This window comes from Elusimicrobiota bacterium (genome assembly GCA_016706425.1).
In the GTDB taxonomy this organism is placed as follows: domain Bacteria; phylum Elusimicrobiota; class Elusimicrobia; order FEN-1173; family FEN-1173; genus JADJJR01.
In genome coordinates this window covers 1,267,095-1,324,765 of record JADJJR010000001.1, presented here as the reverse complement: position 1 = coordinate 1,324,765, position 57,671 = coordinate 1,267,095, and the positions used below count along the sequence as shown (strand labels likewise).

29 protein-coding genes (2 of these 29 cut by a window edge) are annotated in these 57,671 nt (G+C 60.9%); 3 read left to right on the top strand and 26 right to left on the bottom strand.

What is annotated here, in order from left to right; genetic code table 11:
- The 23 genes from IPI56_05285 to IPI56_05175 all read right to left on the bottom strand — a co-directional run.
- Nucleotides 1-731 carry the 5' portion of an NADH-quinone oxidoreductase subunit D gene (locus IPI56_05285; protein ID MBK7545148.1) on the bottom strand. The gene continues 382 nt to the left of window position 1, outside the view, so only the first 731 of its 1,113 coding nucleotides appear in the window; its start codon is at nt 729-731; the stop codon falls past the left edge of the window.
- A gap of 74 nt (nt 732-805) precedes the next feature.
- Nucleotides 806-1,336, bottom strand: a complete 531-nt coding sequence (locus IPI56_05280; protein ID MBK7545147.1) for an NADH-quinone oxidoreductase subunit C — start codon at nt 1,334-1,336, stop codon at nt 806-808.
- Nucleotides 1,329-1,856 (bottom strand): NADH-quinone oxidoreductase subunit B, encoded by a 528-nt coding sequence (locus IPI56_05275; protein MBK7545146.1) that lies wholly within the window; start codon nt 1,854-1,856, stop codon nt 1,329-1,331. The genes IPI56_05280 and IPI56_05275 overlap by 8 nt, the downstream gene beginning before the upstream one ends.
- Nucleotides 1,847-2,173 (bottom strand): NADH-quinone oxidoreductase subunit A, encoded by a 327-nt coding sequence (gene ndhC, locus IPI56_05270; GenBank protein MBK7545145.1) that lies wholly within the window; start codon nt 2,171-2,173, stop codon nt 1,847-1,849. The genes IPI56_05275 and ndhC overlap by 10 nt, the downstream gene beginning before the upstream one ends.
- A gap of 26 nt (nt 2,174-2,199) precedes the next feature.
- A complete protein-coding gene (locus IPI56_05265) occupies nt 2,200-2,862 on the bottom strand; it encodes a ubiquinone/menaquinone biosynthesis methyltransferase (protein ID MBK7545144.1) in 663 nt (220 codons plus the stop codon).
- A 67-nt stretch (nt 2,863-2,929) separates the two neighbouring features.
- Nucleotides 2,930-3,109 (bottom strand): hypothetical protein, encoded by a 180-nt coding sequence (locus tag IPI56_05260; GenBank protein MBK7545143.1) that lies wholly within the window; start codon nt 3,107-3,109, stop codon nt 2,930-2,932.
- Nucleotides 3,110-3,639: 530 nt separating this feature from the next.
- On the bottom strand, nt 3,640-3,729 hold the full coding sequence (locus IPI56_05255; protein ID MBK7545142.1) for a prepilin-type N-terminal cleavage/methylation domain-containing protein: 90 nt from the start codon (nt 3,727-3,729) through the stop codon (nt 3,640-3,642).
- A gap of 63 nt (nt 3,730-3,792) precedes the next feature.
- Nucleotides 3,793-5,262 carry a potassium/proton antiporter gene (locus tag IPI56_05250; GenBank protein MBK7545141.1) on the bottom strand — a complete coding sequence of 490 codons (1,470 nt, stop codon included), beginning with the start codon at nt 5,260-5,262 and terminating at the stop codon, nt 3,793-3,795.
- Nucleotides 5,252-6,100, bottom strand: coding sequence for a HesA/MoeB/ThiF family protein (locus tag IPI56_05245; protein ID MBK7545140.1), 849 nt, complete (start codon nt 6,098-6,100; stop codon nt 5,252-5,254). The genes IPI56_05250 and IPI56_05245 overlap by 11 nt, the downstream gene beginning before the upstream one ends.
- Nucleotides 5,995-7,716, bottom strand: a complete 1,722-nt coding sequence (locus IPI56_05240; GenBank protein ID MBK7545139.1) for a nitrite/sulfite reductase — start codon at nt 7,714-7,716, stop codon at nt 5,995-5,997. The genes IPI56_05245 and IPI56_05240 overlap by 106 nt, the downstream gene beginning before the upstream one ends.
- A gap of 10 nt (nt 7,717-7,726) precedes the next feature.
- Nucleotides 7,727-8,221: a M67 family metallopeptidase gene (locus tag IPI56_05235; GenBank protein ID MBK7545138.1), complete on the bottom strand. Its 495-nt coding sequence runs from the start codon at nt 8,219-8,221 to the stop codon at nt 7,727-7,729.
- Nucleotides 8,218-9,177: a cysteine synthase family protein gene (locus IPI56_05230; GenBank protein MBK7545137.1), complete on the bottom strand. Its 960-nt coding sequence runs from the start codon at nt 9,175-9,177 to the stop codon at nt 8,218-8,220. Before IPI56_05230 ends, IPI56_05235 begins: the two co-directional genes overlap by 4 nt.
- Entirely contained in the window at nt 9,174-10,187 is a 1,014-nt protein-coding gene (locus IPI56_05225) for a LacI family DNA-binding transcriptional regulator (GenBank protein ID MBK7545136.1), read from the bottom strand. The genes IPI56_05230 and IPI56_05225 overlap by 4 nt, the downstream gene beginning before the upstream one ends.
- 6 nt (nt 10,188-10,193) lie before the next feature.
- Nucleotides 10,194-11,345: a molybdopterin-synthase adenylyltransferase MoeB gene (gene moeB / locus IPI56_05220; protein MBK7545135.1), complete on the bottom strand. Its 1,152-nt coding sequence runs from the start codon at nt 11,343-11,345 to the stop codon at nt 10,194-10,196.
- On the bottom strand, nt 11,342-12,004 hold the full coding sequence (locus IPI56_05215; protein ID MBK7545134.1) for an HAD-IA family hydrolase: 663 nt from the start codon (nt 12,002-12,004) through the stop codon (nt 11,342-11,344). Before IPI56_05215 ends, moeB begins: the two co-directional genes overlap by 4 nt.
- Complete coding sequence (folE, locus tag IPI56_05210; protein ID MBK7545133.1) at nt 12,001-12,588, bottom strand: GTP cyclohydrolase I FolE; 588 nt, start codon at nt 12,586-12,588, stop codon at nt 12,001-12,003. The genes IPI56_05215 and folE overlap by 4 nt, the downstream gene beginning before the upstream one ends.
- 81 nt (nt 12,589-12,669) lie before the next feature.
- Nucleotides 12,670-13,122, bottom strand: coding sequence for a thioredoxin-dependent thiol peroxidase (gene bcp / locus IPI56_05205; GenBank protein ID MBK7545132.1), 453 nt, complete (start codon nt 13,120-13,122; stop codon nt 12,670-12,672).
- Nucleotides 13,067-13,531, bottom strand: coding sequence for an EVE domain-containing protein (locus IPI56_05200; GenBank protein ID MBK7545131.1), 465 nt, complete (start codon nt 13,529-13,531; stop codon nt 13,067-13,069). Before IPI56_05200 ends, bcp begins: the two co-directional genes overlap by 56 nt.
- Nucleotides 13,528-13,989 carry a molybdenum cofactor biosynthesis protein MoaE gene (locus IPI56_05195; protein ID MBK7545130.1) on the bottom strand — a complete coding sequence of 154 codons (462 nt, stop codon included), beginning with the start codon at nt 13,987-13,989 and terminating at the stop codon, nt 13,528-13,530. The genes IPI56_05200 and IPI56_05195 overlap by 4 nt, the downstream gene beginning before the upstream one ends.
- Complete coding sequence (locus tag IPI56_05190) at nt 13,989-14,216, bottom strand: MoaD/ThiS family protein (protein ID MBK7545129.1); 228 nt, start codon at nt 14,214-14,216, stop codon at nt 13,989-13,991. The genes IPI56_05195 and IPI56_05190 overlap by 1 nt, the downstream gene beginning before the upstream one ends.
- On the bottom strand, nt 14,213-15,145 hold the full coding sequence (gene nadA, locus IPI56_05185) for a quinolinate synthase NadA (GenBank protein MBK7545128.1): 933 nt from the start codon (nt 15,143-15,145) through the stop codon (nt 14,213-14,215). The genes IPI56_05190 and nadA overlap by 4 nt, the downstream gene beginning before the upstream one ends.
- Before the next feature lie 17 nt (nt 15,146-15,162).
- Nucleotides 15,163-15,534 (bottom strand): hypothetical protein, encoded by a 372-nt coding sequence (locus IPI56_05180; GenBank protein MBK7545127.1) that lies wholly within the window; start codon nt 15,532-15,534, stop codon nt 15,163-15,165.
- 13 nt (nt 15,535-15,547) lie between these two features.
- Entirely contained in the window at nt 15,548-15,931 is a 384-nt protein-coding gene (locus IPI56_05175; GenBank protein MBK7545126.1) for a hypothetical protein, read from the bottom strand.
- 96 nt (nt 15,932-16,027) lie between these two features.
- On the opposite strand from IPI56_05175, the gene IPI56_05170 reads away from it, so the two are divergent.
- A complete protein-coding gene (locus IPI56_05170) occupies nt 16,028-17,482 on the top strand; it encodes a HAMP domain-containing protein (GenBank protein MBK7545125.1) in 1,455 nt (484 codons plus the stop codon).
- 64 nt (nt 17,483-17,546) lie between these two features.
- Entirely contained in the window at nt 17,547-18,227 is a 681-nt protein-coding gene (locus IPI56_05165; protein ID MBK7545124.1) for a response regulator transcription factor, read from the top strand.
- A gap of 3 nt (nt 18,228-18,230) precedes the next feature.
- On the opposite strand, the gene IPI56_05160 is transcribed toward IPI56_05165, so the two are convergent.
- On the bottom strand, nt 18,231-18,605 hold the full coding sequence (locus tag IPI56_05160; protein MBK7545123.1) for a response regulator: 375 nt from the start codon (nt 18,603-18,605) through the stop codon (nt 18,231-18,233).
- Nucleotides 18,606-19,027: 422 nt separating this feature from the next.
- Here IPI56_05160 and IPI56_05155 point away from each other — a divergent pair, with 422 nt between their 5' ends.
- Nucleotides 19,028-28,672, top strand: a complete 9,645-nt coding sequence (locus IPI56_05155) for an AAA family ATPase (GenBank protein ID MBK7545122.1) — start codon at nt 19,028-19,030, stop codon at nt 28,670-28,672.
- Nucleotides 28,673-29,130: 458 nt separating this feature from the next.
- Here the strand turns inward: IPI56_05155 and IPI56_05150 are convergent, their stop codons facing one another.
- Nucleotides 29,131-30,786 carry a hypothetical protein gene (locus IPI56_05150; protein MBK7545121.1) on the bottom strand — a complete coding sequence of 552 codons (1,656 nt, stop codon included), beginning with the start codon at nt 30,784-30,786 and terminating at the stop codon, nt 29,131-29,133.
- Nucleotides 30,768-57,671, bottom strand: partial view of a hypothetical protein gene (locus IPI56_05145; GenBank protein ID MBK7545120.1) — the 3' portion only. It continues 8,697 nt past the right edge of the window; 26,904 of the gene's 35,601 nt are visible here — the last part of the coding sequence; the start codon falls outside the window, past its right edge — the gene reads right to left on this strand; the stop codon is at nt 30,768-30,770. The genes IPI56_05150 and IPI56_05145 overlap by 19 nt, the downstream gene beginning before the upstream one ends.

Sequence of the window (57,671 nt, the reverse complement as noted above, 5' to 3'; positions counted from 1 at the left end):
AATTTGGAATACAGGCCATAGGGCGCCTGTTTGCGCAGGTCCAGGGGCACGCCGCTCGCCCGCAGGTTGGGGCCGGTGATGCCGTAGGAAATGGCCTTTTCCTTGGAGAGAACACCGATGCCCTTGGTCCGGTCCATAAAAATCGGGTTGTAGCTCAACAAGTTGTCGTATTCCTTCAAACAGCTTTTCATGTGCTGGACGAATTTCTTGGCTTTTTCAATCCAGCCCTCCGGCACGTCGTTGGAGACCCCGCCGATCCGGACGTAGTTGTAGGTGATCCGAGCTCCGCAGAGTTGCTCAAAAAGGTCCAAAATCATTTCCCGCTCCCGGCCGAAGGCGTACAGGAAGGGGGTGAAGGCCCCGATGTCGATGCCAAAGGTGCCGATAAAGAGCAGGTGGGAGGCGATACGGTTCAGCTCCCCCGCGATGAGGCGCAGGTAATCGGCCCGCTCCGGGATTTCGACTTTCATCAGTTTTTCGACGGCCATGCAGTAGGACCAGTTATTGAGCATGGCGCACAGATAATCATCGCGATCCGTCAGGATGATGAACTGGGGGTAGGTACGGTTCTCGGCCAGCTTTTCCACCCCCCGGTGCAAATACCCCAAATCGGGCACGGCCTGGGTCACCACCTCCCCATCCAAGCGAAGGACCACCCGCAACACCCCGTGGGTGGAGGGGTGCTGGGGCCCCATGTTGAGGAGCATTTCGTGCTCCGAAATCCTCTCCATTTTGGTTTCAAAGGAGGGTCCCCCGGCCAGTTTATCGGCCGTTAAATTGACGGTTCCCTGGGGCATATTTTGTGTCATGGGTGGGCCGCCGGAACCGCCTTGGGCAGGCCGATTTCGGCCCCGTTGTCGTAACGGTCCGGGGTGTGGACGTAATCTTTGCGGAGGGGCCATCCCGGGTAGCCTTCCCAGAGTAGAATCCGGGTCGGGTTCGGGTGCCCTTCAAATCGGATGCCGAAAAGGTCGTAGGTTTCCCGTTCCTGCCAATCGGCCGAGGAATAAAGTCCGGCCAAGGAAGGCACCACCGGTTCCCCCGAGCGGGGACATTCCAATTTAAGGAAGACCGCATCCGCCGGGGCGGACGTGCGGACAAACTGATAAATAACTTCAAATTTATTGTCTTTAATAAAATCAACGGCTGTCAACATATTTAGCAAATCAAACTTAAGTTCATTCTTAAGTTTTTCTGATACGTTTTTCAGGTCGGTGGAGGATACTTTTAACCACAGATCGTCCCCCCCCCGCACATACTTCGGGTCCGCCGGGATGGACTCCTCCACCGCGGGAAACTGGATCTTAATCTGTTCGAGCAGGGCGGCCTTATCCATGGGTCTTGACCTTCACGCCGCCTTTGTACATGCCGTCAATCTTCTTTTGGAGAGTCAAAATGGCGTTGTGCAGGGCCTCCGGTCGGGGCGGGCAACCGGGGATGTACACATCCACCGGGATCACCCGATCGACCCCTTTCACAACGGAGTAGGAATCGTAATAGGGGCCACCGCAGTTGGCGCAGGCGCCCATGGAGATCACAAACCGGGGTTCCGGCATCTGGTAGAAAAGCTTTTCAATGGCCGGGGCCATCTTTTTTGTTACGGTGCCCGCGATGATCATGAGGTCGGCCTGCCGGGGGGAGGGGCGGGGAATCACCCCAAACCGGTTGATATCGAAACGGGTGCCATAAGCGGCCATCATTTCAATCGCGCAGCAGGCCAGGCCGAATGTGAGGGGCCAAATGCTGGACTTGCGGGCCCAATCGATAAAGAAATCGACCGTCGTGAGCGATATCTCCCCCAGGCCGGGAATCTTGTAAATCGTTGAAGGAAGAATTTTTTCTTGGATTATTCCCATTTCAGTGCGCCCTTTTTCCAGGCGTAGACAAGCCCCATAAAAAGCAACCCAACGAACAGCATTACGGCCGCAAACCCTTCTACACCAAGTGTTTTAAATTGCACCGCCCAGGGAAAGACGAACAGGGCTTCCACATCGAAGATGACAAACAGGAGGGCGAACACGTAAAAGCGGATGTTGGGGGAGACCCAGGGGGTCCCCACCGGTTCCATTCCGCACTCGTAGGCTTCAGTGTCCTGGCTTCCCCCCCGTTCCCGCACGAACCCCGCGAAGAACAGCAAGAAGCTGAAGAACCCGACGCCCACCAGGGCAAACACCAAGACTCGAAAATAATCCGCCAGCATCAACATCTCCCGATAAACAAAGACACAATTCCACCCCAAAGGGGCCGACATTCAAATTGGCCGAAGCCCGCGGCTTCGAAAAATCCCCTCAGGACATCCACCGAAGGCAGCGCTTCAATGGATGTTTTCAAATAATCCCCCGGCCATCGGTCGCCGAACAACATTCGCCCAACCAGGGGCACCACCGTTTTGCTGTAGAGTCTGTGACCAAACCGCAACAAGGGGTTAGAGGGCCGCGTCAAATCCAAGAACACCAGCCGTCCTCCGGGGCGAAGAACCCGCGCCGCCTCCCGCAAACTCGATTCCAAAACCCCACCCACCCAGAGATTCCGCATCACGTAGGCGGAGGTCACGGCGTCGAACGAACCGTCCGGGAACGGCAACTTGTCGGCACCGCCTTGAAGCCATTCCGGGGAACCCCTCCCCCCCGACCGAGCGGCCTGGGCCAGCATCTCGGCGCTTAAATCCAAACCCACCACGCGCCCAGCCCCCGGGCGATCGGCCTTTAACATCCAAGCCAAATCCCCCGTGCCGGTCCCGACATCAAGAACATCCGGGGCCTCGTGCAGTACCTGAACAGCGGCCCGGCGCCAACGGCCGTCCAACCCCAAACTCGAAAACCGGTTAAAGCGCCGATAAGCCGGCGCCAGGCCGGAAAACATTTTACCAATTGCGGCCGTGTCCTGATCCTTGGGCCGGGCCGGGCCGGGGGTTTCGCCCCCCGTCAACTTAAAGGTCTTCGGCGCCGAGGGTTTTGCGTTTTCCCTCGCTCTGCACCTTGGCGACCGCCGCGTTGACGATTTCTTCAATCTTCTTGGAGAGGCCCTCGATGTAGTCCCCGCCCGTGCGCAGGCCTTTTTCCTTGACCATTTTCTTGATTTTGCTGACTACCACGAATGTTTCCGCCATGACCGTCTCCTTGATCAACGCAGGTTTAAATCCATCCTGTTCCGCTTTTGGTTGCTGGAAGGAGGCTTATTTAATGAATTCGGAAAACCCTTGTCAACCGGGAAGCGGGACGGATCGCAAACGACGGGACGGGAGGTTAACCAGGGGCTCCAGGTTTTACCACTGGAATCGGGAGGGGTGCAATTGACGGTTATTAAGCCCGTCAAAATAGCATCCCCGGAAATGGGATCGGTAAAGGTTTTTGTAAACCAAACAAAAGGCTGTAAAGGGCCCCAGGCGTTATCATCCGGCGCCGGGCCAGGAAAATGCCAATCGGACTTGGCGTGAATGGACTCACTCACGGTGGGGATTGAAATAACGGGTATACGCTCTATGTATTTTGGGAGAAAGAGATCGTTCAAATTACTTGCGCCTGACCCGAAGCGGGGAAGAAATCCCTCATTGTCGGCGTAATAAATCGAAAACGTGCTGCGGAGTGATCCCAAATGGGCTTTGACGGTCGCTTCTTTGGCTTTGATTATAAGATTGGATTATTTTGGGATGGCAATGGCCGCCAGCAAGCGAATAATTGCCACCACAAGCATTAATTCAATGAGGGTGAAAGCGCCCTGTTTTCCCATGGAGCTTTTTTCATTGCCTTCCCCCCCCCTATAAAACTATCCCCGCCACCCCCTATTTTCAATTCATCCTACAGGGGACCGGATTTCCGTTAAAATTCCCCGCACCCGTCCCAAACTCGCGTCGCTCACCAACACCCAGAGAACGTCACCGGCCTCCAACACGGTGCCCCCGTCCGGAACAAGGAACTGGTCTCCCCTTCCGATTAAAGCGATCAGGCTGTCCTTGGGCATGTTGAGCGCCACCAAGGTCTTTCCGACATGGGACGATTGGTAGGGCAAGATGAAATCCTCCAAATGCGTGCCCCCCGCCAAGGGAACGTCCAATTGAAGAGGGATCCGCCGGGGGTCTCCCGCTGGGGCTTCAAGGCCCAAGCGCCTTGCCATCCAAGGGATTGTCATGCCCTGCACGAGGCCCGAGGTCAACACGACGAAAAACACGATGTTGAAAATCATCTCCGACTTGGGCAACCCCGCCACCAGTGGAAACGTCGCCAAGACGATCGGCACGGCCCCGCGCAGACCCACCCAGGAAACCAAAGTCTTTTCCCGGAGCGAAAAGCGCCGTCCCCAGAGGCAGAGAAAAATTGCCGCGGGCCGGGCCAGAAGGATGAGGAACGCGGCCACGGCCAGTCCCGCCCCGACCACCGCCACCAATTGGCTCGGAAAGACGAGCAGGCCCAGCGTGAGGAACATTCCGATTTGCATGAGCCAAGCCAACCCGTCGTGAAATTGGACCAGACTGCGTTTATGAATGAAATTGGTGTTGCCCAGGAAAATGCCGGCGATATACACCCCCAGAAAACCGTTGCCCCCGGCAAGGGCGGTGACCGCGTAGGCGAGCAAAACCATCGCCAGAGTCAGGACGGGGTAGAGTCCCTCGTAACCCAGAGCCACCCGGTTCAACAACGCTTTTATGGCCCAACCGAACCCGGCGCCCAGTCCAAAACCCAGTCCCATTTGGAGGACGAAAGCCGGAAGAAGGGCCAAGGCCGATCGGGACGTGGCCAGGATCAACCCCAGTGTCCCTACCGTTAAAAACACCGCCATGGGATCGTTGCTTCCCGATTCCAGTTCCAACAGAGGACGCAGGGTCCCTTTAAGACGAACGCTTTTGGATTTGAGGATGGCGAAAACAGCCGCGGCGTCGGTGGACGCCACGATGGACCCGAGCAACAGCCCCTCCAACGCCGTAAAATCGAGGGCCACGGAGGCGAACACGCCCACGAACAGGGCGGTGATCAAAACACCGAGCGTGGCCAGGGCGAGCCCCGATCGCCACACCGGCCGCACCACCGCCCATTGGGTTTCAAGGCCTCCGGCGAAAAGAATGTACACCAAGGCCACGGTGCCCGCCGCCTGGGCCAGACGGGGGTTGTCGAAGTAGATGCCCCCCACCCCTTCCGAACCGGCCAGCATGCCCACCGCTAAAAAAATCAACATCGTTGGAACGCCGAAGCGTTCCGAGGCTTTGCTGATGAGCACACTGGCGGCCAGGAGGACCGCGACGATCAAGAGGACCGCTTCAATGGACATCGCGGCCTCCGCAGGAGGAACAGTTCCCTCGGCGGTTCGCGGCGCGCTCCCGAAACCGCGCCGCGCGCCCGTCGTATTGAAGCAAGCGCCCGGTCAAGGGCACGCCCACCCCCAAAAGGACTTTCACTGCCTCCGCCGCCATCAGCGCCCCGACGACACCGGCGATCGGGCCCAACACCCCTCCGTCCGCGCAGGATTGGGCCACGGCCGGGTCCGGGGGTTCGGGAAACAAACAGCGGTAGCAGGCCGATCGGCCCGGCACGACCGTCATGGCTTGACCCTCCCATCGCAGCACCGCCCCCCAAACCAGCGGCACGCGGTGTCGAACCGCGGCGTCGTTCACGAGGTATCGCGTATCAAAGTTGTCTGAACCGTCCAGAATCAAATCCTGTATTTTAAAAACGGCATCGACGTTCCGGGAAGTCAATCGTTTGTTGAGCGGTTTGACCCGCACGCCGGGGTTGAGATGGGTCAACCGCCGCCGGGCCGAGAGGACCTTGGGGGTTCCCAGGTCGGGGGTTCCATGCAGGATTTGACGATGGAGGTTGGTGAGGTCCACCGGATCGTTGTCAATCAACGTCAATTGGCCGACGCCGGCCCCCGCGAGATAGAGGGCGGCGGGAGAACCGAGCCCCCCCGCGCCCACAATCAGCACCCGGGCTTTGGAGAGTTTCAACTGACCCCCTCCCCCCACCTCGGGCAGGAGGATTTGGCGGGCGTACCGGGCGAGATCTACGCGGCGCACTCGCCGACACCGATCTCGGCGACAAAATCCTTGGTATCGCCCCAGTCGAAGTAGAGGGTTGGGTCTTGGTCGTAGGGCGGCAAGGTGGTGAATTCCTGAACAAGTTCCTTCACGCGGGCTTTGCCCGCACGGTCCAACCACCCGGCGAACAGCTCCGCGCCCTGGCGCTCGGCCTTATAAGTCGCCACAAGTTTCTTAACGGCACCCGGCACGAGCCGGGCGGGAATGGCCCCCACCACCTGGCCGAACTTGGCTTCCCCCTCTTTGGTCGACCCCCCCATGAGCATCATGTAATGGGGCACGGACCGCTCGTTGACTTTCCGGTAGGTGCCGTAAAAACCCAAAGTCCCGATGTGGTGCTGGCCGCAGGAGTTTGTGCAGCCCGAGATCTTCACATGGAGGCCTTCCAAATCGGCTTCCCCGGCAAGTCCGTTTTGAAACAACGCCGCCAGGGCTTTGGCCAATTCCCGCGATTTGGTGACGGCGATCTGGCAGGTGTCGGCGCCGGGGCAGCGGGTGATGTCGGAAAAACGACCCGCGCCCGCTTCCGACAAACCGATCTTGACCAATTCGGCGTGCAGGGCCGGCAGGTGCTCATTGCGCACCCAGCGCAACAGGAAATTCTGCTCGATCGTCGTTCGCAGTCGGCCGCCGTTGAACCGACGGGACAGGTCGGCCAATTGCCGCATTTGGACGGCCGTGATGTCGCCCAGGGGCAACACCACCGTGGCCCAGCTGTAGCCGGCCTGTTTTTGTGCCGCGACGTTGGTCGCCTTCCAGCGGTCGAACCCCGGCGCCGCCGCGACCCCCGCAATCGACGGAACGGGCGGGGCGCTCTCTTCCGTCACAGGGTAAGTCCAATCGATGGAGCCGGCCCGCGTGGCGAGAACCGCCTTGCGCTCCGTTAGGAAGCGCTTGCGGAACTCCTCGGCGCCCCATTTTTTGACGAGGAACTTGATGCGCGCGTGCAGTTTGTCTTGGCGCTCGCCGAAACGATCAAACAGCCGGATCACCGCCTCAATGGTTGGTAACAAAACGTCGGCCGGGGTGAAGTCCTCGAGCCGGATGGCCACCTGGGGCGTGGCCCCCAGGCCGCCCCCCACGTAGGTGCGGAAACCCCGCACGCCGCCGCGGATGTCGGCGACGAAAGCCATGTCGTGGATGGGCGTCAAGGCCGTGTCCCGGGGGGAGGATTCGAAAGCCATCTTGAATTTTCGGGGCATGTTGGCGCTGAGCGGATTGCGCAGGAAAAACAGGAACGCCGCGTCCGCGTAGGGGGCCACGTCGAAGACCTCGCCCGGTTCGACGCCGGAATAGGGGTTCGCGGTGATGTTCCGGACCGTGTTCCCGCAGCCCTCCCGGGGGGTGAGCCCCGATTCGGCCACGCGGCGCATGACTTTCGGCGTGTCTTCCAAGGGGATCATGTGAATCTGCAAATTTTGCCGGGTGGTGAAGTGGCCCGCCTTGGACGGCGCGAAGGTTTCGGTCACGTCCGCCATGCTCTCCAGCTGATCCGGCGTCAATTGCCCAAAGGGCACCTTGATGCGGATCATCTGTTTGTCCGTTTGGTTACGGATGCCGTAGATCCCGTTGTTGAGACGGAATTTGCGGAAATCCTCCGGGTCCATTTTACCGGCCTTCAACTCGCGGATCGCTTCTTCCATTTGGCGGATCTCGGCTTCGACAAAAACGGGCAGTGTCTTCGGCATCGGGTTCTCCTTATTTTTCCTCGATCGGCTCTTCCGCGAAAGGCGCCGACTCCTCGGCGCGGAACCACGACCGCGCCTCCACAAAACGGCCCTGGTCCACCTTGACGATCACGTTCGACCAGCCGGCCAAAAAGGGTTGCGCGGCGTCGGTGGCACTCGGACGGGCCGGGTGGTCCGGGTGGGTGTGCAAGACGCCGACCACGTCCAAACCGTCGCGCGCCGCGTCGAGCGCGGCGCGGTTGAACTCGGCGGGGTCCATCACGAATTCGAATTGGCCCTGGGATTCCGCGCGTGCGCCCAGCGTTTGGGCGGCGGTTTCCAAAACGCCCGCCGCGGCCCTTTCTCTGGAACGCAGCACGTTGCCCAACGGCACGAACCGGACGGCCCGACGACCGCCGCGCCCGTCGTCGGTTCCCACGAGCACGCCGCACCCCTCAAAAGGATAACAACCTTCGGCCCAGGGGCGGAGGGCGGCCGCCACGGCGGGTGTCCAGGACAAGCTCACAGTTCGCGGTCCTTCATGAAATCCTCGAAGTTGTCCAGCAATTCGTCCCAATAGCGTGTCTTCATGTAGCGTTCGCCCGAATCCGCCAGGACGGTGACCACCACGCCCTCTTGAAGGCCCGAAGCCACCTCAAAGGCCCCTTGCATGGCCGCGCCGCAAGAATAGCCGACGAGAATTCCCTCTTCGCGGGCCATGCGGCAGCACATTTCGTAGGCGTCCTCGGTGAACACCGAGACCTTCCGGTCGTGGGCCGCCGGGTCGTAGATGCCCGGCACGATCGAGGTTTCCATGTGTTTCAGCCCCTCCAAACCGTGAAGGGGAGTGGCGGGCTCCACCGCGACAATTTGAATCCGGGGGTTCAATTCCTTCAGCCGGCGGCCGGTGCCCATCAAAGTGCCGCTGGTCCCGATTCCCGCCACGAAGTGGGTGATGCTCCCTTCGGTTTGCCTCCAGATTTCCTCGGCGGTCGTTTTGTAATGGGCCTTCCAATTGTTGGGGTTGTTGTATTGGTCGGGCAGGTAGAATCGCCCTGGGTCGGCGTCGTAGAGGCGTTTGGCTTCGGTTTGGGCCCCGTCCGTGCCTTCCAACGGGTCGGTGTAGATCACCTTGGCCCCGAAGGCTTCGGCGATGCGGCTTTTCTCGGAGGCGTTTTGCGGCATGACGAGCTCCACGCGAATGCCCAAAGCCGCGCCGATCATCGCGTAGGCGATGCCGGTGTTGCCCGAGGTGGCGTCCAAAAGGACTTTGTCCTTCGTGAGTTCCCCCGATTTCAAAGCCTCCAGCACCATGTTTCTGGCGGCGCGATCCTTGACGGACCCGCCGGGGTTCGTGAATTCCGCCTTGGCGTAAATCCGCACGCCCGCTGGCACCCACCGGGACAACCGCTCCAACCGGAGGAGCGGGGTGTTCCCGATCCGGTCCAGAAGCCCCACGCCCAAGGGCGCCGTCGTGGTCACGGGTTTCGGACCGAGCTGGCGCGCACGCGCAGTTCCGGCGCGAACAGTTTATGGACCGGCTTGGGAAGGCTCTTCACGGCCATCAAGTCCATCAATCGGTTCGCGGCCGCCGCCGCGATCGCCTGAACGGGCTGATGGACGGAGGAAATGGGCGTTTCCAAAACAGGCAGACCGACCGTGGGGATGTCGTCGAACCCGATCAAAGCGATATCTTTCGGAATCCGCACCCCGGCCCGCCGGAACCCGGTCGCCAAACCCAGGGCCATCAAATCGTTGGCGGCAAAGACCGCATCGGGCCGCGCCTTTAAAAGCGTCGGCGTCAACGTCTCCGCCTTGTTCATGTCAAACAAGCCGCGAAACACCAGCGACGGGTCGAAAGGAATGCGAGCCGATTGGAGCGCGCGTCGGTAACCCCGAAACCGCTCGCTGGAACTGAACCAACCGGGGTCTCCGTGCACGAAAGCGATGCGCCGCCGTCCCGTTTCGATCAAGTGCCGGGTGGCCATATGCCCCCCCGTTTCGTTGTCGCAATCAAAGGAATCCAAATCGTCGGCCACCGTGTTCAAGAGAGCGACCGGGCAGCCTTCGCGCCGCAGCGCGCGGAGAATTTGAAATTCCGGTTCCCCCACGAAAGCAAACAGAAGCCCCCCCACCGTGCGGCTCCGGAACAGGGCGCGCAGGTCGTCCTCGACCAACGGGGTGAAGGAAAAAAACATGAGTCGGTGGCGGCGCGCTTCCGCCGTGAGGAACACGCCCTTGATGAGGCGCAGCACGTAATCGTCGATCGACTGGGAAATGGACGTGGGCAGGACCAGCCCCAAGACGTTGGTGCGCCCGGCCGCGAGGTGGGCGGCCGCCATGTTCGGCACGTATTTAACCCGGGCCAAATACTTCTCGATGCGCGCGCGCTCCTTGGCCGCGACGTTCGGCGACTGGGCCAGCACGCGAGACACCGTTCGCCGCGACACCCGCAGCGCGCGGGCGAGTTCTTCAAGGTTTTTGGGCGACACGTTCGCTCAGTACTTTGGCACCGCGGAATCGATCTCGTCGGACCAGGCGAGGATGCCGCCCTTGACGTTGGTCAGCTTTTTGAAGCCCATTTGTTTCAAGGCGGCGATGGCTTTGAGGCTGCGCACGCCGGACTTGCAATGGACGACGATGTCGTCGGCCGTGTCCAACTCGTGCGCGCGGTTTTGCAGTTCGCTGAGCGGCAAAAGGCGCGCGCCCGGAATGCGCGCGATTTCAAATTCGTTCGGCTCGCGCACATCCACCAGCGTGAATTTGTCCTTCCGGTCCAAGCGGGCTTTCAGTTCCTTGACGGTGATGTCCGACATGGTCGCCTCCGGCGATTTTTCGTTTGCCCGGCCCACCCCACAGAACTGATCGTAATCGATCAATTCCTTGATCGTCGGGGCGTCCCCGCAGACGGGGCAGCGGGGGTTACGCCGTATTTTCAATTCGTCAAAAGTCATCTCCAGCGCATTAAACAACAGCAAGCGCCCGACAAGGGACCGGCCGCGGCCGAGGATCAACTTGATGGCCTCGGTGGCCTGGATAAGCCCCACCAACCCGGGAAGAATGCCCAACACCCCGCCTTCGGCGCAGGACGGCACCTCTCCCGGAGGCGGCGGTTCGGGGTAGAGGCAGCGGTAGCAGGGGCTCTCGGGATTGCCCGGCTGGAACACCGTCGCCTGGCCGTCGAAGCGAAAAATCGACGCGTAGACGTTGGGTTTTTTCAGGAACACGCAGGCGTCGTTCGTGAGGTAACGGGTTTGAAAATTGTCCGTGCCGTCGATGATCACATCGTAGTTTTTCATGATATCGAGGGCGGTCTCGCGGGTGAGGGGCACGGTGTAAGGCTTCACCACGACGTTGGGGTTGAGGTCGTGGATCGTTTCCCGCGCGCTTTCGACCTTCAATTTCCCCACGTCGCCCGTGCCGTGAATGACCTGGCGGTGGAGGTTGGTGTGGTCGACGGTGTCGAAATCCACGATCCCCAAGGTGCCCACGCCCGCCGCGGCCAGATACAAAGCGTTGGGACTCCCCAACCCCCCCGCCCCGATCAACAGCACCTTCGCCGCCACAAGTTTTTCCTGCCCTTCCACGCCCACTTCCGGCATGATGAGGTGGCGCGAATACCGCAAAACCTGCTCTTGGTTCAATTTCACCGAACGACCTCCATCAATTGATCAAAACGGTCCAGCAAAAAATCCGGGAACGCGGCGGCCAGTTCGTCCTTGGGGCGGAACCCGTAGGTCACGGCCGCCACCCGCACGCCCGCGGCGCGCGCCGCGTCGATGTCGATGCGGCTGTCCCCCACCATCAGGGCCTCCGCGGGAGACGTCTCCATTCTTCGCAGGGCCTCCCACAGGGGTTCCGGGCGGGGCTTTTTGTGGGGCAAACTGTCGCCCGCAAACACCACCGGAAACCGCGCCGTCAAACCCACGGCCGCAAGTGTCTTTTCGGTGTGGGCGGCGGGCTTGTTGGTGATCACCGCCAACTTCCGGTCCGCCAACCCGTCAAGGGTTTCGCGCACACCGGGGTAAAGCCGCGTCGTGTCGACGCAATGAGCCAAATAGTGCGGCAGGAAAAGCCCCAGCGCCCGCTCCATCGTGGCCGCGTCCAGGGCCCCCGCCGATCGCGTCAAAAGTTGCCGCACACCGTCGCCCACGTAACGCTGGACGGTCTCCACGGGCAAGGACGCGAACCCCAGCGCCGTCAACGTGTGGTTCACCGACAGAGCGATGTCCGCCCGGCTGTCCACGAGAGTCCCGTCCAAATCAAACAGGACCGCCCGCACCGGGCGCTCCGGCCGGACGGCGGTCATCGTCGTCGAAATATGAGGGAGAGAAATTCGTCGCGCGTGCGCGCGTCGGACCGGAACGCGCCCACCATGGCGCTGGTCGCGGTCGGGCTGCTGAGACTCTCCGCCCCGCGCATCTCCATACACATGTGCCGGGCTTCCATCACCACACCCACCCCGAGGGGATTGACCTTCGCCATCAGCGTTTCGGCGATTTCGTTCGTCAGCCGCTCCTGTACTTGGAGACGCCGCGCGAACGCCTTCACCAATTTTGGGATTTTGGACAAACCCAGGATTTTCCCCTGGGGCAAATAGGCCACGTGGCAAACGCCGAAGAACGGCAAAAGATGATGTTCGCAAAGGGAGAAAAATTGGATGTCCCGGACCACGACCATCTCGCTGCAGGCCTCGTCGAAGAGCGCGCCGTTGATCAATTTATCGACATCCACCCTGTAACCCGCGGTGAGTTCCTGCCAGGCCTTGGCCACCCTTTCGGGGGTGCGCAACAGCCCGGGACGTTGAGGGTCCTCGCCGATTTGGACCAAAAGTTCTTCGGTCAAACCGGAAATGTTTTTTTCGCGCAGATTGGGATCGATGATCGGAGCCATTGGCATCATTGTGATGATACCTTACTATTTTCGAAGGGTATTGTCGAGGCATCGACCCACGGGGGCAATATACCTAAACCCCTATATTGCGGCCAAAACTTCCGCCGCGTGCTCGGCCGGTTTGACCTTGGGGAAAGCCGCTCGAACCGTCCCCTTCGGCCCGATCACGTAGGTGATGCGCAACGTGCCCATGAATTTTCGGCCGTAAAGGGACCGCTCGCCCCAGGCGCCGTAGGCCTTGATGAGGCCGAGGTCTTCGTCCGCCAGAAGCGAAAACGACAGCCCGTGCTTATCGGCGAATTTTTTGTGGGAGGCGACACCGTCCTTGCTCACTCCCAGCACCACGGCCCCCTTCTTTTTGATCGCGGCGAGGCCTTTTTCGAAAGCGCGGGCCTCGATGGTGCAACCGGGGGTCAGATCCTTGGGGTAAAAATACAAGACCACCGTTTTTCCCTTCAAGTCCGCCAAACGGATGGTCTTACCGTATTGGTCCTCGGCCGCGAAGGCCGGGGCTTTGTCGCCAATGTTTAACACGGGGCATCTCCTTTTGAATGAGCGCACGCAGGACCCGCTCCTGGGCTGCGGAGACAGGCGCCACCGACAACCGGGGGATCCGTAAAAAATCCATGAACTTCAAAACGGGTGCCGACCGCAACACCGCCAGGGGCACCGGCCGAGGCAACCACCGGGCGAAGGACACGTCCAGAGCGAGCCAATCCGCGTCCGCGGGGTCGGGGTACGCCGCGCGGGCCACTCGGGCTTCGCACACCAAGGCCTTCTCCGGCGTGGAATGGTACCCGTATATTCTTTCGCCAACCGCGACGGTTTTTAAATTTTTTCGTGCCAGCGGCCCCCGGATGCCGTCCCAACGCACGGCCTTCTCTTTCTCCACCCGGGACCAGGGAAAAACATCGGGTTCAGAAGAAAAAATCCAGGCGGTCACGAGGGCGGGTAGGACAACACGCTGTCCGAGATTAAGAGTGTTTCGCGGTGCGAAGCGGACCAACAGGCGGAACCGTCCGTGAACACGTCCTTTTTCCAAATCGGCACCCGGGCGCGCATTTGCTCCAAGGTGAAATGGCAGGCCTGGAACGCCTGGGGCGTCTCGGGGGCGCTCAAAACCAAAAAGAGGCTTGTTTCCCCCACGGGCACCCGCCCCAGCCGGTGATGGCACAGGGCGTGGGCTTCGGGCCAACGCGTCCGGACTTCGGCCAGCACGCGCTCCATTTCCTCTTCGGCCATGGCCGCGTAGGCTGAAAATTCCAGAGCGGCCACGTCCCCCCGGGGCGTGCGGTCGGGGCGAACCACGCCCTGAAACGAAATCACCGCGCCGGGTTCCGTCCGGCGGGCGCTCTCCTCCAGGGCCTCCACATCGATGGGCCCCGCGACCAGGAATCCCATCAAAGGGCCGTGTTCGGCGGCAGGAACGCGACTTCATCGCCGTCCGCAAGGGGCGCGTCCCAATGGGACCAGGCGCGATTGACCGCCACCCGCGCCCCCGCGGGTTTGACAAACGACAGATCCACGCGCGACGCGACGAGGGCGCCCGGGGTCGGCCGGTGGGGCACGGACATCTCGTCCGCGCCGGCGCGCTCCGCCAATTGCGCAAAAAACAGGAGGCGTATCACGACGCCGGAATCGCCACCATGCGCTCGATGGCGCGGCGGGCTTTCGCGGCCACGTCGGCCGGCACCGTGATGCGGTGTTTCATGTCCTGTAGCGACCACAACACTTTTTCCAGGGTGATTTTCTTCATGAATTCACACTGGGCCGCCCGGGCCACGGGCAGGAAAGTTTTCCCCGGGTTTTCCTTGCGCATGGTGTGCAGGATGCCCGTTTCGGTGGCGACGAGGAACGTTTTCGCGGCGGACTCCCGCGCGCGCCGAACCATCCCGCTCGTGGAGGCGACGAAATCCGCGTGTTTCAGGGCACCCATTAAGCAACCGCATTCCGGGTGGACCAACAGTTCCGCGCCGGGGTGCGCCCGCCGTTCCGCCTCCAGATCCGCGTCGCTAATGTTGAAGTGCACGTGGCAGGACCCGGGCCACAGGTGGATCGACCGGCCTGTTTTCTCGCGGACGAACTGGCCCAGGTACATATCGGGCAGAAACAAAATTTCTTTGTCGGCCGGAACCGCCTGCACGACCCGCACCGCGTTCGATGAGGTGCAACAATAGTCGGCTTCGGCCTTGACCGCGGCCGAGGTGTTCACGTAGGCCACGACCACCGCCCCGGGGTGGCGGGCCTTCCAGGCGCGCACGGCCTCCACGTCCGCGGAAGCGGCCAGGGAGCACCCGGCCTCTAAATCGGGCAACAGCACCGTTTTGGCGGGGGCGAGGATGGCCGCCGTTTCGGCCATGAAATGCACCCCGCAAAACACGATCACATCGGCCGGCGTGGTGGCCGCCCGTTGGGAGAGCGCCAGGGAATCGCCCACGAAATCCGCGACGTCCTGTATATCGCCCAATTGGTAATTGTGGGCGAGCAGGATCGCGTTTCTTTCGCGCGCGAGGCGCTTGATTTCAGCGACGATATCGGAGGGAGGGGCCGTGCTCATGGATGTATTTTACCGCTTTATAAATGCAAAAGGGGCCCGCCCTGAGACTGGGCCAAAAAGGCGTTCAGGCCGATCACGGCGTCCACGCGGGCCGCCACCGTCGCGGGGGCGAGGTCCGACAGATGCGCCCAGGCGGAGCAGGCGTAAACGCGCGCGCCGTGGGTCCGCAATTCGTCGAGGAGGGCCTGGGGGGATTGGTGGTTGAAGGACAACCGCGACGCTTTCAAACCCCGGGGCGCGGACCACCGGTTGTGAACGTGGGCCTGGAGAGCGGGTCCACGGAGAAAAAGCAAGGGGATTTGACCGCGGGCCCGGGCCGCGGCCAGGAAAGCGACGGCTTCGTAAAGCTTGTCCAACCCGGCCCCGAACAGGATGACCGAGAAAACCAAAGGGAGGCCGGGATCAGCGGCGGGCGGGACGGGCGGCCGGGGCGGGACGGGCGGCCGGGGCGGGACGGGCGGCCGGGGTGGGACGTTCCGCCGCGGGGACGGTGGCCACCGTTGTTCGAGGCGCCGCGGCGGTGGTTTGGGCGTTGTTGTCCTGAAGACGACGGCGGTACTCTTCCAGGGTTTTTCGGTTCGCTTCCCGAATTTTGGCGATGCGGCGGGCCGTGCGCCACTCGCGCAGGCTGGTGTTGACCAGGAATCCCCCCCCGATCAAAACGATCAACCCCGACAATAAAATCCCCGTCAAAAATCGCCGCCGGTCCGCGATGGAGAGCGAAACAATGACCCCCAAAATACCCAAAGCCAAAACGCCCAGACCAAACATGCTGTTGGTGATCATGACAGCCCTCCGCGGGAATTTGCGTTATCCACCTGGTATTTCTACGCCATCTTAGGCTTGACGTCAAGGGGGGGCCGTGTTAAACTCAAATTTCAAGTGAAACGGATCTCCCTGCGCACCAAACTGATCGCCCATTCGACGTTCCTCGTCCTGGGGGTCGTCGTCGGCGTGGGCGTCTCTTTGTACCTGGCCGAGCGCGTGTATTTGCTCAAACGCTTCGAACACACGCAATTGGAGAACGTCCAATCCCTCGTGCAAATCGCCCGCGAGGCCATTGTCACCCGCAACCAACAATTGCTGGAAAGCTATTTGTCCCTTTTACGCCGATCCCGCGCCCTCACCTACGCCATGGTGCACACGGGCGACGGGATTGTCATCGCCCACACCAACAACCGGCAAAACGGCGTCCGCCTATCGGACCCGATGACAGCCAAGGCCACCGAAGCCCAGGACAAATTGCTCCGCCAAGAGGGCAAAGTCGCCGATGACGTCGTCGTGGATCTGACGCTTCCGATTTTAAAAGACCAGCGTCGCCTCGCTTTAGCGCGGGTCGGTTATTCGAAAAACTTCATGTCGCAACTGGTCGACCAGGCCCTCGAAGCGGCGCGGGAACGCGTCATCCTCGCGGCCGCGATCGCCTTGGCGGTGGGGGTATTCTTCGCGATCCTCTTGTCCCTGTTCCTTTCGCGGCCCATCCGCCACCTGCGGGACGGCGCCCACCGGATCGGCGAGGGCAACCTCGACCACCGCATTCGCATCACCTCCCGGGACGAGCTCGGGGAACTGGCCGGCGAATTCAACACCATGGCCGCCAAACTGCAGGAGCTGGACCAGCTTAAACAGGATTTCGTGTCCAACGTGACCCACGAACTGCGGTCCCCCCTCACCTCCCTGCGCGGGTACGTCGAATTCCTTTTGCGCGGCAGCGCCGGTCCTCTTAACGAGGAACAAAACGAATACCTGATTGTTGTTAAAAACAACGCCCTCCGCCTGGCGCGGTTTATCGACAACTTGCTTGACGTGGCCAAAATCGAAGCGGGAAAATTGGAACTCCACAGGGAACCGGTGGACATTGCCGACTTGGCGAAGGAAATGCAAATTGTTTTCCGGCCCATGGGCCAAGAAAAAAAGGTCTCTTTTACAACCGAAATCCCGGCGGATCTCCCCCCGGTGTTGGCCGACCCGGACAAGCTTTCCGAAGTTTTCACCAACCTTTTGTCCAACGCGTTTAAGTTCACCGAGGAATCCGGCCGTATCGACCTGGCGGCGGCCCGCGAAAACGAATTCGTCCACCTCCGCTTCACCGACAACGGCACGGGAATTCCCTCCGAAGCCCTGGACAGCGTCTTCAACAAGTTTGAACAGGTGAAACCCACCCGGGGCCTGGCGCGGAAAACCAAAGGGACGGGGTTGGGTCTGTCCATCGTCAAAGGTTTTGTGGAGGCCCACGGGGGCCGCGTTTGGATGGAGAGCGCGGCGGGGCGAGGCACCACGGCCCACGTTCTCTGGCCGGTGGCCGAAACCTCCGCGTCGGAAGAAGTCGACGCATGACCCGCCTTTACAAGACGGTGCGCAATTTTTAGGATTTCAAAACCCTCTGGGGAGGAGTCGCGGGATGCTGAAAAAACGAATTATGGTGGTGGATGACGACCGGGACATCCGTCGTCTGGTGGAAAGCATTTTGAGCAAGGAGGGGTTCGTCACGCTCGGGGCGGAAAATGCCGGGGACGCTTTGCGCAAAATCCAGACCTCCAAGCCGGACATGGTCATCCTCGACCTGCAACTGCCCGACAAGGACGGTTTTGAGGTCTGCAAAACGCTCCGCGCGGACCCCGCGACCCGCTACATTCCGGTGGTTTTCCTCACCGTCCAGAATGTTGACTCCTACAAAATTGCCGGCCTTGAGATCGGCGCCGACGACTACATCACAAAACCCTTCAACCAGACGGAACTGTTGGCCCGGGTGAAAGCGGTCTTGCGCCGGGCGGAATGGAAGGAGCGCAAAGAAATGGCGATCAAGGACGGTCCGCTGTCCGTCGACTTGGAAAAGCACAGCGCTTCCATGGATTCCAAACCCCTGGACCTGTCCCCCAAAGAATACGATCTGTTGGTTTCCCTGCTGCGGAATCAGGGCAAGGTCATGACGCGCCAGGAACTTTCCGAAACGGTGTGGGGGCACGAGTACTTCGGAAACACCCGTACCGTGGATGTGCATGTGGGTCGACTGAGGAAAAAGCTGGGCAAACTGGGCGATAAAGTCCGAACGGTCGAGCGGATTGGTTACCGCTACGAATAGCGTTTAAACCGAAAACTCAAAAATCTTCCGAATTTTTTCCCGCAGGGCGTCGAATTGCACGGGTTTGGTGAAACGTCCTTTAACCAAGTCCGCCGCAAGAGCCAAGTCCTGGGCGACCACCGAAACGATCACCACCGCGACCTTGTCCGTGGCGGGATGGGAACGCAGTTGCCGCAGAACCTCCATGCCATCGAAGTGGGGCATTTCCAAATCGAGAGTCACCAAATGGGGGCGGAATTGCACCGCGGTGGAGAGGGCTTCGCGACTGTCAGTGACGAGCCGCACTTCATGGCCCATGTCCTGGCAAAAATCAGCCAACAACTCCGCCAGGGCCGCGTCGTCGTCGACAATCATAATTCGTTTCATCTCGGCGTTCATCGCATTTTAAGCATATCCCCCCCGAAAGAATTTCGCCTTAACGTTATGTAACAAATTTGTAACAAATGATTGTTACAACAGATTTACAACCTCTTTAGTTGCTCTTTATTGGGCATAGGTATCCTAAAGAACAACCAATGCCCAATCCACCTCGCTCCGTCTTTCCACGCCCCCGCCTCCAGACGAAAATAGCGTCCGTCTCCATCGCATTTTCATGCTTATTATCAACAGTTTTAAGTGATTTTGCCGCCGCGGCCGACAGGGAAAACCATTGGGATCGACGAAAAAATACCCCCACCCTTGAACTGGCCTCGCTGAAGATCGAGAGTTCCTCATCGCAGCGACCTTCTCCCCGACGGAGTCCGGTCCTTCCGGTAGCGCTCCCACCCGGCGTTGCCCACGAAGGCAAACGCCATTGGCCTTTGACAGACTCCCCCATCGGCTGGCGGGCCGGGAACACCCCGATCCCCTTTGTGCTTCACTTGAGGGAAACGCACGACAATGTTTTCGTTCAGAAAAACATCTCCCGCCTGGTCGTCGCCCTGGAGAAAAAAAACCCCGATCTGCTAATAGGCGCCGAGGGCGCCTGGGGGCGGGTTTCTTTTGCCCGCTTCGAACGCATCGCCGACCCCGACCGAAGGCGCGGTTTCGCGGACGCGTTGCTGGAAGAAGGCCTTCTGACGGGCGAAGAGCACGCCGTGGCCGCCGGACTTGCGCGTCGACCCCTCTGGGGTGTTGAGGACGAGCGACTCCACACGGCCCACATCTTCTCTCAAACCAAAACCCGCCGTTTCGGGCCCGCGATCCTTTCCGATTTAAAGCGCCAACGCGCCGCCCTCGAAGGGACGATGCGGAACGCGCTTTCGAAGAGATACCGGGACCACCGCGCCGCGAAGGCCGCTCGGTTGGCCGGGAAATTGGACCTCACCGCTCACATCGAAACCCTCTTGTCCGGTATTCCCGCGGAAGAACGGAGTCGTTTTCCCCTGTTAACCCCCTTGCTCACCGTCCAAGACGCAAGAAAAAAAACGGGCGATGACCCGGGAGACTCCCCCGGCGCCGAGGTCATCGCGGAATGGTCCGAGATCCTCGGGCGGGTTCAAAACGCCCTGACCGTTCTTTCCAACGCTTCGATTGATGATTTTTCCCGCGAGTTGAACCGCCTCGAACAAACCGTGGACGATCGGCTCTTGGCGAGGGAATCCACCGGGGCGCGCGCCTCTTTGGCCCGGGAGCGATGGCTGGACCGTTTGACCGGGCTGTGGTCCCTGACATTGACCCCCGACCAGTGGGCGGATTACAAGGTCCTTCGTGACAAGGCCCCCGACCCCCTCGGGCCCCGGGAACGGGCGAAGCGGCGCCACCCCGAAGCTTTTTACGAAATCGCCGAGCGGCGCGACGCCGCGATGACCCAAAACCTTCAACGCCTTTTGGAAAAAATGCCCGTCCCCGCGGCCGTGCTGGTGACCGGGGGCTTCCACGGCGGCGGGATCGAAACCCATCTTGAAAAAGCGGGGGTGACCTACGCGGCACTCTACGTGGAATCCCAGGACAAGCGCCCAAGTCTTCGGCCCGCCAGCGCCCTGATCGCCCCCACCTCGGAACAAGCCGCGCGCATGGCCGAAATTGCCGAACGTCTTTTGACGCGCTCCGAAGCCGCCCCTTTCCGTTCCGGCCCCCCCCGATGGGCCCTGGGCCTGGCCGGATGGGTCGGTCTGGTGTTGGCGGGGCCGGCCCTGGCCGTAGATTTGGCCGGGGTGTGGCCCGGGGCCGGTTGGGAGGGCCCCCTGCTCACCATGGCCGGTTGGGCCGGCGTGACGGTGGCACTGGATGACAACGAGCGGCTTTTGTCCTGGCGGTCGCGCCTTCAAGATTTGTTTCCGCGTCGAAAGCGGACCCCGCCGCCCCCCCCGGACGAAGAAGCGGCCCGGACGCTCGCGGCCCAATGGACGGGGGTTTCCCCCGGAGAGCGTGCAAAACGGATGCGGCGGGCCATTGTGGACTCCCCCCCTCTCGCCGCCGGGGCTTTGGCGCATTTGGGGGAATCCGACCGGCGCGCCCTCCTGACGGAATTGGATCCGAAATTCCGCGGGGATCTGCTGCACGGCTTGGAGGATTGGGCACGGGCGCACCTCCGTCGCAAATGGAAACATTGGAGCGAACTCAACGAACGCCTCCTCGCGACCATTCAAGCCCCCGCCCCGGGGTGGTGGCCCGAAAAAAAAGCCGCCTTGGAAAAGGAGATCAAAAGCCAAATTGATGCGATGGGGCCGATCCACCGGGACTTACTGGCCTTGCGGTGGGCCCACGCCTCGCCCATTCCCAAAGACCGCTCCCCCAAAGAGAATCCCATTATTGTGGCCGCCGGCGTGCTCGCACGGGCGATGGACACCCGTCAAAAATTGCTGGAAGGGATTTCGGCCGCCCCCTCCGCCGAGGCCGCCGCCGCGACGTTGGGGGCGCACGGTTCCGCCCTGGCGGCCGACGCGGCCGATTTCATAAAACAAACCCACGCCCTCGACGCCGATCGATTGTCGTCCCCCCTGGTTCCCCGGATTTACCGTGGCTGGTCCGATGTCGTCGCCCGGCTGGGGGCCGACAACCTCAAGCCCGATTTTTTAATCCGTTCGTTAGAAAACGGGGATGTTTTGGCCGCCGCGAACGCCGGCGAGGAGATTCAAGCCGCCATTGGGGCCGGATGGCTCGACATCGTTTCGCCCGAATCCCTTCCCCCCGAGGAAACGGCTCCCTTCAGCGCTCCCCTGGACGTCTGGGAGGCGCACGCGCTTCATCCCGTTCCTTCCAAATGGGGGTTGGCGGTCTGGCCCAACGATTTGACCAAAATGAATTTCTCCGTCCCTCTCGCCGCCCGACTCGCGGCGGCCGAAAGCCCCCGGCGGCTGTACCGACTCCGGACCGCGCGTCTCTTCGGCGACCACACGCGTCAAACCGAAGTCTCGAAGGCCCTCGCCCAATTGCTGCGGCACCTCGGCGAGCAAGGCCACGCCGTGCTGCTTATGGACATGGACATTTACCAAACCGAGAAGCAGGACGTCCTTCAGCGGGCCATGAACGAATGGAAAAAACTCCCCGCCCCGCCCCCGGTGATCGGGGTGTGCACCGAATTAACCCACAAAATGCGGTTGGAAACCAAAACGCGGGATCTTTTCGATCCGGTGGTGACGTCCAACGACACCGAGGCCATCGACCGGTGGACCTTGTCGGAACGGTTGGAATTGCTGTCCGAGCGACTGCGTTTTCAAATCCCTTGGACGGGCGATCCCACCCGGACGCTCCTGGAACGCGCCCGCGCGTTCACCGGCTTCGCCTGGGGCGATTTCACCGCCCGATGGGTCGACCGCGCCGTGACCCGCTCCTGGCGCCGTCTGTTACGGACCCGGGAATCCAAAGACCCCTTTGAATTGACCGATGCGGATTTGGAAGACATCCTTCGCGACCGCCCCCCCGAACACCTTCGGCCGTTGCGGGACCGCATCGCCAACGTTCTGCCCCGACTCACGGACGCCCAGCGGCGGGATCTGTTGCGGGAGTTCAATGACATGTCCAACCCGTCCCTTTCACGCCAAGAAGCGCAGAAAACCCGCCTTTGGATCGAGGAGTTCATTGAAATCCACTCCCTCCCGATGGCCACCCCGGTCCTGGGCGGGGGCGATGCCCGAGACATCGCGCCCGCCCTTTTCGAACGGGCCCAAAGGGTCTTCGCCCGAAGCCATTTTGGCATGGACGCCGTCGTCCACCAAGTGGAGGGGATTCTCACCAAAATCATTCAGAGCGAACGGCGGGCCATCGTGCCGGAGTCGGATTACCTCTGCCTCATCGGCCCCCCCGGCGTCGGCAAAACTTCCATCTTGCTGCTGATCGGCGAGGCCCTCGGCCGGCCCGTCAAAATCATATCCGGAACGAAAATACAGACGGAAGAGGACCTGAAAGGTTTTCTCCGCACCTACGTCAATTCCCATTCCGGCGAATTGGTGACGGCCCTCCGCTCGGGTCCGCCGGAAGAACGGGTGCGCAACCCCATCGTGGTGATCGACGAGGTGGACAAAATCCCCCCCGCCATTCAAGCCATCCTTTTGCAGGTCCTCGACCCGGCACAAAACAGCCGCTTTGAGGATTTCTATGCGGGGGAAACCGACTTAAGCGAAGTGGAATTCGTCCTCACCGGCAACGACAAGGGGCGCATCATAGGGCCGCTGATAAACCGCATGCAGATCGAGACTCTGAATGGCTACACCGAGGCCGAAAAAATTCAAATCGCCGCGCGGTTTATGCTGCCCAAGGTTTTGGCCGAGTTGGGTCTCCGGGACGCTCTCGTTTTTCCCCGGGCGGGAGACGCCCTCGCCCACCTCATCCGATTGCACGATCGCGAACAAGGCGTTCGGGAATTGGAACGGCTCCTGGAGCGGATTGTCCTTTTCGCGGCCAAGCGGTGGGCGCTCAATGGACGGCGCGCGCCCGTGACGGTGGACGCCGAGCTGATCGACGCGTGCCTCAAAACGCCGACGCGTCCCCGACTGCCTCTTTCGGCCCAGGACACGGTGGGGCTCGCCCATTTTCCCGCGGCCAACGGTTTCGCATTCGCCCTGGAAACCCGCCGGGACACCGCCGGGAGGGTCGACGATGGCAGTCGGCATCGCGAATGGACCGATGGGAAGTCCACGGATCCCTCGATCGCCGTTCCCTCTCCCCGCCTCCGCTGGTTTGAGCGGCTCTGGCGCCGCCTGCGTTACGGCGGCGGAGCGCCGCGTCTGCCGGCCGCCGGGGATCCCCAAACGGCGCCGGCGCTCAAGGAAATTCTGGATTTGGCCGGCCGACTGGTCGGACTCCGACTGCCCGAGGAATGGGTGATCGCGGCGCCCCGTTCCGGAACTCCCCCGGACCCCTCGGCCGGCCTGGCCGCCGCCGTCTCCCTGGTCTCGGCCGAGACGGATCGCCCCGTAAAACGGGAAACCGTGTTTCTGGGGGCTCTCGACAACCGCGGGGGTTTGCTGCCCGTGCCCGATCTCGAGCGCCGGTTGTTCGGAGCGATTGACGCGGGGGCCGTCGAAGTCGTCCTTCCCCGCGCACAAGAAACGGAAGTCCGCGCCTTGGCCGCCGGGGTCATCGGCCTGCGGGGTCCCCTTCTCCAACCCGGCTCTGACGGAATGGCCGAGCTTTCCATCCCCCTACCGGGACCGTCGATCTTTGCCAATGGCCAAGACCCGACTTGGTTGGAATTTCTTCAACAGGCGCGCCAACGCCCGGAACATCGACCGGGGGCCCATGGATTTCTTGCTTTCTCGGGGCCCGTGGCCGCGTTGCGGGCCCTGGCCCGGGAGTCCCTGGACGCCACCCCCGAGCCACAAACCCTCTACGTCCTGGTGGACCGGTGGGACCGGGCGGTCCCCTTTGCCTTTCGCGAACCCGGTGAGGCGCCCCGCGCCCGGAAAACCGCCCATTACGCCGACTCCATCCAGGTACAAATTCCACAAGAACCCCTCCCCCCGTCTTCGACCGAGCCCCAAGTCGGCGAAGGCGTCAAAGGCGAATTCACGGCGGACCGCGCGGTCCTGTTTATGAACGACAATTACCGGCGTCGCATGGTCACCGAACCCGCGACCCGCGTCGCGGACGATCTTTTCGAAGCCGTGGTGGAAAATTACGATCCGACCAAGGTGGCCAGCGCCGAAGCGGTTCTGCGCTCGGCCCTGGTCCACAACCCCGCCGTGGCGGCGCGGTTTTTCATTCGCATGATCGATGTTTGGATCACGGGGGATAAAATGCTCCCGGGCCAGCGGCGGGCCATTATGGACATTTTCGGGACGCTGCCGCCCGACACCGTTGGGTCCATGCTTCTGGCCAGCGCCCAATTCGGCTCGGACACCCTGCTCCTCCGCATCCGCGCCTCCGCCCTGGACCTCCAAAAGGCCCTTGTGGGCCCGGGGAACAAAACGGCCGCCCTCGCCACCCTGACGAATCTCCGCGCGGCGTTCCAAAAAGAGGGCGGCGACGGAGACCTTCCGCACCCCATCGACGACTTGGCTCGGCGGCTGAACGCCTGGGACCCCGCCCGGTCCCCCGCCGTTCCCGCGGACCTCGTTCAATGGGCGGATTCCGTGGCTCGGCGAGCGCTCTTGTTCGTCAACGACATCGAACAAGCGCACAGGGCCCCCCTGGTCGGCGACGAAGCCGCGGCCCGGGACGAACTCAAGACTCGTTTTCCGGATTACGCCAACCAACCCGTCCACGAACTCTTCGAATTAAACCATCGCGGCGTCGGCGATTTGGCGGAAACCCTGGGCGTTTACACCGCCGGCCGTCTGTTGGAAGACATGGCGGCCCTGGGATTCGTGACGGAACACCGCCCCCTCGCGCCGTTGAACAGTCCCGAGGACGATTTGCTCGATCCCGTCCTGCGCGGAGCGGGGCGGGCCGTGGCGGACCAAGCGGCGACCTCGGCCCTTCGCCACACGGTTCTCCTTTCCTGCCCCGATCCGCTGCGCGCGGCCTTGCCGGATTACCTCGCGCGCTACCTCTGGCGCGACGGATTGCCCCGCCGCGTTCTCCGCCTCAACACTTTGAATCTCCAAATGGCGAACACCGAGTTCGCTGACGACACCTCCTTCGCCTGGCGCCGCATGCAGCGGGTGATTCAAAACGCCGCCCGGCAAGGGAATTGCCTGCTGGTGATCGACCTTGATGAATTCCAAAAGAATGTCCCTCTCGCCCGGCACGCCATTGATCTGGGGCGCATCCTGGCCGTGGCCAACGACAGCGCCAAACCCCTTCCCCTCGTCTTCGTCGGATCCGAAGCCGCGCACCTCCGTTTCCAGGAATCCGTGACCGCCTACGGGGACCAGGTGATCGCGTTTTCCCTTGCGGACGTTCCCCCGGGGGCGGTGCTCCGCGCCCAGGTCGGGCAAGTGGAGCGCGCGCGGGAGCGCCCGATCCTGGCCGCCGGCGTCCTCTCCCGGATCGTTCAACAAATCCACGACCGGGCCCTGGGCCTGCGGGGGGCCCAACGTCTCATCGACCGCCTGAGCGCCCTTCCCGCGCCGGCGGATTTGGAAACCTTCCAGCGCGAACGGGATAAAATGGACGCCGAAGACCAACGCGGGTCCAAAGACCTGTCGATCGAACAACGGTTCGAACGCGAATCGTACCGGCTCCCCCCGTCCGTGCGCGCCCAGGCGGAAAAGTTTTTGGGGCTGTGGGTCGCCTCGAGCGGCGACGAAGCCGCGAAGTTGGAGCACCGCCTGCGCTTGATTCTGGATTTCCCTTATCCACGCGTGCCCAGCGCCGAACAAAAGGCCCGGGACACCCAAATTCTACTCGGGGATCTGCCCGACACGTTGCGCCGATTGCGGGAAACCCTCGACGCCGAATTCTTCGGAATGGACGAAGTCAAAGACCGCATCGAGGACTTTGTGACCCGCACTCTTTTGAGCCGGGCCGCCGGCTCCCCGCCGCGGGGCAAAGGCCTGCTTTTGGTCGGCCCTCCCGGCACCGCCAAAACCACCATCGTCCTCGCCATTTCGGAGGCGTTGGGCATTCCCATGACGGTGGTTCCCTGCGGCGCGGTCAAAGACGCGCAATATTTCGTGGGGTTCGACTCGGGGTTTTTGGGAAGCAAAATCGGCAAACTGTGCGAGGCGGCCATCCGCATGGGGGTGCCCAACGGCATTTACCTGCTCGACGAAATCGAGAAAATGCGCCCCAACGAGAGCGGACAACACCCCGGGGATGTGTTTTTGCAGATCCTCGATCCCAAACAGAACACCCGCGTTCGGGAAAAATTCCTCGGTGTGGACACCGACTACTCCCAAAACCTCTTCATCGCCACGGCGAACGGTCTCGAAGGGATCCCGGCGCCGCTCCTGGACCGCTTCGACGTGGTGGCGTTGACGGGTTACAACAAATCCGCCAAGGCCGCCATCGGTCAAAAACTGGTGCGGCGGCTGATCCAAAAATGGCGAATCGAAGAAGACGTTCGAACCCCCGATTTGCCCGGCGTCATCGCGGTGGCGGTCGAAAAAACCCACGCCCAGGAAAAAGGGGTGCGTCAATTGGGCAAGGCGCTCAACGCCGTTTTCAAAGCCGCTCTCACGGAAAAATTCAAGAGCGGCCTGAGCGCGCCCATCGAGGTCACGCCCGACTTCGCCCGGCGGGCGCTGCGGGCCGCGCCCCTGGAAACCACCGAGGAACGTCCGCCTTGGGCGGTCGGTCGCGTGCAAGGGCTGGCGGTCATGTCGGGCGAAGGCGAAGAGGGACGGGTTCTCGAAATCGAGGCGGACCTTCTGTCCGCGCCCCAAGCCGAATCTCCCCTGCGGGTGGTCGCGGCGGGCCGCGCCCAGGCCCTCATGGACTTCAGCCAACAATCCGCCCTTCCCGCGGCGTTGGGCTGGCTGGAACGGAACGGCGGCCCCACCGTCGATTCGTTTCGAGGGAAACTGATCGCCCTTCTCGTTTTGCCTTGGCACATCCCCAAAGACGGCGACTCGGCGGGGACGGCCTTCACCTTGGCGATATTGTCGGCGCTCACCGGCCGCCCCCTTCGGCAGGACTTTACCATCACCGGCGCCATCAGCCGCGGGGGCAAAATCCAGTCGGTCGGCGGCATTGCGGACAAGGTGACCAAAGCCCAACAAGTGGCCAAAACCATTTTCCTTCCCCGGGAAAACGAAAACGACCTCCTGTCCCATTTGTTGAAATCCCCCGACCAAATCCACTTCGTTGAGTCCCGCCGGGCGGAGGGCCACTGGGAGCGGGCGCTTTATGTCATGCCAAGAGCCTTCACGAACGCCGGACTTCCCGCCTCGGCGGTGGACCGTTTTGTGCGGGACGCGAAAGGCGCCGGGCTCGCGGCGGTTTACGATCCCGCCATGAAATCCAACGAATGGATTAAAATCGCCGGAACCCCCGAAAGCATCGAATCGTTTTTCCAAAGCCACCGCGGGGTGATGGAAACGCCTCCCCTGCACGTTCTGGCGGACCGGTTGGAGGACGTGGTGGAACGGGTGTTGGGCGACGCGTCCGACACGCGCCCCGATCCGCTGCCCTCCCCATCGTCGGGTGGGTCCGGCTCATCTTTTGGATCGGCCCTCGCCGCTAGCGCCCCGGGGCTCGCGTCCGGGGTTGATCCCGCCGTCCAAGCGGCCGTGAAGGGGCTGGTGGCGGTCGCAAGCGTTCTTTTCACGCCCTGGAATCACGCCCAATCCGCCGCGGGCTTGATGCAAAACCCCAGGACGGGCGCCGACCACAACCGACGCGTGCGGGAATCCTTGGCGTTGCTCAATCCTTTGGTGAATACCGCGCGACCCGCGTGGGCGGAAAGCATCAAAACCCTATTGGCCCGTTGGAAGCCGGACGAATCCAACACGCCGGAAACAATGGACTCCATAAGGGAGCAAGTGGAAACGGCCATATTCCCCCTTCCTCACCGAGAACAACAAGCCAAGGCCCTGGCGGCCCTGTCCCTGTTGGGGTCAAACCCCGAGGCGCGTCCACGGCCCGACTCCTCCGCCGTCCCCGTTCTCGCCTTGGATTGGAACAGCGTCCTCTCCGGCGAAGGGAAAGGGCTCCTGCGTATCGCGGAAGCCTTTTTGGCCGAATCCCCCCGGGCCCGGGTTGTCTTGGCCGGCTCCCCCCATCAGAAATCCGCCATGGAAAGAGCGTTATCCGCTGGCCCCCTGGCTTCCCGCACGAGCCGCGTTTTAATTTTAAACAACCTACCCACGTCCGGGTCGGTGAACACCGAAGAGGTCAAAGAATGGATTCGCGAGCGTCTGGGAGCCTCCGGAGTGCTGGGGGAAGGGGGTCTTCGTTTCCGTCTGGGGGCCACCCCCGACCAAGCGCAACGCTGGACGAACTTGCTCCACTCCTTATTGGTCTTTTCCCGCGAAGTGGTGGTGCCCGCCGCGGTGTGGAACCAAATGAAACCCCATTTGCAAGGCGATCCCGGCGTTGATAACCCCGATGGTTCCCACACCCTGCCCGCCCGGGAGTACAGTCTCGCCGATTTGCTGAAATCCATCGCCGAGGACATCGTCATTCAAACCCAAGCATAATCCGAACAATTCAGTTGCCCACGGGATTCGACGTAAAATCTGACCCAATTTACTTCACAAAAAAGATCGACCGTATTCCCGGCTACGCTCTCACATTTTTGTTTCGTAAAAAGGGCGGTCTTTTCCGTCTCGCATCAGCGGATCTGCCGCCCCGCGTCAGCGCCTCTGGCGCCCCAGGTGTCACGAGCTATGCGAGTGACCAGGTGCCGGGAGCTCTGCGACCGGCCGGTCCTCGCGTGCAACTGAATTATCCGGGCTAAGCCCCCCGCCCGTCATCCACTCCCCTCCGTCTTTTGACCGGAATCCATAAAATCTCCCCATTCCCCCCGCCAGATCCACGATGGGGAGAGCGTTGCGTTTATTCCCCGGACCGCTGTGTTCCAACCGCGTTTTACGCCCCCAAAAAAGGGGCCCCGGTCCTTGCGGACCGGGGCCCCCTGTTGCAATCCGTGGCGGGGTTAGGCGCTCTTCGCCACCGCCCGCATGTCCTTCAACACCTTCTTGATCGCGTCCACCGCGCTCCCGATCTCGATCAGCGCCCCCTTCAGGACGTTCTTCCACAGGGCTTTCTCGCCCGTCACCACACGCACCCCCAGCGTCGTCGTCCCCAGGAACCCAGGCAGCAGGGCCGTCAGTCCCGTGTAATCGATCACGGCCACTTCGCCCTTGAATTCCAGGGCCTCCTTCGCCGACTTCCGGTCCATCACCTCAAACACAGGCGCCCCGCCCTTCAGCGTCGTCGTCCGCAGGGCCTGTTTCAGCGCCCGCGGCATCCCCTTCCCGTGGTTGTCCACCACCACCAACCGCAGGGGCGAGCCCCCCTCCGTCGCCGCCCAATCCCGCGCCAACGCCTGGAACTTCCCAAGCACCGCCGTGTTCACCCGCTTGCCGTTCATCAGCTCGCTCGCCGCCACCACAGCCACCCGCGCGTCGCGCGTGCTCACCGCCGGCGCCGCCATCAATTCCTTCAGCGACGCCTCCGAATACAGCCGCTCCATCCAGTACTTCCGCGCCCCCTCGTTCTTCACACCCGACAACCGCTCCGCCAGCGCCGTCGTCAACTGGTACCCCAACCACAGCCGCGCCGCCTCCACCCCTTTCTCACCCCGCAGCGCGTCGATCTCCCGCAGGAGGCCCAACAGGCTCAATTGCCCCAGCTCACGCGGCAGCGCCGTTTGGATCCGGTATTCCACCAAAAGTTCCGACGTCCCAGCGCTCACCGCCCCCGCACGCCGCGCCAGCGTCGGCACGTGCGCCACCTCGTGCGCCAGCGCCAACACCGTCTCCTCCAGCGGCATCGCCGCCAGGTGCACCGTGAAAACCTCGCCGTCCTGCGACACGAACGCCTTCGGCGCCGTTTCCGCGCCGGCTTTCACCGCCTTCTTGTGGGCTTTGGCGTAAGCTTCCGCGGTGTAGCGGCGCACCTCCACCACCGGCCGCCGGCTCAAGGGCGCCACGCCGTCCTTCGCCTCCGCCCGCAGCATCAGCCCCAACATCCGCTCCGCCACACCGTTCAACGTTGCATCGCTCATCGGCCGGCTCGGCGTATTGATCCCCAGCGCTTTATATGTCTTCGGCGTCATCCGGATCCCGCCCAACGCCGCGATCCGCTGTTTCAACGACTTCCGCAGCCCCTCCGCGTTGGTCTCCAGACCCAATTCCGCCATCAGACTCGACAGCCGCGCGTCCACCAACAGCTCCGTCAACATCGGGTCCAGCGCCTTCAGCTCCGGCGCCAGCACGTGCATGAACGCCAGACCCCGCACCCGCAGGTCCTGCCGCAACGACAACCGCGCCCCCGCCGTCTCTTTCGCCACACGCACCGCCGACTCCACCTGCTCGATCCGCTTCTTCAATTCTTCCAAAGACAACCCCAGGGCGTCCCACGTCGACCCCTCCGGGAATACCGCCGCCATCACCAGCCCGGTCGTCATCGGCACCGCCAGTGACTCCGTCTTCCCTTCCACCGTCAATGTCCCGTCAATCTTTTCCCCATTCTGGATCGCCCGCGTCACCGCCTCGCCCACCGTCTCCGTCGTCACCGTGGTCACGCCTTCCGCCGTCACCACCCCTTGCTCGATCGTTCCCTCCGCCGTCACACGGTAACCCACCACCGGCGAGTCCCTTGGCCCGCGATCAGGTGGTACGTCGGGTCTTCCATCGTCCCCACCGCCCAATTGTGCCGCCGGTTCGTCATCGCGTCCGTCAAACTGTACACCGGCTTTTCCGGCATCGCGTTGATCACCACGTTGTGCGCGTGCACCGGCGTCACGCCCGGCTGTTCCATCATCGCCGCCGACACCGCCACACCGCCAGACACCGTTGGCTCCGCCGGCACCGCCGTCGCCGTCCGCCCTGCCACCAGCGCCACGCCGTGTTCGCCCAAGGACAGCCCTTTGACGGCCTGCGCCGCCGCCACGGCCGTTTCCGCCGCCGTCGCCGTCCCCACCGCCGCGCCCAACCCCAGCGCCGCCATCATCCGGCCCCACAGGCCGCGCTTCGCCGGCGTCACGCCGCCTCCACGCAACGTCAACACCCCGGCCTTCCCGTCCGTGCCACGCAGTTCGGCCAGCATACGCTCCGCCGTGGCTCCGCTCAAAGACGCCAAACCGTCGTTCCACGCGCGACCCGCCGCCACGTTCGACAGCGCCCGCACCGTCCCGTAGGCGAACGACACAAAGGTCGGCATCACCTGCGCCAGCGCCGCCCCGAATTCCCCCGCCCCCAAGTCCCGGTGCGCCAACTCGTGGCGCATCACGCCCAACGCCATCACGTCACGGTTCCACGCCCCGATCGGGTTCAGCCACCCCATCCAATTCGAGCCCATCAACCCGGCAAACCGCTCCCAGGTCACACGCACCCGGCCGCCCTCCACCCAGGCCGTCACACCCGCCCCCTGCGCCCGGTCCAGGGACCGCTCGCGGCCCCACTGTCCCAGGAAGTACGCCGACGACATCAACCCCGCCGCGGCCAACGGCGCCGCCCACAGCGTCAACCCCGCCAGCGCCATCCCCACAACCGCACCGCCGCCCAACCCAAAGCTCCCCACGCCCATCCACAGCTGCCCGGCTTCGCTCAACGTCGCCCGCGCCCCCGGCGCTTCCATCCGTTGCTCCTCGGTCTCCGTCGTGCCCGGCAAGCCACCCGTCGGCATCGGGGTCGGCGAACCATCGGGCGGGGTCGCCTGTATTTCATTGCCCAGATCCGGACCCAGGCCCTTTTCGTCTGGCGACAAGGCGTCCTTGGACTCCTGGCTCAGGGATCCCAACGCGGTGCTCAATCCCTCCAACGCCCCCCAAGCGTTGCGAATATTGTCTTTTGTCTCATCCAACGCGAACGTTGTGCTCAGGATCCCCGCCATGCCGAGGCATGCCCCCGCGATGTTTCCAAGTTCCCGTTGGACCAGTTCACGGGTTTCGGCATCCAGAGATTTGTCGCTCTGCTGTTGCCGTTCCCTCTCCTGAATGCGTCGGTTCAGTTCGTTGGTGACATTCGAAATCCGTTGATAGATCGGCCCAAAGCGACCACCGTCCCGAACAATCCGTGCCAATTCGTCTTTCAAATCCATAATGTGATCATTGAGTTGGACGAACGTCCATTTCGTCATGTCGGTTCCCGGCTCCGCCACGTCCGTTGCCCCCGATTGCCGCTGTTGTTGCGCGTCCGCCGCTTGCTTCGCGTCAACATCCACCGGCGCCGCCGCCAGATCGTTGGTCCGACCCGCCAAGGCCGCGTTGATAGTCGTGAGTTCCCGGTCCGAGGCGGAAAGTTCGTTGAAAACTTTCAGCGCCGGCGAGCTATCCTGTCCACGGGAAATCCCCGCCAACCGAATCATCAACTCCGCCCCCACACCGGCCTTATTCGAGGCTCGACTCAAATCTTCCAAACTCAAAGCGGAGGATTGGGTCTCCAACTTCGCCCATTCCGCGACCGCCCGACGATCCGAAGACCATCCCCATTTTGAATCCCGGTGCCAATCCCTTAACTGAGCAAGAAGGGGCAAGGAAAGCGGACTCACGATGCCGATCACAGATCCCGTCATCGCACCGATCGCCGCGCCAACCACCGGGGACACCCCCAGCATTGACCCTTTGATTTTTTCCATCCAGGGTTTATTCGACTTCCAGTTTATGGAAAATTCCTTATATGTTTCGGCGTAGGATTTAAACCCGTTCGTAAACAGCGTCGCCCGGCCTCCCACCGTCAAAATGGCCTCAAGCCGATTGGCAAACGCCGTCGGCCCTTCAAGTCGCGCGGCCCCCAAGGACGCCAACTTGTTCATGGAGGCTCGTTCGGCAAACCGCCGCCCTTGATCCCCCAAAGCGGGAACGAGCTGCGTGGCGAGCTCCGCCAGAGGAGCGAACACCCCCGCGTTCAAGCCGTTCGGGTTATCCCGCATTTCCCGCAATTGACGCACAACATCCTGCGAGAACCCTTTTTCCTCCAAAACCGCGGCCAACTTCGTCCCCGCCTTCTGGCCCAATCCAAAGAGGCCTTTGTTCGTCCCTTCCCCACCCAGATCGGCTGTGGCGCGGGCCACAGAGAGCGCTCCTTCTAGTACAGGAAGCGCCGAGAGAATCACCTGGTTGACCGTGTTGGGAATCCCAAGCGATTCCAATCGTTCCGCGTCTTTGATCGCCCAGGCCAAGTGGTTGTCCATCCGGTCCGCCGTGCGGGCCATGATTTCCAGCAACCCGCGCCGATCCGAGCCGCGCTGCGCCGCCGGCGTGTTTTGGCTCGTTTCGACCAGGTCCGGGTTCGCCACCAACATCCCGGCGAAGAGAAGCCCCGTCGCGTCCAGGTTCCGCCAGCGCAATTCGTTGGCGAACCCTTCCAACCCGGCCACAAACCCTTCATATTCCACCGAGTTCCCCCGCGCTTCCATCGGTGCGGACGCCAGTGCCGTTTTCATGGTGGCGATCAATCGAGCTTCAAAAGTCCACTGCTCACCGCGGAAATCCAACCCCATATCTTTCAACGACGTCGTCAGATCCGCCATGTGCCCCAACACGTTCCATTGGGATCCCACCGGCGTGTTGGTCCACGCGGCTTGCCACCCCTCCAACGCGGTGACAATTTGGTTCAGGGACGCCAATTGCCCCTGAGCCCCCACGGTGGAGAAGGTCTCCCGGGCAAAGAGCGCCAGTTCCGCCGCTTGACCCGAGGCCACGAGGGATTGCGATTCCCGAGCAATGGCGTCAACGACGCTTTCCCCCTCCAGCATCGGCCGGGTGGCCAGCAATTGCGTCGCGGTCCAGACCGTGTCCGCCAAACCGCCCCAATCGCCCGCCATTTCCTCGGCCAACGACCCCGCGAAATCGTGCAAGGCCGTTTCAAGCCGCGCGTTGGTAGGAATCCCCGGAACCAACCCCGACTGTTCCATCACTTTGCCCACCAAGACGGCGTTGATGAGCGAGGTCGCGTCTTTGTGGGCCGTGGTGGCCAACGTCGGCGATATCACCCGCGCGTTGACGGAGTCCTGGTATTCGTTACTGTTGATCGCCCCGGCCACGTATCTTTCGGAAGTGCCAAGAACGTGTGCGTTGAGGGCGCTTTGAGTGATGTCCGGGTTGGAGAACCGCGACATGCGGGAAGCGGTGCTCAGCCGGCCCCGACCGCTGGGGTCGCCCATTTCCTGCAACACCTCCGACACTTGGTGCGGAAGCGCCTGCGCCATGGCCTCGATCGGCTTTTCTTTGAGACCCTCTTCGACGGTAAACCGCTGATAGGCCCCCAACCGTCCGCGCGCCCAGGCGCCGCCGGCAATATGCTCAAATTTGTTGATGTATTTAATGAAAGGCCCGAACACCGGCACCGACTGCATCAACGGGCCCACAATGGGCCGGAACACCCCCACCATCCCGCCGAACGCCCACATCATGGGATCCGTGGCCGTGTTCTTGATCGTATCGGCGAGCCCCACGAAGGCCGCTTCCCATCCCTGACCGAAGGTCGGAATATTGATCAATCCACCGAAGAATTGTTTCGGCGAACCGCCGACGGCCGTGTTGATGGCTCCGCCGATCCCGTAGGCCGCGGCGTTGAACACCGTGACGTCCCGGACGGTCCGTTCCAGACCGATGAGCCCGGTCTTCAGCCCCTCCGCCACTTCACGGCCGACCCGCATGGAGTAACCGGAGATACCTCTCCAAGAACCACTTACCATTGTTTTAAAACCAATAGTAATGCCGTTTCGAATTGTATCGGCCGCTAAGAAGGCTCTTACGGGATCCATAATAACGGTGGTCCCAATGGATTTCAACCAAGACAAAGCGGCGTTTGTTCCAGTAACTTCCCCCACGCCCACCACAACCTCCCGGGCAGCAGCGACCACACCCTGCCGAACGGTGCCCGCCGCCTGGAACGCCCCCGCAGGACCGGTAATAAGCGTCGTCCGGACTCCTTGGGCCAACTCCACCGCGGTTTCTCGACTTGCGAACACCCGCCCCCCGCTCGACCCCGCCATGCCGGAGGTCATAAAGGGCCCGAAGACCAACATCGTTTGAATGGCCGTCACCGTCCCAGCGCTTAAGCCCAACCCCTGCCACAGGTTGACCCCCATCGCGCTGAACGCCATGGGCACCACGCCTTGCCAACCACTAATCCCCGTCGGATCTCCGTAAACCCCAATGTTGAGCAGGACTTTCGGTAATGTAAACTGGCCCATCCAGAAGGACGCCGTACCAAGCGCCTTGTCGGAAAGGCGGAACACCGCCGGAGCGCCGCTCGAGAACGGGTTCAAGGCCCACAAGGCGGTTTTACCGATGGCGCCGGCCACAGCCCCGGCCGTGATTTCTTTCGCCGTTGCCACCACAGCGGCCGCCACCAATTCTTGGGTGATGCCCTGGGCTTTCAGCAGGCTTTGGGACCCGGCACCAAAGAATTGCGTTAATTGCGAATAACTCCGGGCTCCGGTCAACCGCACCAAATTCGTCACGACGGCCGCGTCGGCGGTGTTTGTAAGCCCGTACCGCGCCGCGGTCTCCACACTGTTCAGGCCCAACACACGCATGGTGGAGGCGGTTCCGAACACTTTCGACCACACCATCGATTCAATTCTCGTCGTCACGAGAGACGATGTGTTGCTCACCATCGGCCCCACCCGCGGGACCAAGGAGCCCAACAACCGCTCCGCCGCCAATGTCTTCCCGAGCCCGATCAATTTCGCCGATCCGAGCAACACCGGTGCGGGGAGAATCGCCAATCCGAGGGTCAAGAACCCCGTGGCGTTGTCACCGCGAGCGAAATGTTCCCGCGCCATCCCGGCTCCGATCGCGCCGATCCAAACGTCGGTCATGCTGATGGTCATCGCCAGACGACCGGTCGTGGCGGCCCCAGCCGCCAAAGCGGTGCTGCGCAACGCCGCGGCCCCGCCCCAGCGCAACAGGACCTGGCCCGCGCCCTGAACACCCACGCGCGTAAGCACCGACCCCGCACCCCGCATCAACATCGCCCTCGCTCCGAACACAGGCACCACCTGCGCCCCGGCCGTAAACAGCGTCCACCAAGCGCTGAACGCCCCCACGTTCGGATCCCGCAACCCCAGACCCCAGAACGCCTCGTCCGCCCACTTACTATCCCCGCCAGCGTAGGACCAGAGGGAACCCCCCACGGCTTTGAAATAGTTCCCCACGCTGGAGAACACCCCGCCCACCGCATCCCCGGTCCATTGCGCGGCTTTGGTGCCCCAACCGCGGGGGTCCACCAAGTTGGTTTCATTGGCCGCCATGGACGAATCCACTTTCCCGTCTTTCAAGGAAAGCGATCCACCGAGCAGGCCTCCTGTGAATTCCGTCCCCCCCAACGTGTAAGACTCCCCACGCCCGAGACTCAATTCACGGTTGGCGGTCAACACCTTCCCATTGGCGAAAGTGACCGAGGTGATTCCGGCCAACAAGACGCCTTTCTCATCGCGCACAAACCCGGTCTCAATGGTGGCGTTCACCTTAAGGGTTTTCCCGTCGTATTCAAGTATCCTGGATTTCCCGCCGCCCAGAGATTCCGTTTCGCGCAGTTTAAGGAGTTCGCCTCCGAGGCTCATGATCGCCGCATATTCCTTGGAAATCGCCCCGCTGGCATTGCGAACAACGAGGCGATCCTGGCCTTCGGCCATGCGAACGAGCGGGGTAAAGCCTTCAAACTCCTCCCGCACCGCGACGTAAACCAACTCGCCCTTTTGCCCGTTGGGCGCCTGGCGGTTCTGTATGTGAATCACGCTAGCGATAACTTCCTTGGCTTCGTAAGCGTCTTTCCCGCTGCCCATCGTTTGACGATTCCCGATCCAATGCTTGTTGCCCGCTTTGTCCCATTCCGCCGTGATCTGTTTGCCGTCGACGCTCGCCGAGACCGATTCCCACACCCCGTTCATTTGACGGCTCGTGACTTTCATCGTGGGCCCTTCCATCGCGCCCCACAATGAGGTTGTCCGTGTCAGTCCGTTCGCCGAAGACACAACCGAGGTGAACATGCCTTCACCGTCCAAATAAAGCGCCGCCAAGCTGTCACCGGAGGTCCCGTTGTTTAGGCGATTTTGGAAGTTTTTCTGCTCCCCTTTGGACAAGTCGTAACCAGTCGGAGCGAGAACTGTCTTTTGGAATTGCACCCCATCCACCACCTCGTATTTTCCCGCGGTCCCCTTGGCCAAAACTCCCCATCCGCTTTTGTTCGACAAAGTCGTAACGCCTTTTTTGAATTCGACGTCGAAGCGGGCGAAGATCGTCAACCCGCCTTTGGCGGTTCCTTGAATGGAGACCTTATTCCCCTCGCCACCGCGGGCGATCAAACGATAGGTTTCTCCTTCGCTGTTCCGACCGACCAAAACGGCCTCCATGCCTCGTTCGCTGATGTCCAAGCGATAGGTGGACTGAGAAGACGCTCTATATTGGTCGTAAAAGCCTTCCAATGATTTGAGCCGGTCGGGAGCGCCCGCCAAAGCGGCAAATTGGGCGTCCGTCTTTTCGGATCCTTGGAACAAGACGCTGGTGGCCTTCAAGCTGTCGAGAGACCCCTCGATACTGCGTGTGCCGTCCGCGTGGAACGTGATGGACTGTCCCACCGAAGTGCCGTTGATTTCCCAGTTCGCCGTCCCCACCATGATTTTCGAATCCGGGGCTTTGAAGTAGTATTGTTCCACCTGCCAGGTTTCCCCCAATTTCTCCGCCGGAACCACCAACGCACTGATCTTGGCTGTTTCTCCAGGCACGACCGTGAAGAACTCCCCACGGGCGTCTTTGTGACCCACCAAGTTCACGCTCGCTCGGACCCACCCCGGCATACCGCCCACACCGCCCGCGCCCTCCTGGTTATTAAGCCGGATGTCGCCCGACACCGACACCTCCACCCGCGCTCGCACATTGCCAATCCCGTCCCATTCCAACCCCAAAACCTGAGCGTTGGGGTTTTCGGATTTGTAAGTTTTTGTTTTGTCGAAAGCGTCCGCGAGGACGGCGTAAGTGGTGATAGGATTCGTTTTAAGGTCCTGGACAAACCGGATTTCTTGACCGGAGAACACCACCGCATAGGCCTTCCCAGACATGGTGTAAGTCCCAGTCCCCACATAGCCGGACACCTGCCACGTTCCATTGACCTGGTTCAAGACCATCCCGGACAACGACGCGTCGGAGATCCGCCCCAGTTGTTTGACTTCCATGGTCTCAAACGAAAGACGAATCGTATCCTTACCGTCCGAAACGCCCGTCAACACCGTTTCCTTGAACTCCATCCCCAGGGGAACGAAAATGGCGTCCTTGGCTTTCAGAGTCGTCGCCAGATAGGTCGCGGTGTAGGCGCCTTTCGCCGCATCGAAGTTGTACGAGCCCACCACTTTCGACCCGGAAAGGAGTTGGCCTTTGACGTCCACGGTCCCCACAAACCCCTTCTTACCGTCCAACACGAAACCGATCGATTCCACCGTCCGCCCGGCCCCGCGTTCACCGGAAACGCTGATCGGGACGATGGCCCGGGTGACCAGGGTCTGACCACTGGCCATCTCCACACGTTGGGCTTGCCCGGAGCCCAACGCAACCTGGCGAATCCCCCCCTGGGAGTTCGGGAGAGTCAAGGTCATGCCCGCCGGCGCCGTCATCAAATTTCCCAGCGTGCGAACCGTCGAAGTGACGTCCATCCGCCGAAAGCGGAACCCGTCCTTGTTCATCGTCAAATAATCTCCAACCGTCCGCCGCATTTCGACTATATTAAGCTCCGCGTTGATGACCTGGTATGTCTGGGATTGGTAGCTGCCTTTAACGTAAAGTCGTCCGCCCTGGCCGACGGTCGTCAGTTCGATGGATCGCTTCGCCCCCAGCATCAAAAGCCGCGTGCCGCGCTCGGCATGCACTTCACCGGATTTGACCGTGAGGCTTACTTTGCCCGACAGGGAAATGAACGTGGCCCCTAAACCTCGCGCCAAGGCTTTGAACTCCGCGTCGACCTTGCCCGACGGTACCGCCACCAGCCCCGCCACAGTGCGCTGCAACGACCCGTTACTAACCAATTGATCCCCGCGAACAGCCATCATGACGCCGTCCCTATCCGCATACCCCTTCACTTGGCCACCCGCGCTGACAGAACCACTTCCCAACACTTCTCCTTTCCCGTTGTAAATGACCGCTCTCGTCTCTTTTCCTTTCACCCCAAACCCAACCGAATCGGCCAAAAGGCCCAGATTCGACATCAAGATCCGGTCCTCGGCTTCCACTTTTGTCGGCATGGCGTCGATTAAAAGGGCCACGAGCGTTTCTTTCCCGACCTGGGTCACGTTTTTGTGTATCAAAGTGGACCAACGCCCCCCGTCTTTGGTGAGGACTTCCGCCCGCCAGGATCCCCCAACGCGATTCATAAACGCCACGTCCACCACATCCTTAACGGTAACCCGGAAAACAGTCAAAGAGTCATGCAGTCCGTCCGCCCCGCGAAGGCTGGAATACCCCTTTCCGACGCCAGCGCCGTCCACAGTGAGATCAATATCGACCCGCCGCCCCTGGTCGTCCTGACCGATCACAGCGAACCGTCCGTCACCCAGAGACATGATCCGATCCAGGCGAACCACGTTGCGCGAAACCATTTGACTGTTTAAGGCATGGACAACGGGCTTATCGGCTCCCATGCCATTCAATTCAACGATTCTTGTCCCATCCAGAATGGCGCGGACATTGGTCTCCAAGGCTTTCCCAACAACCCCTTCGAACATGGCTGTGTACCCGTTGACCGTGGTGCCCGTGATCATAAGAACTCGTTCGTCCGCGGGCCCGTCTTTCAACACCCGGACTGCCAGATTGGAAGTGATCCCCAGCTTATCGGCCTGATTGTTGACCGCAGTCAGTGTCGCCGCGGACTGCACGGTCCCATTAACGCTCATCGCCGACACCCGCTGACCGTTCGTGATGTAAATGAGATTCGCGGTGGCCGACTTCCAGTCCCGGACGACCACCCGCTCACTGTCTCCCTGCCGCCCCTCCGCGGAGTAAACCAATCCACCTTCCACCGATCCCACGGAGAACATAAGTCCGGCTTGTCCGGCCCCGATTCGTTCCGCTTGGTTCCGAATCGCCGCAATTTCCCCCATGACCGATGTAATCCCTTCGGTCGTCAAGAACGTTTTGGCCGACAAATCGCCCTGCATCTTAATGGAGGTCAACCCCTGACCGCTAACGATGTGCAGGGATTCGCCCGTATCGCGAGCGACCGCTTCCGCCGGCAAATCACCCCGCAGCAACGTCAGCCGATTGGCCACAGCGGTGACGCCCGACGTCTCCAACCGCCCCAAATATTCCACCGCCAGGTGCGCTGTTTTGGTTCCGTCCGTCAATTCCAACGTGACGCTGCCCTGGTCGGACATATTCAACAAGCGTCCGTTCGAAACCATCACTTCGGCCCCGTTGGAGAGCGTGTGATGCATGAAGGTCACGGTCACTCCCGCGGCCACAGACAGCTTCGCCCCGTTACCGTTGAGCACCGCTTGGCCGTCAACGAACTCCACCAAGCCTTGGACGACGTATTTTTTGCTGGTCTCATTTAAGAAAGTGGCCTGGGTCGACACCGTGTGCTCTTTGCCGGAGTCCCTCGAAGCCGCTTTGTACACCGACAGAGACTCGGAGTAAATGTGAGCTCGGCCCACCATTTGCACTTGGCCGGACGGGTGGATGAGGAACTCGGCCTGCGGCGCCCCCGACACGCTTCCTCGCAGGATCGCCTCTTCTTTGCTTCCATCCCGCCCGACAAATTGAACCCGGATGTCGGATTTACCGGCGGTCCATTTTCCATCTTCCTGGACAAACAGGAACACGTCCCCGGACACCTTGGGCGAGATCACCATGGCCTGGTCATTGCCGGTCTGGATATGCAGTTCACCGGTGACCTTGGCCGACACGCCGGCTTCCCATTGAAGCGTGATGAAGAAGTCCGTCGTGACGATCATGGTTTCCCGGCCAGTGGGAGCGATAACGGTCAAAGGCCCCATTTCATAACCGCTTTCGATTTCAATCCCAACCAGGATTTTGCCGTCCGTTCCTTGCTTGACGGTTCGAATCGGCGCCCAGTCTTTCCCGAACAACACTTTCCCACCGATTATTTTGGTCCTATCCAGTTCAATGGAAAGCGCATTCCCATTCCCGTCCCGGACCCCATTGACCGCGCCCCACCCCCAGTTGCTGTTCTGATCGATCAGAGTCCAGGATTGCGCCAGATAAACAGACTCGTCGTTCTCAGTTTGGATTTGCATCAACCGTTGCGACGTAGCGTTGACGCCCCGAATTTCCCCCGTCCAAAGATTCATATTCATGGCGCCCGAGTACGCGTATTTTTCGTCACCGGGCAACCGATAAAAAGCCCCTTCCACCCGGACCGCGACCACATGATATTCCCCATCGTTGTCGCGATAAATCTCGCTCGGGGACACCTTGAGATTCTCGCCTTTCAGATAATCCGACGGGGACAATTGCCCTTCCAAGACAGAAAGAACGATCAATTCCCCCGCGAAACGCCCCTCGGCCAATCGCATTTTGAATTGTCGGTTGTCAATTTTCACTTCCATGATGCGGCCAACGGTCGACAGCTCATCGGCCGACAACACCGGTAGTATTTCCGCCCCCACGCCGCTCTTGTTCATGCGGGCGGCGAAGGTGTACCCGCCGTCCCTTTCTTCAAGGCCCATGGCTTTGAATTGGGCCAATTGCGTCGAAGACAGCCCATTGGCCTTCACCGTCATGGTGAGACTGATGTTCAGCCCCCCCGCCGATTGTTCCGCGCGCAGGTTGAGATTTTCGGCCTTATTGAGCAGATCGCGTTGGATCATAGTGTCCAAGAGATCCACCAATTTCTTGGGGAGTTTCGTTTCATCCAATTCTTTGTTCTTGATTTTGGCGTTCAGCTCTTGGCTTTGCTCTTGGGTCAGCGTCATTTGCACGGCGCCGACGGCCTGAACGCCGCCTTTTTCCAAACCGAGGGTGGCGCTCACCTTGATGCCGCCACCATCAATGCTCCGCAAGGCGCCCAATCCACCGGCGGCGGAATCGGTCAACATTCCCAGGTCCGCCCCCGATATAGAAAGCTGCTCCCCGCCTTGAACTTGATAAATCGCTTCCCCGCTCGCCCCCAAAGCCAACGCCCATTGCATCTCCACGCTTCCTTTCACACCCGTGAAAGCGGAGGCAAAGGCGGCGGCCATGGCGTTCCCGTTCTCCCCCAGGGCGGCCGTTGTTCTCTTCAGAGCTTCCTGCCCGGTCAAGCCCTCGAAGGCGCTGGCCTTGCCCACCACGAAAGCGCCTTTTTCGCTGATGCGGAATTCGACCCGGTCGCCCGAGCCGTAGCCCAAAGCCCCGGCCATTGATTTGATGGTGGCGTTCTTGAGCGCATCGAAAGACTGAGAGAACTCGACGTTGACGCCGTCTTCCCAAATGACGAATTTGCTGACCTGCGCCCCCACCAAGTCCGACTTCAAGGCGTTCACAACACCTTCAATTTTCGCCCAGGCCTCTTTATTGCCCATCACATCCACAAACGCCGACTGAAGGGCTTTGGTGAATTTACCGACGTTTTCAGCGGTGATATTGGCGAACGCGCGGGTTACGTCCAACCCCATCTTCCCTGTGTCGAGGTCAAAAATGACCCGGAGCATGTCGTTCTGCAAGCCCACCGTGTCGACGAATTTTGCGAATTTCGGGTCTTTGATACCCGACCCGAGCATATCGACCATTAACAGATTTTTGCCGTTTGCAAAACCAGCGTAAACATCGCGGACCTTGGTCAAATCAATCTTGCTCAACTGATCCGGCGAAAGCAGCATCAACGTCGCCCGCTCTTTGGACGAAAGTTCCGGATTCTGAACTGTCAGAATGGCCAGCCGACTGGCGGCCAGGGTGTCGATGTTGCCCAACCACGACGACCCCATCAAATCCGTTGTCAGACCCAAGAGGCCGGCCAAATCGGGCCCACTTTTCAGCAACATATCGCCAAAATTGCTGACCCGGGGCCCCGTTTCCGTTTGGAGAAACATTTTTTCATCGCCGCTTTTTAAAACATTGCCGAGAGCGGTGGCGATGTTCGCGCTATTGCCTTGACCGCTGTAATCCGCCATCACCTGCATTTGTCCTTCCTGGCTAAGCGATTCCCAGAGACCTTTAATCGTGGGCAAAGTCAAAAACGATTGAACATCATCTTTGGCATCGCGGACTTGTTGCAACTTTTCCTGATATTCCTGCCGAGCTCCGTCGTAAACTTTGATACCGAGGTATCGCCCCAAACCCTCGCCGGCCTCGTAGATCGCGTTGGTCATCATTTGTCCCACCGCGGTCAGATTGGATTTGCCATTCCCCGAGGGGGTGGCCATCAAATAACCGTATTTCTTCTGCATAACCTGGTTCAATTTGCTGGCCAAGGAGTTGGCAAAACCCGCCAACACGCCCTTTCCATAGGCGTCGGGGTCGGAACTTTCTCCAAAACTGGAGGTAATGAACGATGATACGAAGGCCGTAAGCCACCCGTATTTTTCCCCCAATATTTTTGAAACCACGGCGCTGACGGCCACCCGCTTGGCGGCGCTCATCAACGAATCGGTCCAATTTGTATTGGCCCCTCCGGTGAGCCCCGCCGTGACGGCTGACGTCACGAGGCTCGACAAGAACCCCAAATTGGGGTTCAAATCGTGGAACAATTCATTAACGATCAAGCCCACGCTCCGAACCGCAAGTTCCTTGAGCATAAATTGGGCCAGCCCTTGCATTGTTTTATCCGCGATCCCTTGAGTCAAATAATTCACAGCGTTTGATAAAACGCTGTCTTTGGCCACGGTTCCAGTGGCGCCTCCGCCAGCCGAGGAAAGAGCGCCGGTGGCCATAAAGTAGGCGGAAACCGCCGCGATGGCCCCTTGTATCAAAGCGAATTCAAGGTTGCCGGTCATCATGTAGGCCACGGCAAAATTCAAAACAAACACCGCCCCCACAAAGGCCACCAACCCGACAGTCCCCATGGTCCCCATGGCGGCGGCAAACCCCGATGTGGCCAGTGTCTCCAAAAAAGTGGACATGACGGAAGAGAAGGTGGTCATGGCACCACTCATGGCGGCAACCACAGCGGCGGCGATCACGACCGCAATAACGATAATAACCACCGCGATAATGATCCCAAGGAACCCGCCCGCGGAACCTCCACCGCCGCTGACCTTGGTGTCTTCCCACACCTTGTTTTCATTCCGTTTGGTCAGCTGATTGTTCCCGTCGTAATCAAACGTGACGGTCCGCAAACCATCGGTGGTTTGCGAGCCGCCTTTGCCAACGGGCGGCTGGAAGCTGTGGTACCGTTCGGTTTGCGAGAGGACGTTGCCGTATTCGTTGTAAACGATGTTGGAGGTTTGGGTCCACCCGTGGGACCCGTCAGAATTGCTGTAGGAGCTGAAGGTGGCCCCCGCCCGTCCGAATTGGTCGAACTGGGAGTTTGAGGTGCTCCCCGACGTGGTCATGTTTTGAACAATTGTTTTTGATCCCCGTTTTCCACTCTTCACCTGAGTGGTCGAAGGAGAAGTCTTGACGTAAGAGCTCGACGTCAACCGGCCGTAACTGTCGTACTGCATATTATATTGAGTGTAAGAAAACCCGAAACTACTGCTGTAGCCTTCGTAGCGTGACAACTGGCTATTGCTCGCGGAATGAACGGTTCCCGAGATGCTCTGATAACTCAGCTGACCATCCGCGTCATAATTCTTAACCACCGTCACCGTGGCGGAACCGTACTGCCAGCCATCGGAACCATCAGTGAGACCGCCCAGCAGACCGTAATGCGAACCCGACCAACTCACCGTCATGTGCCGGCCGATTTCCCGACCTTTGCTGTCGTGACGCATCCAGTGGACCGTCACATAAGCGGCGGCGCCACCGTTTTGGGACACGGATCCGTTGTAGGAATACACCCGCCCCGCCCCGTCGTAAACAACGTTGTTGCGGGTGTTGACGCTGTACCCGTTGCCCTCGTTCCAGCGGGTTTCCGTATCGCTGAGAACGCGGCCTTTTCCGTCGACGGAATGGATCACCTGATCCGTGGCGAAGCGGCCGTGGCCGTCCCGGTAACCCCTCTCAAAATGGAGCACCACGTGGCCGTTGGAATTTTTCACGTCCCAGGAAACGGTCCACTGGAATTGATTGTTCACCACACCGACGACATATTCGCCCTCGATGTTCGTTCCTAGCGGTTTGGCGTTAACGTTAATCCCTCCCAAAGCCCCGGACATCGAAGGCATGGGGAGACGGCCATCCCGGATGGCCTGTTGCACAAATCCTTTGGCGAGATCGTAGGTCCGGGTGTTGTGGGACTTCCCGCTGACGGTTCCGAAGACGTGGGTCCCGATCTTGTTGCCTTTGTCGTCGAAGATAGAGCGATTGACATAGTAACTGTACTTCCCGCTTTGGGTGCCGATGGTCAACGTTCCGTCGTTTCGCTTTTCAACGCCGATTTGGGTCCAGCCGGCCAACCCCGCTTCGGAGTAGGGCAAGTTCAGCGCCCCGGCGGAGATGTAGCGCTGGACGGATTCCTTGGAAAGATCGTAAGTGGAAAAGTGGTCCGCGTAGGTAACCAACCGCTCGACTGTGGCGCCGTGTTCCACCACCGTCTCGGTGGGGAACGTGAGGCCGTCCACCCGTTGGCCCATGATTTCGCCCGTGGACGGGTCGATGATATCGAAGACCACCCGGGCGACGCGGTCCCCGCCCTGGATGCCCATATTCAACCGTCCCGAATTCCAGTCAAGCTGGCCGATTTCGGGGGCGTTGGGGCCGAACCGGGGCAACACACCCGAGGCGATGGCGGATTGGACGGAAGCGTGCGTCAGTTTGTAGGAGACGTAGCTGTCGGTGCGGACATTCTCCCCGGAACCCGAAATGCCCCGAATATATTCACCGACGACATCGCCGCCGCTCCGCACGTTCTGTGTCTCTCGGAGATAAAATTCCCCCGTGGCGGTCCTGCCCATTTGCAATTTGCCCGTGGTGGTGTCCACCGTGCCGAAAGGGAGGCTGTTTTTGTTGGAGCCGCCGTAACGGGACCACTGCTGCTCGGCCGAACCTTGGTACTTGTCGTACCGGAAGATTTGGGAGGTGCTGGCGTTAAACCCCCCGCTGCGGGCGGCGCCCGCGTTGGTCACCACCCACGTCGTTTCCCCGCCGCCGACCAAACCCCACCATGTTTTCGTATAGGCCGTGCCCATGTGGCCCGTTTGCGGGGCGTAGCGCGCTTGCGACGCGGCCCAACCCTGTTTGTCGGTCCCGAAACAACCCCAGCCGAATTCACCGTACCCGAAGTAAAAGCCCTTGTATTCCCCCACCATGCCATAGAAACCCGAGTAAGTCGGCTCCTGATTCCAGGAATTCCAATAAGTAAAGTAGTCGTATTCCCCCCCCCAAGATAACCCCGCGGTCTGAACCAACTGGGGCTCCGCCATGGCCGAATTGACCGCTTGGTCAACGGTGTAAGGGGAACTATCTTCAATCCACCCATAACCTCCATTCCATTCACTCTCCCACCCACCCCCCACCCACCCATAGTAGCCACTCCGCCCACCCGTGGCTTGCTCATCAGCCGCGGCCTGGTTCGCCGATCGGGAGAACCGGCCGATGGTGCTTTGGGAATTACTGGCGATGGCGGACTCAAACAGATTGATAACCGCCGCCCGCTCTCCGGCCGTCATTTTCCCGTAATCAAGTTCCATCTGACGGGAGAACCCCGAACCTTTCACGTCCCAAGAGATCCCAAACGACCCGATTGGCTGGCCCCCGTCATTTCGGACAACGTCAAAGGAAGCGGCCATGACCGCCTCTCGGCCGCCGTCCAACCCGATGGTGATGGTGCCGCTGTTGGTGGCCACGTGGGCGCCCGCGGAGTTCAAAACCTGGGAGGCATTAACGGAGATTCCGTCTCCGGTTCCCAAAACCGTCACTTCGTTCAGCTGAGCCCAAATGTTGTTGGCCCCAAAGACATTGGCCAAGGCCGGCGGGAGGACCCCTTCGAACCGCATGAACTGGTTGAAGCCTTTTTTCTCCTTGTCCCACCCGATGGAGAACTCGCCGATTTTCTTGCCACTTTGGATGATGTCCGCGTTGATTTGGAAAATGCGGTCGCCGGCGCTGGTGGTGCCGATGGTGACTTTGGAGCGGGAAAAATCAAAAACCGCGCCCCGCATGGCCGCCGCCAGTTGCCCCGCTTTGGCATCGGGCAAGTTCATGGCGGAGACCACCCCGTCCGGGTTCGCCGAGAGGGGGTTGTAGCCAAGCAGAGTCTGGATCGCGTTCAACATCGCCCCGCGTTCCAAATCGCCCGACCAGTAGGTGTTGAGGGTTTTGTCCTCGCCGTCCCAATTGATGCCCAAGCGACCCATGGAACGACCTTGGGCGTCCCGGTAGGCCACATCCACATTGACGACGGCCTTGCCGTCCGCGCCCAATCCGACCGTGACGGTGCCGTCGTTCAAATCGAGGCTCCCGCCTTGGAGGAAGGAGAAAAGGGCCGAATTGTAGGAAGCCAAAGCTCGTCCCAGGATGGCCCCGGCGCTGTAATTGCCGGTAAACAACCCGGCGATTTCCCGGGCTTGAATGGAGGCGGTGGTTGAAAACCCGCCTTTTTCCGCATCCCAATTCATTTGAATGTGTCCGCGCACCCGCCCATTGGACCCCAAGACAGCGATCGACACATTGAACATGGGCTGGCCATTGCCGCTGGTGCCGAAGGTTAAGCTGGAGTGGTTCCAGCTGATTTTCCCGCCCGTCATAAAGGCGCCCAACACCGCGTTGACGATTTCGCGGGTTTGAGCGTCGCCGATATCGGCCAAAACCTTTGCCTTGAGCTGGGCGATAAAAGCAGGGTTTTCCAGGTTTGCTTTCAACTGGGCCGCGTTGGTCACGCCCGTCAGGCCCAGGATCTTGGCCAATCCGGCCGCCACCATGTTCATGACCCGCTTGGTCGACAGTTCGGGGGAGACCCCGCGGGACAGAAGGCCCGTGCTGGACTCCACATAGGCCACGTGACGGCCGATGATCAACCCGTCCCGTCCCTCCACGGCCAAGCTGATGTCCACCGTGGGCCGGCCGTCGCCGTCATTGCCAAAAGACAGGCGGCTCTCATCCCAATTGATGTGCCCTTCCGCCATAGCGTCAAAGAACGCTCCGCCAAAAACCGCGCGCAATGTTTGCCGGCCTTGGCCGGGGACTTCGATGGTGGCGCTTTGCAACCGCTGTCGGACGGCGGGGTCTTTCAATTTATTTTCAAGTTCGGCGGCCGAAGAAGCCGAACCAACGCCCAAGAGCCGGGCCATGCCGTTCGCCAGAGCGTTCCGAACAGTCAGGTTTTGGAGGTTCGGTGTGACGCCGGAAGTGAATTTGCGCGTTTTCGTGTCAACGCCCGCCGAGTGGTAGGCGATCAAGTCCCCGTTGGCGCTTCGAACCGCCAGAGCGATGCTGACGTTGACATCCCCGGAAGCGTTGAATCCAAAACTCAAGCTGCTGGCGTCCCAATCCAGTCGCCCTTGGGCGATAGCGTCAAAGGCGCCCTGCCCAAACAACTCGCGGAACGAAACGCTTTGCTCGCCGATCGTGATTTTAGCGTTGGCCAATTCATTCAGGCGGCCCGCTGCCTTCAACGCCGCATCCAGCTCCGCGGGAGAGCGAACCGTTCCCAACCCGAAAACCGCGGCCAGGCCGGGAACGACCAGGGCGACCACTTGTTCGTTTTTGAGGTTGGGCGAAATGGCCACCGACAACCGACCCGTGGACGCGTCAAGGGAACCCGTCATATGCCCCAGAAGGGCCCCGCCGGTGTCGCGAAGAGCCAACGAGAAGTCGGCGACCGCGTCGTTCTTTCCGTTGAACCCGATGGACATATTGCTTTCCGCCCAATCCAAGCGGCCGTTCTTCACCGCGTTAAAGAATTCGTCCCCGAACACACCGCTCAAAGTCCGCTCCATTCCGTCTTCGCCGACCACCTTGGCCGAGCCGATGCGGTTGATGAACGCGGGGTTTTGGCGAAGGTTTTGTTCCAGGGAAGCGGCGTCCGTGATATTGGAAAGCCCCAAAATCCGCCCCAACACGGGGGCGATGGCGTTCCGCACGGCCAGGTGTTTCAATTCCGGGGACAAGCGACGCTCATAGGAGCGATCCTTGGCTTCAAAAGCCCCACTGAAGTGCGCGAGCGCTTTCCGGCTCGAATCCACAATCGTGAAACTCGTCCGGGCGAAGAAATTCCCCGCCAACGAACCAAGGGACAATTGAGCCGCGGCCAGATTGACTTGCCCCTCCGCCAGCAAGCTAAAGAAGCGTTCCCCACCGACAAAGTCAAAGAGCGTCGTTTCCCCGCCATCGAAAACGATCGGCGTGGTTTTGAACCGCGCACGCACACCGGGATCCGTCAACAGGGCGACGCGCAGCTCCTCCATGGAGCGAACAGCCGGGAATCCCATCAAAGCGGCGATCAAAGGCATATAAAGCGCCGCAATGCGCGGGTTGGCCAAGTTCGGAGTGACCGTGTATTCCATCGCCCCGCCGTTTTTCGCGGTGTAATTGGCGCCCAACTGGCCGAAGGTGTGGCCGTGCTCGTCTTTCAAGCGCATTTGGACGGCAAACACCGAGGCGTTGTCCGTGCCCCGCCCCAAACTCATACCACCGCTGCGAAGACTGACGTAGGAATTCCTCACAGCCGCCATAGCCTCCGGCGCCACTTGGGCGAGAGGCTTCATTTCACTGTCCTGGGCTTCGCCGTCGCCGTTGTCGTCCTTCCAAAGCGACGCGTTGGCGAGGCTCGTCTCTTTCACGTAGGCCCCAAAGGAGCTCAAATCTTTGATGTTCGCCGGCAGACCCAAGCTGGCCACGCCCGCGATCTTGGCCAGCAACTGGCGACCGGAAGCGCTGGAGAGTAGATTAAAGACCGCGGTGCCCAGCCCGGTCGCGAAACTCACCCAAAGGCTTTTCACCATCCCGCTGTCTTGGGCGGCGGAGATTCCTCGGGCAAAGGCCATGCCATTTGTCCGATCCAGGGCACCGATCATGTTCACGGCGGCTGAAATGCCGCTGGTCCGGTTCTCCTGTCCCGCGCCAAGGGTCACGCGGAAAACCGACACATTGCCTTCCATGACGGCGATATCGAACTGGACCGGTTGGTTTTCTTCTTTGGATCCAATAAGAATCATGCCCGTGCCGGTTTCGTGGTCGAACCCCGGCAAATGGAAGGAAACGCCGGTAAGGGTCCCCTCGCTCATGCGCGCCGCCGCCCAAACGGCGAAGGCATCGGCGCTGGTGGTGGGCGCCGCGTTAATGAGCGAAACGCCCTGATTAAGCGTCGTCGTATCGGACAGCGACAGGCTGACAACGGGCTTGTTGTCGCGCAATTCGGTCAAGGTGGTTTTAGAGCCGCCTTGACCGTCCGCGCTCACGGTCAGCGTCATGCCGTTGCCGCCTTTTTTCTCTTCCGTGCCGTCCCCGAAATCGAACCCCGCCATGTACATGGTCGCGGTTTGGAACCACGGGTTTTCCCGTTTGGACAATTCCATGCCGAGACTGCGGAAGAGGTCGCCGTTCTTGGAACGCATCGCGTCCACCAAACGCATCCCGTCCCCAATGTCCTCCGGCACAATCACCGAGCTGAGCGAATTGCCCGCGGCGCTGCTCCCCAACTCCAAACCGATGGAGATGGACCCCACCACTTGGGTGCTGGTGTCCTCGTCGCTGGCCTTTAAAAGACCCGTGCCCGGTCGTTGGACCCCCTCGAAGTATTGGAGGCCGATCAGCAATTTTCCGGTGTCGCTCAAATCCAGACTGGTCACCCACCCGCCCGAAACCGTCGCCAGGTTGTTGATGGCGTTGACCGCCGCGTTGTCGAGGTATATCCCTTCGACGCGAGCGCCGTAATCCAACGCCCCGTTGTGAACCCAATAATCGGTAATGGGTCGGTTTTGATCATCCAACGCCTCGGACCAGAAGTGGCTCCAGGTGTCCGTGGGAAGGTACCGGGACATGTTTTCCTCGGTGCGGTTGCTGCTGGTCAACCGGGCGTTCAAATCGTAGGTGTTCACCTCCAGCGTGTGACTGCCCCAAACCGTTCCACCGCTTGATCCGCTTTCGGAATGGAAGATATCACCGTCCTCCTGGATGAGCGTGGACGAGGAATGGGTGTAGGTGTTGGTTTGCCCCGATGTGGACGAGACCGAACGCAACGATTTGGCCGAACCGCTGAAAATTCCGAACCACGTTTCGGTGGAACCGCTCCCCGACACCGTCACGGTGGTGGTTGAACTTTGACTGACCGTGACGTCCTGCGTCAAATTCTTTTCTTCAGGGTTGTCGACTTTTCCATCTTTGTCGTTATCGATCCCATCGCTCCCAGCGCTCATCTCCCGTTCCCCGGGATCGTCAACTTTCCCATCCCCGTTGTCGTCTTTGCCGTTCGTGGCGTTGTTGGTGGTCAAAGACATCTTTACCGTATGGGAACTGCTGGTGGTCTTCTCCCCGCCGCCGTAAATCCGGATCGTGCCCGTGGCGTGGGCGCCGATCAAATGCCCGTCACTGTTGTATCGGTAAAGGGTGGTCACAACACTGTTGACGTGCGTGGTCACAAACCCCTGTGTTTTGGTCGACGTGGTATTCACGACTGAACTGGTGATCAAAGCCCGTCCCTCAAACATGGCGTAGGTTTGTGTGATCGTGCCTTCATAATCCTCGCCGCTGGTGGTTCCGCGACCGGCGGCGCCGATCATGACCCCTTGGGCGTCGTACCGGTAGGTCACAGTCACGCTCGAGGTCGAAGTGCCTTGCGAAGTGACAGTGGTGGTGTTTGTCGTTGTCGTGGCCAACAAAGCTTGCCCGCCTTTAATGATATAGCCCTGGTAAATTGATCCCGAAGAATCCGTGCCGCGCTGATTGGGGTTCTTGGGAGGTTCCGGATTTTTCTTTTTCCCGTTCTCCGTGATATTGGTGGTGGAGTTCAACGCCTCAGGCTCGTGGGCGCTGAAAGTTCCCCGCCCCGACGCGCCCGTCATCTGGCCCTTGAGGTTGTAGCTGTAGGAAACCGTGATGACCTGGCTGTCGGAAGTCCCATCCGGCCGGGTCGATCCGCTGCGTGTGGTTTGGGAAGCCAACACCACGCCGCCCACGCCGGGAACAAAGGTTTGCTCCATGGAGTTTGTGGCGGATTCTATGGCCCAGGTGCCCACCCCGTCGCCGTCCGGATCGTTGAATTTCTTTTCCCAAGCGGTGGAAGTGCCGGTCCCACGGGCCGAAACCGCCTGGCCGCGGGCGTTGTATTCGTAGGTCACCGTCATGACGGTTTCCGAACTGCCGTCCGTCCCGCGTTGGCCGTCGCTTGTCGTCGTGACCGTTTGCTTTAACAACGCCTGCCCGCGACGGATGATATAGCTTTGGGTGGCCGTGGATTGGCTCGTTTTGGTGGAGTAATGACCTGGCCTGCCATTGAGCGCGTCTGTCCACACCTGGGTCGTCGACGTGGTGTTTTCCGTTCCGGAAGCGCCGATCATGCGCCCCCGGTTGTCGTAGGTGTAGTCCACGGTGGACGTTGTCGTTGTTTTTGCGGCACCGTTTTCGGACTTGGTCACCGTCGTCGCGGACATCAACAACGCGCGCCCGCCCCGCACCACGTAAACGTTGGTGGTGTCAAAGGTGGAAACGCTGGTGGACTGGCCGACCACTCGGCCGTTAACGTCCCGGTCCACGTGGTATTGAATCGTTTTCCCGCTAGAGGCGCCTTCCACCGTCACCAACTGCCCCACGGCGTTGTATTGGTACGTCATCCAACTCGTGGCGGTGCGCACGCTGCCAACGTCATTAAGGTTGCCGCCGATCACGCCGGTGTAGGTGGTGGAAGTCGTGTCCGACCGAACCAACTGCGCCTGGCCCCAGAAAATCACGTTGGTGTTCACCGTGGTTGATTTGGTAAGGACCGAGCCGTCGGGCGGGTTGGCCAAAATAGACCGCATTTCCCGCGTTTCCGAATCGGCGTTAAAAGCGACCGAAAGCGTCCGCGCCACCCCGGCGGCGCCCAAAGAGAAGAGCTGGGAGCGCACCGTGGCGTTTGTCAAAACCCCGCCGCCAACGGTCTGAATCAACGCGGTTCCCGCGGCCGTGATCGGCGCGGGCGTCCCGCCGCCCATGGTGACGCCGAGGAGGGCGCCTTGACCATCCAAGCCGGCGTTGGCCACCGGCGTGCGCGCCGGCCGGTCGTTGAAAAGGGCGGCGGCCATGCTGTAGGCCACTTTGATCAGCGCGCTCACAAGGCCCGAGGTGACGAGAGCCGCCGGTGAATAAAGGGCGGTCAGGCCCTCCATGACGATGTTTCGCAGCTCCAGGGAACCGCCGGCGGGGACAAGGTTTTTCCCCTCGAAGAACAACACCAGGCGCTCGCCCAATTGGCGAATAGAATTCCCCACCAGCCCGTTCACAAGAGGCGACAATTCCGCCATCACAGAACCGAGGAAAGTGTCGCGCTGCGTTTCCCCGCGGGCAAACAAGGCGGTCCGCCAAGCGTTGAGTTCGGCAGCGAAGGAGGAGCTGACGGCGGGTGCCGCTGTTCCCCCCGCCACGGCGGCGGTGCCACCGCCCGTGGCGTTCAAAGGCGGTTGCACGGTGGTTTCCGTGCTTGTCGTAGAGCTGCCCGTCAATTGTCCTTCCTTGTTGTAACTGTTGCGTGTGACCGACACCACTTCGGTCACGGAACCACCGTTCGGGGTAACCGACACCGACCGCACCTCTGTCGCGCGCGCCTGGCCTTGAATGATCACGTACTTGGTGGTCGTCGTGCTTTCCGAAGTCGTGATCGTGCCGTCCGCGTTCTCGGTCTTTTGAATCGACCAACCGTGCCCCTGGGCCCCGATCAATTGACCGAGGTTGTTGTATTGGTAAACGGTCACATCCAAGACAACCGAGTCGCCGCTGGCGTTGGGGGAGAGGCTCATGGTGACCGAGCGCAACACCTGGGCCTGACCGAAGAGGATGATCATGGTGTTTTCCACCCGCGATTCATTGGGGAATCGCGTTCCGTCGGCGTTGGTGGTCCAGGACAAGGTGGTGCCCTCTTGCCGCGCGCCCACCAGCATGCCGCTGGCGTCGTATTGGTTGTAGGAGGTCATTGTGGACGTGCTGACATTGGCCGCCGACAGATAATTGGTTCCTTCGTAATGGGAATACGTGTTGCTGGTGGTGACCGAAGAAGCAACGACCGCCTGGCCCATCATCACGATGTAGGTGTTGGTGGTGTTCGACGTCCGAACAATTGTTTTCCCATCGGCGGTCAGCGTTCGGGTCTCATCGGACGAGGTCCCCGACGCGCCGGTAACGCGGCCCAGGCTGTCCACGTTGTAAACCGTTTGGGAAGTGCTCCGTCGCGTTTCGGTGGGTGTCACCGTGACGCTCGTCGCGCTGGATTCCACGATCACGGCCTGGTTGTTGATCACCCGGTAAATGTTGTGGGTGTTGGTGTACGTCACCTGTTCAACGAACTCTTCATCGGTGATTGTCCCGTCTTGGTTCAGATCGGTGGCGATCCGGGTGACCGTCACGGAACTGTTGTGGGTCTCCTCCGCGTGCAGCATGGCCCCGTTGTCATCGTAGGTGTAGCGCATGCCGGAGTTGGTGGTGGTGACGCTCGCCCCCGACCGGGACACGGTGTGGGTTTCAGAAGAAGTCACCACGGCTTGACCCCAAATAATTGCGTAGGTGTTGGAAGTTGAGCTGCTGCTCGACACCGCCGCGGTAGCGTATATCCATTTCGGCTTCTCTTCTTCGGCCTTATCGGCCGCTTTGTTGTCGCTGTCCGCCGCGCTTTCGTCTTTGGGTTTGGCTTCCACCCAAACCCCTTTGTCGTTGTAGCCGGCCTCCCCTTCCTTCACCTCCACCTTGGTCAACACGGTGGTGCTTGAACTGGAGGTGCTCGACCCACTCGCCCCCACCAATTGTCCCTTCTCGTTGTAGCTGTATTCCATGACGCTGCGGGAATAACTGCTGGTGGCGCCGCCCGAGGTCCGCGTGGTCGTCACGCTGGATTTCACGACCGCCTGGCCCATAACGACGATGTAACGGCTTTCGGTCTCGCTGGTGCCGCGGGTGTGGGTCAAAACGGAGGTGTAGGATTTCCCATCCGCCGACGCCACGCTCGTGTACACCGAGTTGGTGATGACCGATCGCGAATACCCCTGCGCCGCGGTCAATCGCCCCAGGCGGTCGTACTCGAAGCGCATCACGCTTCGGGTGTGGGTGAGCCCGGCGCCCGACGAACTGACCGTGTCGGTGATCGTTTTCGAAACCTGGGCCTGCCCGTGGGCGATGATGAAATACTGCCTGGTTTTGGAAGTCCCGCTGCCGCCCGCGTCGCTGAAACTCGATGTGCCTTCGCCCTTGGCGCCGATCAGACGACCGTTCCGGTCGTATTGGTAGGTCGTGGTGGTCTGGGAACTGCTGACACTTCCGCCTTGGGCCCGTTGAGCGCCGAACAAACCGCGTGAAACCCCCTGAACGACCCCGCTCATGAAAGCCGAGTTCACGATGTCCGAACTCGACAAACGGGAAGACAACTCGCCCACCCGATAGGTGTCGGACTGGGAAACGCTCTTCAACACCGCCGCCTGTCCCTTAAACACCGTGTATTGAAGATCGGCGCTCGACACGGTGCGCATGTACTTGGCCACACCCTCCGAAAGGACTTGGGTCATGGTCACCGATTGGGTGGAGCCCTTGGCCCCGATCAATTGCGCGAGGGAGTTATAAACGTAATTCGTCTGGGTTTTCGTCACGGAAACGCTGGCGGCGCTTTCCCAGAGCAAATCATTGTCCGCCCGGCCTTCGAAAGCCGCGCGAGCCGTCGTCAAACGCTGGACTTCGGTTTGGGCCGACGTCACGGCCGACCGGGCGTTGCGGTACGCTTGCTGGGTCGCACTGCTGGCTTCTATAGCGCGTTTTTCCTGCGGCGTCATCGTGCCCTTGGCCACGGCGGCCTGAAGATCGACCAGTTCTTTTTCGGCCGCCGCTTTGTAGAAATCCACATCCGAAGTGGCTCGATTCAACACGGCCTGGGCCTTGGACAAGCCGGCGGCGAGGAGCGTCCGTTCGTCCCCAACCGTCCAGGCGTCGGTCGCCAGCCGGGATCCCATCCGCTGATTGAAGGCCGTCAAGTCCGATTGCGCGACCGCGATCTCGCCATCCTTCGCTTGTATTTGCGATTGATAACGGGCCAACACATCAGCGGAATAGTTACGGAGATTGCTCCGCGCCCAGATCAACATATAGGTTTCGAAGGCATTCAAGGGAACCAATCCCTCCGGATTTTCGGAATTCGCGTCCAACCCTTCCCGTGGCTCGTACTGTGCGACCAAACTTCGGGAATAGTCGGTGACCCACCGGTAATAGTTCAGGGCGCCTTCCAAACTGCGTTTTTGGCCCTGGAGTTCTTGAACTTTTTTCTGGAAGATTTCACGGACATCGCCCACGGTCTTGTAACCCGTGTAGGTGGCCGATTCGGTGATCGTGATCACGGGCACGGCGATGCCGGACAAAACGCGGAATTCAGTCGTCCCGGACTGAATCGTCAATTGCGGTTTTTGCGAATCGGTGCGGCCGTCTCCGTCGGAATCATGCAGAAGCTGGGTCAGGGAGCTTTCCTCGCTCGTCCATCGGGAAGACACCAACTGACCCGTCGGGTCATAGCTGTAGGTGGTCACGGCGCGCGTTTCACGCCGCGTCGCCCCCGTGTCCGTCACCGAAAAGCTTTCGGCCCTTACCACCACGGCCTGGCCCGCCACCACGGCGTAGCCCTGCGTCGTGAAGGTTTCCGTCCGGACCGCTTCCCAATCGCCGCCGGGGCCGTCCAGTTCGGTCGAGATTTCCTCGTCCAAGATCGATGTTTGCTCGAACAAAACGTTGGTCGCCCCGTCGATCGTTCTCAAAGTCTGCCGGGCGGCGGACCAATTGTTCCCGTCGGCCCCGTACAAGGTGGATTCGCGCAAAGCCGTTCCCGCCGTGCCGGAACGGACGGTTTCCACCAACAATCGCGGTGTGCTCGCCGCGGTGGTCGTCTCCCCCCCGCGAACGGATCCGGACGCAGTCGAGGAACCTTGATAGGCCATGTGTTTTTCCACAATGGGACCGTTGGAATCCCGTTCGCCCATCAAAATTCGGGCTAAATTGATTCCAAGGAAATCCCCCAACATATTTGAAGCGTTGGCGTTGACCGCTCCCCCGCCGTCCACCGCCGCCACCCGATCCGCCATGGATTTGTTGCTGTCGCGCGAATAAGCCGCCGCGGCGGCAAACGCCCCGGACAACAAGGACTGGATGGCGTTCTGGGCGTGTTGATCATCGCCAGAGGCGCCACCCGAAACGGGGTCGAACGCCACCTGACCGGAATGACTGAAGACGGTGCGCGGCCGCGTGACCAAATTCCCATTCACGTATTGCGGTTGCCCCGAGGCCGAAAGAACGGGGATGTTTTCCGTTGTCATGCCGAGGCCGGACATTGTTCCCGACATCTCAAT

Coding starts and splice junctions, on each gene's coding strand:
- IPI56_05160 (MBK7545123.1), bottom strand. CDS start 18,605: ATGAACGCCGAGATGAAACGAATTATGATTGTCGACGACGACGCGGCC.
- IPI56_05165 (MBK7545124.1), top strand. CDS start 17,547: ATGCTGAAAAAACGAATTATGGTGGTGGATGACGACCGGGACATCCGT.
- folE (MBK7545133.1), bottom strand. CDS start 12,588: ATGGCTCCGATCATCGATCCCAATCTGCGCGAAAAAAACATTTCCGGT.
- IPI56_05195 (MBK7545130.1), bottom strand. CDS start 13,989: ATGGGATTCCTGGTCGCGGGGCCCATCGATGTGGAGGCCCTGGAGGAG.
- IPI56_05215 (MBK7545134.1), bottom strand. CDS start 12,004: ATGACCGCCGTCCGGCCGGAGCGCCCGGTGCGGGCGGTCCTGTTTGAT.
- IPI56_05175 (MBK7545126.1), bottom strand. CDS start 15,931: ATGATCACCAACAGCATGTTTGGTCTGGGCGTTTTGGCTTTGGGTATT.
- IPI56_05265 (MBK7545144.1), bottom strand. CDS start 2,862: ATGTTTTCCGGCCTGGCGCCGGCTTATCGGCGCTTTAACCGGTTTTCG.
- IPI56_05240 (MBK7545139.1), bottom strand. CDS start 7,716: ATGCCGAAGACACTGCCCGTTTTTGTCGAAGCCGAGATCCGCCAAATG.
- nadA (MBK7545128.1), bottom strand. CDS start 15,145: ATGAGCACGGCCCCTCCCTCCGATATCGTCGCTGAAATCAAGCGCCTC.
- IPI56_05260 (MBK7545143.1), bottom strand. CDS start 3,109: ATGGCGGAAACATTCGTGGTAGTCAGCAAAATCAAGAAAATGGTCAAG.
- IPI56_05275 (MBK7545146.1), bottom strand. CDS start 1,856: ATGGGAATAATCCAAGAAAAAATTCTTCCTTCAACGATTTACAAGATT.
- IPI56_05250 (MBK7545141.1), bottom strand. CDS start 5,262: ATGTCCATTGAAGCGGTCCTCTTGATCGTCGCGGTCCTCCTGGCCGCC.
- IPI56_05255 (MBK7545142.1), bottom strand. CDS start 3,729: ATGGGAAAACAGGGCGCTTTCACCCTCATTGAATTAATGCTTGTGGTG.
- IPI56_05280 (MBK7545147.1), bottom strand. CDS start 1,336: ATGGATAAGGCCGCCCTGCTCGAACAGATTAAGATCCAGTTTCCCGCG.